Raw genomic sequence first — 57671 nt, forward strand, 5'->3', positions numbered from 1 at the left:
CCCCCTGCCCCCTTCCTACCCAGGAAGGGGGTGAAATTAGATCTGGGGGACACCCCCAGATCCCCGCCAGTCCTTCCGAGGAAGGACTGGCGTATCCTTGTTCAATAGGTTACTTGGAGTGCAGGGGCGAAGCTCTTGCCGGAGTGTTGGGTGTTCCCGCTCCACAAATTATAGTGGGGGTTGAGGGGACTCCCCTGCCCTTCGGACGAAGGGGTTCATCCTCCTGAATCACTTGCCCTCAGTTCATCGGACTAAGCATCAGTATACTCGCTTCCCCTCTTCGTGGAGCGTAGCCGCCAGGTATTCCAGCGCGGCGGTGTAGCCGCGCCAGCCCAGGCCGCTGACCTGCGCCCGCGCGATGGACGCGATGACGGACTTCGTGCGCCATTCCTCCCGCCCGTGGATGTTGGACAGGTGTACCTCCACGATGGGCAGGCGCGTGTCCAGAAGGGCGTCGCGGAGGGAGAGGCCGTAGTGGGTCAGCGCGCCCGGGTTGATGATGATGCCCTGGCTTTCCTGCGCGTGCGCCTGGAGGAAGTCAACGAGAGCGCCCTCGCTGTTGGACTGGTAGGTCAGGACCTCCGCGCCCAGCTCCGTGGCGCGCTGGCGGACCGCCGCCTCGATCTGCGAGAGCGTCTGCGTGCCGTAGTGGGCGGGGTCGCGCCCCCTGCCGAGCATGTTCAGGTTGGGGCCGTTCAGCAGCAGGAACTTCATGTCATTGTCCTTTCGCCCTGGGGTGCGCCTTGAGGTATTTCTTGCGCTGCTCCTCCTGGGAGACGTGCGTGTAAATCTGCGTGGTGCTGGGGCTGGCGTGTCCCAGAAGCTCCTGCACCACGCGCAGGTCCGCGCCGCCGTCCAGCAGGTGCGTCGCAAAGCTGTGGCGCAGGGTGTGCGTGTGCACCCGCGGGTCCAGGCCCGCCAGCGCGGCGTAGTGCTTGACCACGGCCTGCACCCACCGCCGCGTGAGGCGGCCTCCATTCTTGTTCAGGAAGAAGGCGTCCGGCGGCTTGCCTTTCCCCGCCGCGACGGCCACCAGCGTGGGGCGGCCCTGCCGCAGGTACAGCGCCAGAGCCTCCCGCGCCTGTACGCCGAAGACGGCGATGCGCTCCTTGGACCCCTTGCCCAGGACGCGCGCCTCACGCGTGGACAGGTTGATGCTGGACGTGTTCAGCCCCTCCAGTTCGCTGACGCGCAGCCCCGCGCCGTACAGCAGCTCCAGCAGCGCCCGGTCGCGCAGGGCGAAGGCGCGCTGGCGGTCGTCGTCGCCTGTCCGCGCGGAGGTCGGGGCCTCGACGAGCCGCGCCGCGTCGTCGCGGGACACGGCGAAGGGCAGCGAGCGCGGAAGCTTGGGCATGAGCGACCGCGCGGAGCCTGAGCGCCGCGTCCAGAGGGGGTTCGGCGGCGCGGCGCCCTCGCGGACCAGGTAGCGAAAGAAGGCCCGCACTGCGCTCCACTTCCGCGCGATACTGCCGCGGGCGTAGCCCCCTCCGGCACGCTTGGCCTCCGCGGACTGTGGCGCCATGTTCACTAGCCAGGCGATATAGCCGCGCACCGCGTTCCGGTCCACGCCCGCGAGGTCGGCCTCGGTGGGCTGGCGGATGCCCTTGCGCTCGTCCAGGTAGCGGAAGAAGGAGCGCACGTCGTCCCGATAGTTGCGGACGGTGTACGGCGAGGCGTTCTTCTCCGCCGCCATGTACACAAGGAAGCGGCGCATCAGACCTTCCCCAGGACCAGTCACGCCTTCAGCACCTCTCGGGCTACGCGGGCCGCCGTACGACGGATGCACGGCCATCCCCCATAGCCACGCTCCGTTGTTATTGTAGCAGGCCTTCCCATTTGCGACAATCGTGCTATACTATCCGCAAAACGGCATAATCGCACGCGACGCTGCGGAAAGGGGCGTCCCGCTACTTGGGAAGCCTCCGGCGAGCGCATCGCCGCTAATCACCCGACCAAGCCCGGGGGCAGGCATGCGTCCAAACCGACCGCGCGGGATGCTCGTATCCCTCAATCGGTTCTATTACTCAGTTGCGAAAAGGCGCGCCATGAAAAGCCGCTCATGGTGAGCCCGTCGAACCATGAGCGGCTCGCGGTGAGCCTGTCGAAGGGTGAGCGGAATGGGCAGGGCAATCGCGCCTTAATGCGGGCGATCATTCCCGTCCGGCCCGAGTGATTGTGAAGAAATGTTGGAAGAAGCCTGCTGGTTCACCACCGTCATTCCGGCGGAGAGCTTGCTCCGTACCTGATACGGGGCCGGAATCCAGCGTTCCCCGGCGCTTCTCTGGATACCGGCTTCCGCCGGTATGACATGGAATAGGGAGCGCGTTTCCGAAGCAGGACGCGAGTGTCGCCGGTTGCAGGCGAGCTTGCGTCCCTGGGCTCCGGCCCACGGCCTTCGCCGGGGCAGGCTTTTCGCCGGAGCGACGAAGGGACGCTCCCCTTTGTGGTTTGCCGTGTCCCTAAGTGGGAAGGAATTAGACGCGATTGCCCTGGCGGAATGGGGAATCGGTTTACGGATTAGCGCGCGGTTGTGTAGTGTAATCGGCTCCGTTGCGAGCCTCTCATGGGAACGCGTCGTCCGGAGTCTCTGACACCGCAGGTAAGCAGGCTGGGACATGGAAGCGATGGGACCCTCGATTATCCTGAAGAGATGGGCGCGGGCCGTCCGGGCGAGGCCGCGTCTCGTCCTGGCCTTGCAACTGATCTCCATTCTCATCCCGGGCGCGGCGACCGTAGCGGTCCTGGCCGCCCACAGCCTCGGCGCGCGTGCCTTCGCCAGCGAGAACTGGCGTCTGGTGGCCCTATTCCTTGCCATACCCCCCATCGGCCTGAGCGCGCTGTACTTCGGCTGGAAGATGGCGGCCGTCCCCGCCTGGGTGATCGCGAGCCTGTACCTGGCCGACTGGAACCTCCACAAGGATGGCTCATCTTATTTGCTCTACGCCGGCGGCGTGCTGGTTGTGGGGTTTGTCATGAGTTGGGCCATCGCCCGGCAGCGCACGCAGCATCTCAGGGCGCGGCAGGCGCTCCAGGATGCGACGCGGCTTAACAGCCAGTTGCAGGCCCAGCAGCAATCGCTTGACGAACGGGCGCGGCGGCTGGATGCGCTCTATACCATCTCTCACGCCGTCAATACCAGCCCCGATCTGGATGCCGCCATGCGCGCCGGTCTGGAGGCGACCGCGCGTGCTCTGGACATGGACACGGGAGTTATCTACCGGTACGCGCCGGCGACGAAGCGTTTGCTGCTCGTCTATTTCCACAATTTGACGCCCGAGCGCGTAAAGGACATCCGCGAGCTTGACCTGGGGCAGGGCGTCGTAGGGTATGCGGCGATGACGCGGGAGCCAATCGCCATTGAGGACCCGGATACGTACACCGGGCCAGCGAAGCCGCTCGCGCCCACATATCTAAGCACGGGGAAGCCTGGCAAAGCCCGAGTCGCCATTCCGCTCGTCGTGGCCGACGAGATCGTCGGTGTGCTGGGCCTGGGCCACAGCAGCGCCCGGTGTTTCAGCCCGGAAGACATGGCGTTTCTGAAGGCCGTCGGAGACGACGTCTCGACGGCGATTGACCGGGCGGGGCTTATCGAGACCGCCATCCGCGAGACGACGCAGTCGGAGGCGCTGGCCCGGCAGAGCCGTGAAATGAGGGAGCGGGTGCGGACGGCTCTCCGCGACTGCGGCCTGCGTCACGGCGAACTGCTGGAGTCCCGCTTCCCGTACCTTGCGGGCAGCGCTCAGCGCATTCATGGTCTGGCCGACAGGATTGCCCGGCGCATGGGTCTGCCCGACCAGGACCGGGCCGCTCTAGCCCTTGCCGCCGTCAGTAAAGACGTCGGTCTTCTGGCCGTGCCGGACGGCATCCTGATGAAGCCGGGAACCCTGAACGCAGGGGAATGGGCGCACGTGTGGCTCCACGCGCCGGTGAGCGCGCAGTGTTTCCAATGCGTATCCACACTGGGCGAGCACGGTCCCTCGGCGGCGCTTCCCATTGTTCGGCACCACCACGAGCGGTGGGACGGGACCGGGTATCCTGACGGCCTCCGTGACAACGCCATTCCCCTGGGCGCCCGCGTTCTGGCCGTGGCCGATGCCTACGACTCCCTGACCCATGACCGTCCTCACCGGCGGCGCTACTCGCAGCAGGAGGCGCAGGCCATTTTGCACGAAGGCGCGGGAAGCCAGTGGGACCCCACCATCGTCGCCACGCTCGGCGAGATTCTGGCTGATGCCGAGCATGGCGGGGCGGAAGCAGACACGCTACAATAGCGCGCATGGGGCTTGACCTCTCCCGGACCGCGCGCCACATTGATAGCATGGCGGGCCGTCTCCACGACGGGGCCGCCGACCAGGCCGGACGCCTGACGCGCGCCCGCGCTGTTCTGCATGCCCAGGATGCCCTGCTGGACGGGCTGCGGGAAAAGCTCAAGCGCGGCGGGGACAAGGTCAAGTTCCGGGTGGCGGGCCTTTCCGACGGTCTCGCCGCCCGCCACGCCGCGCCGAGCGCCCCGTCCGACTACGTGGCCCTGGGCGCCGACGGCTCGCAAATCGAGGCCGACAGGCATACGCCCGCCGCATGCTTCCTGCTCAACATCGGCACGGTGTCCCTTCGCTATGGCGCGGCCCCCGGCGCCAGCCTGGACAGCGTCCCCCTGCTGCTCGCGGACGCCGCGGACCTGGAGGTGCGCGACCCCTCCAGCAGCCGGAGCGAGCGACTGGAGGGGCCGCTTCTGGGCGTGCGCCGGGCCATCGAGGAGCACAAGGCCCTGCTGGAGCTGGCGCGCCGCGCGCCCCCGGAGCTTCCGGTCGTGGCGCTGCTGGACGGTTCGCTGGTGCTGTGGACGCTGGCGGAACAGGCCTACCCCGAGTTCGTGCGCGAGACGCTGCTGGACAAGGCGCTGCTGCCCGTCCTGGACGAGTTCGCCGCGCTGGCCCGGTCGCGGCCTCTGGCCCTTGCGAGCTACATCAGCTATCCTAGGAGCACGGACGTCGTCAACGCCCTGCGCGTCGCCGAGTGCCCGTACGCGCCGCCCGACTGCGACCGCCACTGCTCCGGGATGGGCGCGTTCCAGCGCAAGTGCGACAAGGTGGGCGGCGTCCTTGACCGTGACCTGTTTAGCGGGCTGCTGGCCCCAGGCGAGCGCTCCGCCCTGTTCGATATCACGTCCAAGATCGTGCAGCGGTACGGGCGGCACGCGGTGCGGTTCTTCTACCTGAACGTGGGGAACGAGATCGCGCGGGTGGAGATGCCCCAGTGGGTGGCGGACTCGCCGCGCCTGCTGGACCTGGCCCACGGCCTGGCGCTCGACCAGTGCCGGCGCGGGCGCGGCTACCCGGTGTCCCTGTCGGAGGCGCACGAGCAGGCCGTGGTCCATGAGCCGGACCGCCAGCAGTTCTGGCATCTGGTGGAAAACGCCCTGGCCCGGCGCGGCATGCGCTCGGACACGTCCGCGAAGAACGTGAGCAAGAGGACGCGATGGCTATGACCAGCGGCGACAGCCCTTCCGCCGCAGCGCGCGCGCACGGCGCGGAAGGGCGGCGCATCGGCGAGGTGGTCCTGGCCGAAAGCGCGCGGTTCACCGTTCACTGCTACGATTTGCACGGAGCGCCGCCTCTGGGCGCGTTCCTGCGCGCCAGCAACGGCCATACGCCGGTGTACGCCGTCGTGGCGGGCGCCTCCACGGTGAGCATTGACGCGGGACGGCGGCCCGTGGCCCTGGGCGCGGAGATGGAGAGCGAGGAGGAGGTGTACCGGAGCCAACCACAACTGGCGCAGCTCTTCCGGACGGAAGCGCAGGCCCTGGCCGTGGGCTTCCACGATCCTTCCACGGAAGGACCGCGGCACTACCTCCCGCCGCGTCCGCCGCGCATTCACGCTTTCGTGTACCTCTGTCCGCCGGAGGAGGTGCGGGCGTTCACCCAGTCGCTGGACTTCCTGGCGCTGCTGGCGAACGCGCCCATTCCCTCAGCGGACGACGTGCTGGCCGCGTGCGTCCGGGAGGCCGCCGCCGCCCACGACGACCGGCAGGCGTTCCTGCTGCGGGCGGGCCGGGAGACGGCGCGGCTGCTGGGCGCGGACGCGCAGCGGCTCATGGCTGTCCTGAAGCGCATACGGCCGTAGGAGCTATTCCAAAAATCGGCTTCATGGTTCGACCCTTCGGCTCTGCTCAGGGCAGGCAGGCTCACCATGAACGGGAAAACCACCGCTCACCCTGAGCTTGTCGAAGGGCGAACAGGCATTTTGAAATGACTTCTAGTGTGGTGTCTCCGAAATTCATTGCCAACGTCATTGCGAGCCCCGATGAAATCGGGGCGTGGCAATCTGGTTGCGGGGTACACCCCTCCTCCAGATTGCTTCGTCCTCCTTCCGCGGAAGGACTCCTCGCAATGACAATTCCTAAGCGTATTTCAAGGACAGGACGCCAGGTTCTGTTGACAATCTGCATTTCCCCGCTCATGGTGAGCTTGTCGAATCCATGAGCGGGATAACAATATCCCCCGCTCGCCCTGAGCTTGTCGAAGGGCGAGCGAACAAGGTCAACAGAACCTAGCGCGGGAAGGAAAACGAGAGATGAACATCGGCGTGATAGGAACGGGCAGAATCGGCTCGCGCATGGCGGCGAACCTGCTGAAGGCCGGCCACAAGGTGTTTGTGCACGACGTCAGGAGAGAGGCGACGGACGCGCTCGTCAAGGCGGGCGCCGCGTGGGCGGACACGCCCGCCCGCGTCGCCGCGGCCAGCGACATGACCATTGCGTCGCTGCCCGGCCCTGCTGAAGTCGAGCAGGTCGCGCTGGGACAGGACGGCGTACTCGCCGGAGCGCGGAAGGGCCATATCTACATTGATACGACAAGCAGCTATCCCAGCCTGATACAGCGCATAGCGGCGGAGGCGGATAAGAAGGGCGTGCAGGTGATTGATGCGCCTCTGACGGGCGGCACATCGGGCGCCGAAGCGGGGACGCTCATCTTCATCGCGGGCGGGTCGAAGGAGGCGCTGGAGAGGGCGCAGCCGATTCTGAGTGTGCTCGGCAGGAAGGTCTTTCACATGGGGCCGAGCGGCTCCGGCAACGCCGCGAAGCTGGTCAACAACATGCTCGGCCAGATAGAGGTCTATGCCTTCGCGGAGGCCCTGGCCTTGTCGGCGAAGTTTGGCCTGGACCTCAAGCAGGTTGTGGAACTGCTCAGCAGCGGGCAGACCGGCAGCGGCATCCTCACCCAGTTCTACATGAGCAAGGGGCTGAAGGGAGACTTCGAGCCGGGCTTTACCGTGGACCTGGCGTTCAAGGACCAGACACTCATTGCACAACTTGGCAGGGAGCTTGGCGTGCCGCTCTATTTCAACGCGCTTGTCCTTCAGAGGATTGCCGATACGCGCGCCCGGGGCTTGGGGTCGAAAGACCACACGGCGGCTATCATTCCGCTGGAGGAACTGCTCAAGGTCAAGATCAGGGTCGAGTAGACGCGAGGCCCACGCGCCGTCGGACGGTCCGACGGACATCGCTCGCCACGAAAGTTGCTCTGTATGCTACAATCCGAATCGTTCTGCCTATGAATAAGTATGAATAAGCAAGACGTGAACAAGGACGGCGCGCAGGCCCAGCGGCTCGGCGCGGTCGTCGGCGGATCGCTCGGCGAGGGGCTGGACGTCCACCTGGACGCCGACGTCTCAGTGGAGGACGTCAAGGTTGGCCGCTTCGTTACCATCCAGGGCCAGAAGCAGCGCTTCTTCGGCGTGGTGACGGACGTGGCCCTGGCCTCCGCCGACCAGCGGCTGTCCGCCATCCCGCCGGACGCCAGCGACCCCTTCATCGCGCAGGTGCTGGCGGGCACGGGCGCGTACGGCCTTATCACTGTCACGCCCATGCTCACCCTCGGCGGCGGCATCGCGGGCATCGAGGGGCCGCAGCCGGTCAAGACGGTGCCGTCGCACTTCTCGGAGGCGCGCACCGCCACGGACGCGGACGTGGAGCTGGTCTTCGGGCGCGAGGACGAGCACCATTTCGTGGTGGGCACGCCGCTGGACATGGAGACCAGGGTCTGCCTGGACCTGCACGAGTTTGTGAAGCGGAGCAACGGGGTCTTCGGCAAGAGCGGCACGGGCAAGAGCTTCCTCACGCGGTTGCTGCTGATTGGCATCATTCAGAAGCAGGCGGCGGTCAACCTCGTCTTCGACATGCACAACGACTATGGGTGGGAGGCGCCCCGCGAGGGCGGCCCGCCCGTCAAGGGCCTGAAGCAGTTCGCCCCGGGCAGGGTGGCCGTGCTGACCCTCGACCCCGAGAACGCGCGCCGACGCCGCGTGTCCACGGACGGCGATGTCCAGATTGGCTTTGAGGATGTGCAGCCGGAAGACATCGCCATGCTGCGCGAGACGCTCAACCTCACGCCGCTGGCGGCCCAGTCCGTGTACCGGCTGGTGAAGCGCTTCGGCTCGAAGAAGTGGTTGGGGGAGTTTCTAGCGCTGGACGCGGAGGGCGTGAACGCGCTGGCCGCCGAACTCGGCGAGCACGAAGGGACGCTCCACAACCTGAGGCGGGGCCTCGACCGGCTAGGCCGCATGGGCTTCCTGGCGCCGCGCGCTCCGGTGGACTCGGTGCAGACCATCCTGTCCAACCTCCAGCAGGGGAAACACGTCGTGCTGGAGTTCGGGCGGTACGGCGAAGACCTTGCCGCCTACGTCCTCGTCGCCAACATGCTGACCCGGCGCATCCGCGAGCGCTACGTGCATCTGATGGAGCAGGCCCAGGGCGATAGGGGCCAGATGCCCCGGCCCGTCGTCATCACCATTGAGGAAGCGCACAAGTTCCTGAGTCCCGAGGTGGCTGGCATGACCGCCTTCGGGACCATTGCACGGGAAATGCGCAAGTACAACGTCACCCTGCTGGTGGTGGACCAGCGTCCCAGCGGCATTGACGAGGAGGTCATGTCGCAGATCGGCACCAAGATCACCTGTCTGCTGGACAACGAGCGGGACATTGACGCGGTGCTGACGGGCGTCTCCGGCAGCCGGGAGCTGCGCGGCGTCCTGGCCAAGCTGGAAACGAAGCAGCAGGCGCTCATCTTCGGGCACGCGGTGCCCATGCCCGTGGTCATCAAGACACGGGAGTACGGCACCGCCAAGTCCTACGCGGAGCTGAAGTTCGCGGACGCCTCTCAGTTGAAGCGCGCCGCCGAGGATGACATAGACCTGTTTCCCAAGCAGTAGCAAGCGGTGCGCTGGCAAGAGGGATTCGCGGCGCGCCGCCAAGCAAGAATACTGACGACGCATAAGGAGGCATGTATGCAAGCTCTGGTCATCGGCGGGAGCGGCCCGACGGGCCCGTTCATCATCAACGGGCTGCTGGCCCGGGGCTATCAGGTCACGGTGCTGCACCGCGGCTTTCACGAAGTGGAGTACGACAAGCCGGTAGAGCACATTCACACGGACCCCTACTTCCCGGAGCCGGTGAAGCAGGCGCTGGGCGACCGTCGCTTTGACGTCGCCATCGTCACCTACGGGCGGACCCGCCACATCGCGGACATCCTCGCGGGCAGGGTCAAGCACCTGCTGACGGCCAGCGGCTCGCCCGCCTACCTGGGGTGGCTGGACCAGAGCCAGGCGCCCAACGGGCGGCTGGTCGGCCCTCTGCGCGAGGACGATCCCGTTGTCCGCGACCCCAGCGTCAACAAGTTGTGCTCGCTGGTCGTCGCGACGGAAGACAGCATCCTTGAGCATGGCAAGAAGGGCGACTTCCAGACGACCATCTTCCGCTATCCGAACATCTACGGGCCGCGCATGCTCAACCCCCGCGAGTGGTGCGTCGTCCGCCGCGTCCGCGACGGGCGCAAGTTCATGATCCTGCCCTTCGGCGGCATGACCTTCCACGAGCGGACCTACGCGGAGAACGCCGCCTACGCCTTCATGCTGGCCGTGGAAAAGCCCTTGGCCGCGAACGGGCAGATTTACAACCTGGCCGAGGAGCGCAAGTACAGCCTGCGCCAGGTGGTGGAGGTCGTGCTGGAGGTCATGGGGGCCAAGATGGAGTTCCTGGACCTGCCCTGGGACTGGGCGGAGGCGGGAAAGCCGTTCATCCGGCACTGGCACCACAAATTGCTGGACAGCACCAAGCTCCGTCAGCAGCTTGGCTACACGGAGTTCGTTCCCACCGCGGAGGCGATGCGCAGGACGGTGGAGTGGTACGTGAAGAACCCGTTGAAGCCGGGCTGCGAGGAGGAGAAGACCCTGCAGGACGCCTTCGACTACGCGGCGGAGGACAGGGTGTATGCGATTTGCAAAGAGACGTCCGCCAGACTGGCGGAAGCGTACCAGTCCAAGTTCGCCTGGCGCCACACGTACGAGCACCCGAAGGAGGTGGGCGAGAAGCGCTACGAGCAGGGATCGGCTCCAGGCAAGGGAAAGCAGCCGTCGTAACATCCCCGCGGTGCAAGAGGCGTCCACGCTGAATCTCAACCTGTGAGGTCCGTCATGGCGACCCGCGCCCGCGTCCTGGACGTCCAGGACGACCTTGAGGTCATCAACGAGTACGCCTATGAGCAGGGCTGGACGGACGGCCTGCCGATTGTTCCGCCCACCCCTGCGCGCGTGAACGCGATGATGCGCGCCGTGGACCGCCGTCCGGATGACGTGGTGGCCCACCTGCCGCCGCTACGGGCCGCCGCGACGGTGGAGAAGATAGCCATCAGCGCCGTCATGGCGTGGTGCAAGCCGGAGTACTTCCCCGTCGTGCTCGCCGCGGTGGAGGCCGCCGCGGACCCGCGTCTGTGCATTATGGCCATGAACACGACAACGAACCCCACCGTGCCGTTCGTGCTCGTGAACGGGCCTGTGCGCAACGACATAGACCTGAACTGCTCGTGGAGCGTGCTGGGGCCGCGCAAGCGCGCCAACGCGACGATTGGCCGCGCTCTCAGCCTCATCATGATCAATTTGGCGGGTCGTTTGCCGGAGCAGACGTGCAAGGCGACGTGGAAGATGCCGGGCGCGTTCACCATGTGCGCGGGTGAATACGAGGAGGAAAGCCCCTGGGAGCCTTTCCATACAGACCGGGGCTTCAAGAAGGACGAGAGCACGGTCACGCTCATGTCGCCCGTCTCCGCCGTGAACATCGTGGACAATGAGAGCCAGACGCCGGACGAGCTGCTCGCCAACATCAACGCGGGCATGTTGGGCGCGGGCAGCAACAACGTCTTTCCTTTCTACGGCATCGGGAACATGGGGCTGATGCTCTGCCCCAACCATGCACAGCTTCTGGCCCGGCAGTACACTCGGCGACAGCTCCAGGAGCACTTCCTGACTCACCTCAGGCTGCCTGCGTCGTACCTCAGCCCCCGGCGCGTGGCGATGATGAAGTCGGCGGACCTGGGGCAGATTGAGGACGGCTATGTGCGGTACGCCGCCCGCGCCGACCAGTTCCTGATCTTCGTGGCGGGCGGACTCGGCGGGCTGCATTCCGGATTCTTCCCCACGCTGGGCGACTCCAAGGCGGTGACGTACCCCATCCGCCTGCCCGACAGATAGACCGAATCGCGGGACGAGGTTGCGCATGGACCTTCAGTCACAGCGCGTGGAGACGGCGGGCGCCGACGATGCGATAGAGCTGTTCTTCGATAAGGGGTGGACGGACGGCCTGCCGGTCGTGCCGCCCACGGCGGAGCGGGTGGAGCGCATGATCGCCGCCGGTGGCCGTGGGGCGGATGAGCTTGTCGGCCTCATTCCGCCCAAGGGAAGCGCCGGTACGGTCGAAAAGCTGGCCGTGAACGCCGTGATGGCGGGCTGCAAGCCGGAGTACTTCCCCGTCGTCCTTGCCGCAGTGGATGCGATGCTCGCCCCCGAGTTCAACTGGAACGGCGTCGCCACCACGGCGCACATCGCGTCGCCGCTCGTCATCGTGCACGGCCCTGTGCGCAAGCGCATTGGCGTGAACTGTGGCTGGGGGGTCTTCGGCAACGGGTGGCGCGCGAACGGGACCATAGGGCGCGCGGTCGCCCTCATCATGTGGAACCTGGGGGGCGCCATCCCCGGCGAGACCTGTCGCAAGACCATGGGTCACCCGGGCAAGTGGAGCTACTGCATCGGCGAGAACGAGGAGGTCAGCCCGTGGCCGCCGTTCCACGCGGAGCGGGGATTCAAGCCGGAGCAGAGCGCGGTGACGGTCTTCGGGTGCGAGGCGCCGCACGGCGTGCGCTCGGTGGGCGACGCGAAGGCCGTGATGTACAGCATTGCCAGCGCGTACTCGACCATTGCGAACAACAACATAGCGTACATGGGCCAGGCGCTGGTGGTCGTCGGCTCCCTCTGTGCCGAGGTGTTCAGGAACGAGAATTGGTCCAGGCAAGCGGTGCAGGAGTTCATCTGGCAGCACGCGCGCCTGCCCGTGGGCGTGGTGGACGGAAGCGGCACGTACTCCGAGGGGCTGGAGCACCACTTCTGGCCGCAGTGGGTGGACAGGAAGAATCCCCGCGATCTCGCGCCCATCACGAAAAGGCCGGAGGACATCCACGTGCTGGTGGCCGGCGGCTATGGCCGCTCGTGCGCCATCTGCCCTGGCTGGGGTGAATTCGGCGGTTTCGCGGTCACGCGGGAGGTCCGGCTGGCTTCCCGCTAAACCGGCCAGCCGCCAACCGCGCAGCGCCGAGAAACGAAGGAGCGCCCCTCCGAGGGGCGCTCCTTCGTTCTGCCGGGACCTGGCGTTAGCGGCTTATCCAGACCTTGTCCATCTTCAGATTGTCGTAGAGACCGTTGCCCGGCTCGTAGTCCCGCACTTCCTTCCACCAGGCGCGGTAGTACAGGTCCCAGTAGGACACAATGTAACCGCCGAGTTCAATGATGCGCAACTGCATGTTGCGGACGATCTCCTTGCGCTTCGCTATGTCCAGCGTCCGTGTCTGCTGATCGTACATCGCGTCAATCTGCTTGTCGCTGAACGAGCCGAAGTTCCGAGAGCCGTCCGTCACGTAGAGCGCCGCGAAGGTCGGGTCGGGGTCGTCCATCGGCTCCGCGAGACCCCACCAGGCTGAATCGAAGGTCTTGTTGTTCAGACGATCGAAGGCCGGCCCTTGCTCCTGCAGGTCTAGCTGTACGTCAATGCCGACCTCCGCAAGCTGCTGCTTGATAACGGGCCCCAGGCGGCCTGAGCCGCCGATGCGGTTGAGCATCACCGTCTTGGCGCCTTTGCCGTAGCCCGCGTCCGCGAGCAGTTTCTTGGCGGCCGCAATGTCCTGGGTCTTGTCCGGCCGATAGCCGGGCAATTTGATCAGGTCATCTGGCGTAAGTCCCCAGACACCCTGAGGGTTTAGCGCCGCTCCTATCACGCCACCACCGCCGCCGGCCTTGAGCATGTTCTGGCGGTCCAGCGCCAGTTGAACGGCCTGTCGGACGCGCACGTCCTTCCAGGGGTCGCGGGTCATGTTCATGAAGAAGACCGTGCGGGCGAGCGCCGGGTGTTCGGCGAGAGTGACGGTGCTGGCCATCTCCGTCCGGACGGTGTCCGCCTGGGTGGGCGACAGCGCGCGTGATGCGATGGTTGTTATGCGCACGCGGCCCGCGCGGAACGCCGCGAAGCGTGTGTTGTCGTCGCGGATGATGAAGAAGGTCAGGCCATCCATGTAAGGCAGGCCCTTGTCCCAGTAATTCGGGTTCTTCTTCATCTGAATGCTGACGTCACGGTCGTGCCTGGCCCACGTGAAGGGCCCCGTGCCGTTCACCACGCGCTTCATGTCACCGTTGTTTGCCAGAAGGGTGTGCTTGGGCATCATGAGGATGTTGTCCGTGGCCATGCCGCGCAGGAACGAGGCGCTGGAGAACTTGAGGGTCACGCGGACCGTGGAGGCATCTACCGCCTCGGCCTTGCTCATCGCGGCAAGGAGCGCCTCTCCCCGCGGGCTGATGGTCTTGAACTCCTGAGGGCGCGCCATGCGGGACAGGCTATAGACGACGTCTTCCGAGGTGAACGGCTTGCCATCGTGCCAGGTCACGCCCTTGCGCAGGCGGAAGGTATAGACCGTGCCGTCCCCGTTGACCTCCCAGCTCTCAGCAAGCTCCGGCACCACCTCACCGTGGTTCTTGTAGTGGTACTTGACCAGGCCGTCGTACACGTTGCGGAGCGGGGCGAGCGAGCTGACCGATGTCTGCTCAGCTATGTCGTAGTTGGGCGGGTCCTCAAAGTGAGCTACGTTGAGGATGCCGCCGCTGGTGGGCTGCGCGCCGCCCGCGGCAGGCACGGGCGCGGGCGCGGAGGTCGGTGGGCGGGGCGTCGGCGAAGCGGCGGTCGCCGGCGCGGACGGTGCGGTGGGCACAGCGGTGGGCCGCGGTGCGGCAGTCGCCGCGGGCGCAGCGGGCGTGGGCGCGGACGGCGCGGGCGCAGCGGCTGGCGCGCACGCTCCGGCGAGGAACGCCAGGGCCAGGACGGCTCCTGATAGACGGTGCAAACTAGATAGTCTCACAAACCCTCCTCTTGATACGGCCCTGTTCAGGGCCGTCCCCCCAAAAACACTTGGGGTAGGATAATATGCCGCAGATTCAAAGTCAAGCCCTGGCCGCCTTGCGCACGGAGGAGAGCGGAGCGGACTTCGTGCATCAGGCAGGCGGCAAGTCGACACAGGCTATCCAGAGGCCTTGACAGTCCATGTGTCCGCGCATACGATACGCTTTGGCCTCGCAGGATTGGGTTGCGCGCCGCGGCCTGCTCCTTCGCCTCGCCACGACGCAGCGCCGCCACTGTTATCGGGTGCGGACTTGCGGAGCGGTGTACGCATGCGATAAAGGCAACTCCAGGAGGACTGGACTCGCGGATTGGACAAAGCTCTGGACGGTGTCAGGGCGCCTGGGTGGCGCCCGGTGGTGGCAGGCCCCCTTTTCCCCTCGGTCGGACCGAGTGACAAGGAGCACATATGGCGAAGATACGATTGCTCCAGCCGGTGGCGCCCGAGCCGCAGGCTGCCTCGAAAGTCAGCCCGCGCCTGACCGATGGCGTGCGCGGCAAGCGGCTGGGCTTCCGCGTTTACTGGCCTCGCTTTGCTCTGTTTATGGAGAAGGCCGAGCAGGTGTTGCGCGAGCGCTATGGCATCGGCTCGGTGAACCGGATCGAGGGGCTGGTGACGCAGAACATCACCGTCTATGGAAAACAGAAAGAGGAGTGGGCGGCCTGGCAGCAGAGCAGCGACGCCGCCATTCTGGGCCTGGCTGCCTGAGGGTCGTGCACATCCTGGCTTGTCCAGGACGTGATTGACACCGAAAAGAAGGGTATTCCCACCGTCATGGTGGTGACCGAGGAGTTCGTGGAGCTGGCGAAGGCGGCGGCGCGCGCCCGCGGCTATCCCGACCTCCCCATGGTGGTGCTGCCACACCCGTTCGAGACGAAGTCCGCCGAAGAGGTCGAGAGGATAGCGGTGGAGAAGGCGGACGAGCTGGTGCGGAAGCTGACGGCCCCGCTGTCGCCCGTGCGGGCCTAGGCGCGACGCCGCTCTTTTTCCGCTGGGAGTTGATGACGGAGCAGCAGGACTGACACATGTCTTCACTACAATTGCGCTCGCCGATCGTGGAGGCCGAGGACGACCTGGATGGCGTCTTCGCCGAGTATTATCGAAAAGGCTGGACGGACGGCCTGCCCATCGTCCCGCCCACGGAGGCGCGCGTGCGCCGGATGATAGAGGCGTCTGGACGCTCGCCGGACGAGGTGGTCGGGGTGTTCCCGCCGCGCCAGGCGCAGGGAACGGTGGAGCAGATAGCGGTCAACGCCGTCATGGCCGGGTGCCTGCCGGAGTACCTCCCCGTGGTGCTCGCCATCGCCGACGCGATGACCGACCCGGGCTTTGATCTCTTTTCGCTCAACACGACCACCAATGCGGTCGCCATCCTGACCGTGGTCAACGGCCCCGTCCGCCAGCAGCTTGACATCAACTGCAGCTACGGCCTCCTTGGGCCGGGCTGGCGCGCCAACGCGACCATCGGGCGGGCGGTGCGGCTGGTGCAGACGAACATCGCGGGTGCGCTGCCGGGGCCGGTCAGCAAGTCCACGCATGGACAGCCCGGACGCTACGCCATGTGCTTCGGCGAGTTCGAGGAGAAGAACCCCTGGGAGCCGCTGCACGTGGAGCAGGGGTTCAAGCGCGAGGAGAGCGCCGTCTCCCTGTTCACCGCGCAGGGCACGGTCCCCATCACCGAGTCGCGCACCCGGACGGCGAAGGCGCTCATCCACTTCATCGCGCACTGCATGGACATCGTGGGCACGAACAACATGCTGTCGGGGCATCCCGGCGATTCGCTGCTCATCCTGTGCCCCGACCATGCGGCGATCATCGCGCGGGACGGCTACTCGAAGAAGGCGCTCCAGGAGGCGCTCTTCGCGAAGACCAACCGGATATCGCTGAGCCGCTGGCCGGAGGACAAACACGAGGAACTTCTGAAGAACCGGAAAGCCACAGGGCGGTTCGTGTCCCTGCACGACGGCCCCGCCAACTTCCGCATCGTTGTCGCCGGGGGGCTTGGCGGCATCCATTCGACCTGGGTCCCCACCTACGGCCATTCGGTCGCCATCACCAGGCGAATCAAGGCTGGAAGCTAGTGTAGTGTCCCTGAAATACGTTCCCTATTTCACGTCATACCGGCGAAAGCCGGTATCCAGAGAAGCGCAGGGGAATGCTGGATTCCGGATCAAGTCCGGAATGACGGACACTGTAAAGCTGTTGCTGAGACACTACACTAGCAGCGGAGCACAGCGCGGAGATATTGCGCGAGATGGGCTACTCGCAGGCGGACATTCAGAAGTTGAGCGACGAAGGGGCCGTGGGGCTGTCCGACAGCTCTCCGTGCCTTCCTCGGTAGCAGATTGAAAGGAGACACGAATGGCTTACCAGTACATCCTCTACGGGGTCGAGAACCGGATAGCGACCATCACGTTGAACCGTCCGGAGAAGATGAACGCGGTGCATGACGCCATGCGCGCGGAGATCAGCGCCGCATACGCGGACGCGGCCAAGGACGATGCAGTCAAGGTGGTCATCCTGAAAGGCGCCGGGACGTGCTTTTCGGCGGGCCACGACCTGCAGGCGGTGGGCCGGCCCTACGGGTTCAACGACGGGCGCACGGAGGAGGAGCGCAGCCGGCGCCCCAGCCAGCGCGTCCGCCTGCGCCGCGACCGCTGGATAGCGGAAATCTGGCGGGACATCCTCGTCCACCCCAAGATCACCATTGCGCAGATACACGGCCACTGCCTGGGCGGCTCAAGCCTTATGCAGCTCTGCTGCGACGTCGCGGTCGCCGCTGAGGACGCTACCCTGGGCCACCCGGAGTACCGGCTGGTCGGCCCCAAGGTAAGCCTGCTCCAGATGCTCATCATGGGAATGCGCCGCGCCAATTTTGTGTGCTACACGGGCCGCAAGTTCACGGGCAGGGAGGCGGAGCGCCTCGGCCTCGTCAGCCTGGCAGTCCCCGCCGACAAGCTGGAGGAGGAAGTGCGGACCATGGCCCAGTCCTTCGCCCAGTTCCCCGCGGACGGCATTGCCATCGGCAAGGCCATCACGCACCAGGCGCTGGAGGCGCTGGGGGTCACCAAGGCGTTCAGCCAGTGGTACATGGGCCACACGCTGGGGACCAACATCCAGTTTGAGCAGGAAGACCACAACTTCTTCCGCGAGCGCCGGGAGAAGGGCACCAAGACCGCCTTCCACGAGCGCGACGCGCGGTTTGACAAGCTTGGCAAGGCGAAACGCTAGCTAACTTTGCGCTCCCACAGGTACGAGCGGCGTTCAGAGGAGGGTGTCCCCGAGCAGCGGACACCCTCCCGGCTTTCTGGCACGGGCGCGGCGGCCTCGCCAAACTGGCGCGGCGGCAGGTGACGTGCTACGATTACCGTGTCGCCGCCACGGATATTCCGCACGTGGCAATCGGCGGATACGCCCTTCGGGAGCGAGGTAACCATTCGTGTTTATCTTCGACACCATGCTGGGGCGCGACTACGAGCAACTGGTCGTGTGCACTGACAAGGCCTCGGGCCTACGCGCCTTCATTTGCATTCACGACACCACCCTTGGGCCGGCGTTGGGCGGAGTCCGCATCTGGCCCCACAAGACGGAGGAGGACGCGCTGACCGATGTGCTGCGGCTTGCGCGCGCCATGACGTACAAGGCGGCGGCGGCGGGACTCTCGCTGGGCGGCGGCAAGGCGCTCATCATGGCCGACCCGCGCCGCGACAAGAGCGAGGCGCTGCTGCGGGCGTACGGCCGGTTCGTCGAAGCGGTGGGCGGCCGCTACATCACCACCGAGGACATGGGTAGCACCACGGACGACATGGAGATTATCGCCACGCAGACGCGCCACGTGATCGGCCTGCCCGTGGCGCAGGGCGGCAGCGGCGACCCGTCGTCCATGACAGCCTACGGCGTTTTTCGCGCCATGCAGGCGTGCGCGAAGGACGTCTGGGGCAATCCCTCCCTCCAGGGACGCACGGTGGCCGTGCAGGGCTTCGGCAAGGTAGCCTCCAATCTGGCGGCGCATCTGAAAAGGGACGGAGCGCGGCTTATCGTGACCGACATCAACGAGCAGGCGGCGGACAGGGCGCGCCGCGAGTTCGACGCGCGGCTGGTCGCGCCTGACGACGTCTTCGATGCCGCGTGCGACATCTTCGCCCCTTGCGCTCTGGGCGGCGCTTTGAACGACACCACCATCCCGCGCCTGCGCTGCAAGGTGGTCTGCGGCGGCGCCAACAACCAGTTGGCGGAGGACCGACACGGTGAGGGGCTGATGAAGCGGGGCATCCTGTACGCGCCTGACTTCATCGTCAACGCGGGCGGCGTCATCAACCTCAGCGTGGAGCTGATGCCGCTGGGCTACAACGAGGAGATGGCGCGGGAGCGCACGTCGCGCATCTATGGGACGCTGGAGAAAGTCATCGCCGTCAGCAAGGCGGAGGGCATCCCCACCAGCCGCGCCGCCGAACGCCTGGCGGAAGAGCGCGTCGGCGGGGCGCGTGCGGTCAAGCGCATCTGGCTGCCTCACTAACCCGCTGTCTGTCATGACACAGCCCCCCCGACAGTCCACGACGCGTTCCGAAGCCCTGTTCGCCGAGGCGCAGCGCTACCTGGTCGGCGGGGTCAACAGCCCGGTGCGGGCATTCCGCGCCGTGGGCGGCTCGCCCCGGTTCATCGCCCGCGGGCAGGGGCCGTACGTGTGGGATGTGGACGGCAACCGGTACGTTGACTACGTCTGCTCGTGGGGGCCGCTCATCCTGGGCCACGCGCACCCGCGGGTCATTAAGGCGGTGACGGCGGCCGCCGCGCGCGGCACGAGCTATGGCGCGCCCACCGAGGCGGAGGTGGAGTTGGCCCGTCTGGTCTGCCAGGCGATGCCCTCCATCCAGATGGTGCGCTTCACCAGCTCCGGCACCGAGGCCTGCATGAGCGCCCTGCGCCTCGCCCGCGCCTACACGGGCCGGAGCAAGGTCGTCAAGTTCGAGGGGTGCTACCACGGCCACGCCGACGGCCTGCTGGTCAAGGCGGGCTCCGGCGCGGCGACCTTCGGCGTGCCGGACAGCGCGGGGGTGCCCGCGTCCTACGCCCAGGAGACGTTGGTCTGCCCCTACAACGACCTGTCGGCCCTGGACGAGCTGTTCGACAACCATGAAGGGGAGATCGCCGCGGTCATCGTGGAGCCCGTGGCGGCGAACATGGGCGTGGCGCCGCCGCTGCCCAGCTTCCTGGAGGGCCTGCGGCAGGTCACGCGCAAGTGTGGGGCGCTGCTCATCTTCGATGAGGTGATTACGGGCTTCCGCGTCGCCTGGGGTGGGGCGCAGGCCCTTCCGATGTGCGGAAGGGTGACACCGGACCTGACCTGTCTGGGGAAGGTCATCGGCGGGGGGCTGCCCGTGGCCGCCTATGGAGGGCGGCGGGACATCATGGAAATGGTGTCGCCGCTGGGGCCCGTGTACCAGGCGGGCACTCTGTCCGGCAATCCGCTGGCCATGGCGGCGGGCCTGGCGACGCTGAAGGCGCTTGGCGCGCCTGGCGTGTACGAGCGGCTGGAGGCGCTGGGCGAGTCCCTGGAGCGCGGCCTGCGGGACGCGGTCGCGCTCAACGGCGTGGAGGCGTGCGTGCAGCGAGTCGGCTCCGTGCTGACGCTCTTCTTCCGCCAGGGCCCCGTCACCGACTGGGCCACGGCGAAGCGGGCCGACACGCGGCGCTACGCCGCGTTCTTCCATGCCATGCTCCGACAGGGCGTGTACCTGCCGCCCTCGCAGTTCGAGGCGTGGTTCGTGTCACTGGCGCATACGGAGGAGGACATCACGGCCACGGTGCGCGCGGCGGGCGAGGCTCTGGCGGGAGTACGTTCCGCGGCTTCTTGAGATTGCGTTATCCGTGGGGTATACTAGCGCCACTCGATTCTCGATATATTTCTTTTTTGCCTGAGGAGGCTGTCCGATGCGTGTCTCTTGTCTTCAAGAAAACCTGGCGAAGGGCCTCTCGATTGTGGGACGTGCGGTCGCGGTCCGCTCCACGCTGCCCGTGACGCAAAATGTTCTGATCGCGACGGACAACTCCCGGCTGAAGCTGGCGGCGACGAATCTGGAGATCGCGGTCTGCTGCTGGATAGGGGCGAAGGTGGAGGAGGAGGGAGCTCTCACGGTGCCGTCCCGCATCCTCACCGAGTTCGTCAGCGCGTTGCCCAACGACAAGATTGCCTTGACGGTACCCGCCAAGGGTAAGGTGCTGCACATGGCCTGCGGGCGCTACGAGGCGCGTATGAGCGGCATTGACGCCGACGACTTCCCGCCCATTCCGGAGGTGGGCGGCGACCTGACGGCGACGATTGAGCCGGATGTCCTCCGCACGACCATCGGCCAGGTGGCCCTCGCGGCGGCGCAGGAAGACTCGCGGCCCGTGCTCACCGGCGTGAACATGTCCTTCAGCGAGGATATGATGACTCTGGCCGCGGCTGACGGGTTTCGGCTGGCGGTGCGCAAGACCAAGCTGTCGGCCCATGTGACTGAGGCGAGCGTCATCGTGCCCGCGCGGGCGCTGATGGAGCTGGCCCGGCTGCTGGCCGACCAGGCGGACCCGGTTGAGGTGACCGTCAACACGGCTCGCAGCCAGGTACTCTTCCGTCTGAAGAACGTGGAGCTGGTCTCGCAGCTTCTGCAAGGCACCTTTCCGAACTATACGCAACTCATTCCCCAGGGTCACGCCTCTCGCGCGGTGGTGGACGCCGGAGAGTTCCAGCGCGCCACCAAGACGGCCGCTATTTTCGCTCGGGACGCCAGCGGCATCGTCCGGATCCAGGTCACGCCCGGCGCCGACGGCGCGCGGGGCAAACTGACTGTCATGGCCCGCGCCGAGGAGGTGGGCGACAACCAGTCCGAGATTGACGCGGTGGTCGAGGGCGAGGCGGCGAAGATCGCGTTCAACAGCAAGTACCTGCTGGACGTGCTGTCGGTGCTGGACAAGGGGCAGGTGGCGCTGGAGACGACCAGCCCGTCGAGTCCGGGCGTCATCCGGCCCGTCGGCGACGACAGCTACGTGCACGTGGTCATGCCGATGTTCGTTCAGTGGTAGAGGTGACGGTCTGTTCAGGCGCTGGTCGGCAGGCCAATCAGCTTTGAGTTTGCCCTGACTGCGGCTGTCGGCGAAACTAGGCCCTGGGCAGGAGTTCGCGGGTCATAACGCGCAGTATGCGCAGCCCCGTGGGGATGGGTGGAAGCTTGCTCCGCCCGCCGATGCGGTCACCTTCTCGGGTAGGGATCTCCGCCACCTTGCACTTCAGCTTCAGCGCGCGGATCGTCATCTGGGACTCGATCTCGAACTGTTGCGCGTCGAGGTTCATCTCCTCGAATCGCGCCCGCCGCACGCCGCGGAAACCGTTCTGCGTATCGGTGATGTGGCCGCCCCACAGTAGCCGGAAGGCCAGGGTGAAGCCAAGATTGGCCCACTTGCGGGTTGCGATGATCTTGCCATCCTCCTCATTGCGCGCCCCTTTCATGAACCGTGAGGCGATCGCCAGGTCGGTTCCCTGCTTGACCAGGTCTACGAGGCGTACGATGTCCGCGGGGTCTTCGTTGCCGTCCGGACTGAAGAAGATGAGGTAATCCCCTTTGGTTTCCGCAGCGCCGATCTGAAAGGCAAGCCCTCGGCCGGGAACGCTCTGCCGCACCACGCGCAGACCGCGCTGCTCCAGGAACTCCACCGTGCCGTCAGTCGACCCACCGTCGACTGCGATGCATTCGTCCACGGCGTGAAAGGGGATGCGATCAAAAAGCGCGCGTACTCCGTGGATCTCATTGCGTGTAAGCAAAATGAGCGACGTCGTGCCGGTCTGCTGTCCTGTTACTGCCATCCCTCCTCCTGATAACGCGATGGGAAAATGTGGCGAAGCACTGTTTCCCTCACGGGAGCAAGGTCACCATTGCAGACTATATCACAAATAGGATGAGTCATGGCAGTGGGGCATGATGCCGCTTGTTGGGGTATAGCACTCGCAGGATGAAGATATTACTTCTCCCGGCGCTCCAGCACTTTGACGGCTCCCGCTGACAGCGTCTCAACATAGGTGTCTTTCAGGTACCGCACGATCTCTGGCTCCATCACGTCGATCGGGACGCCCCAAAGGGATGCGCCGTCGTATATGACGAACCGGGTCTTGTCGCGTTCAAGGTCCGCGATGACGCGCCGCCTGTCCTCCCGCGTGTTAGGCATGAGAAAGAAGTCGAATCGTGTGCTGCTCGTGCGGTCGGTCAGGAAATAGTAAACCGGTGAGTACGAAAAAACGAAGATGTGCTCGGACGGCGCCGTGCGCTCTCGAATAAAACGCACGACGCTTTCAATCTCGCCTCGCGTCTTTTGCGTGACCCACATGCCCTCGGCGCGGGGAATGGTGAGCTGTACCGCCTCCTCGCCGTACCATGCCTGGTACGGCACGGGTGCGCCAAGAGCGGCGCGGAGTTTGAGGATGGTTTGCTGGGCGAATGGCCCGGACGCTGTGCTGTACGCCCCGTACAGCACAAGCCCTCCCGCAAGGGCCGCGACGGCGAGGCCGCGGGCTGCCATCACCCCGGGCGCGCCTCGCCTTGGCCAAAGGTCATCCATATATATCCAGGCCAGGATGGTGACCGGAGGAAGCGTGCCGACGATGGACCATGCGGCGCTGAGGGAGAGGGTGTAGGGGAAAAGGGCGACACCGAGGACGACGAGGCCGAGCTTGAGCGCATCCCTGGTATCGAACCGTCGTTTGACCAGACGAACCGCGAGACTCGCGCACACGGTCATGTACAGGGCCACTGGCAGATAGTCGGCGAGGGCCAGGGCGAGGCGGCCCACGCCGTGGGGTGGGAAGACGCCGCTGGACACGCTACGGGACAAAAGGTCCGCCGCTTCAAGCAGGCCCGCCCGGAGGTCGGGGTAAGGGATGCCAGGGTAGCTGGACACGCGATAGCCGGCGAAGGAGACGACGTTGTGGACATAAGCGGCAAGGGCGCCGTTGAGCGCAAGAAAGGCCAGGACAGGTATGGCGACCACTGCCACGCCGAGGGCGGCCCATGCCGCGGAAGTCAGCGATGCGCGCGGGTCTCGCCTCTCCCAGGCGTTTGCGACCAGCATCACCGCGATTGCCGCGAGCGCGGCCACGCCCGTCTCCTGGCTGTAGAACAGCGCGAAGCCCGCAAGCAGGCCGGAAGCTGTCATCAGCAGGCGCGCGCGCCTCTCGCGCGCCAACCAGCAGAGAAAGACGGCCACAACGGCGGGTGTCGTCCTGAACACGGCGCTTTGCATGCCAGGAAACAGGGGAAAGTGAATGACGATTGCCAGGACCGCTCCGGTGTAAGCCAGGAGACGCCAGCGCAGGACGCGGCGTAGCATCAGCGCAATGGATACGAGCGCGATCAGGTTGAGAATGAAGTTGAAGACGCGCAGGGTCAACACGGATGCGCCGACGAGCGACATGGCCGCGGCCAGCGGATACTCCATAAGCGGACCGTACAACAGGTGTGTGTCTCGGTAGAGCACGCCGCCATGCAGGACGGTATTGGCCCAACTCAAGTGCATCCCCTGGTCCTGCAGGAAGACCCAGTCCGCGCCGGTCCCCCAGAAGATGACGGGGCTGTAGGCAAGCAGAAGGACACCGGCAGCGGCCAGAGCTGCTTCCAGGAGGGTGAGTGGAGGAGAGGACACCGACGGAGGAGCGGGCTCCAAGGCGCGATATGGGGCGACGTTGATGTTATCCGCGCGGCGGGATGCCAGGAGCGCCCATGCGAGCCAGAAGATGAGGGCGACGCCGACCGTCAAAAACATCCAGAGAAGATAGTGGATGTTTTCCTTGTACTTGACGTACCCGCTCAGCGTGCCGGGGCTGATGATACCCTGCGCCCTGGCGCTTTCCAGGGACTCCACACCGACGGGCCAGACGCTCGTTGCGACATAGGCGGCCAGCAGCCCGAGAGCAAGCCCCGCGGCGAGAGCGATGTTGCCTGTGGAAGCATTTTCCGGACGGGAGGCAAACTGTGTCGCCTTGAGGAAGGCTGCCTTCATACAATGCCCTGGGAGACGGGGTTATCAGGCATGGGCTCCTGCCTATCAGATGCACCGACGCGCAGACTGGTTGAAATGGACTATTACTATACATGGCCCGATGGTCGCACGCAAAGAGGGGGACTTACACAGTCTCTCCGCGCGGTCGCCTTTTATACAGGGGTATTGTTCCTGGGTCTCCTATCAAGCGAGGCCCTAGAAGATGTCAGTCACGAGGTAACCGACAGAGACGTGCGCGCCAGGACTGGATTTGACAAGCTGCGCGCGCTTGAGCGCAAGCTCATCGTGATCAGCGGGCGCCTTTCGCCTTGGGCTTCTTTGGCGGAAGTGACGCGGCGTAAGCAAAGGTCTTCTCAAGCCAGACCAGGATATCGCCTTCCGCGTTCAGCAAGGCCTGGGGAACAAGCACATAGTCCCCCATAGTGCGGCCCGGCATGGGATCGAACGGCTTTGAATCTGGGAGCCTGAGGAAGGCGGCGCAATCAGAGGGCGACAGCCGGAGCACGAACGAGTCCTGGTGCAGCCCCGCGAACATGTGCCCGTTGGCGAACGCGGCGGGATAGCCGAACATCTTGCGCTTCGCCGCCTCGGGTAGGGACTGCATGGTGACCTCGAAGAGGCGGACCATCTTGCTTGGCGCAGGCTGCCATTTCATGACGCGACTCCCCGCTGCTGCCCGGATTAAGCGAAGGACATGTGTTGAGAACAGTGTGTTTGGCTAATGCTGGCGGGCGCTGCCAATCGCTACATCAGCCCCTTCACCGCCCGCTGGACAACCCGGTTCGCGATGTCCACTTTTGCCTTGGTCTCCCTTTTCAGGTCGTCCACATGGAGAGGCTGGTTCTCGGCCAGTGCCTCTTGGGCTCTCCTATCGATTAAATCCAGCATGTCTTTCTTCAGATTGTCAAACTCCTCGCCCGCCTGCTTCACTGCTCGGGACGCCAGCGGCGTGGTGCTGAAGCCCAGGACAGACAGGAAGCCCGTCCATGAAGCGCCCACGAAAATGGCCTGGAACTGCTTCGGCAAGGTGACGTCAAAGCCCTCGACTTTCACCTTGTCGGACAGAAGCGCGGCGATTGCGCCGCCAAGGACCGCGTACAGGACGAAGCCGAGAAGGCGGGTGGTCACCTGCCCCTGCTTGATCTCGCGCTCCAGCTTCTCCAGGCGTTGGCGGTCGTCTTCCAGCTCGCGCTGGGCCGTGTCAAGGGCCTTGCCGAGCTGGTCCAATTGCGCCTGGGGAAGCGTGCTCTTCTGGAGCGTGTCCTGTATCTTGTCGATCTCCTCGCGGGTCTTCTTGTTGTGCTCCCGCAGGTCTTTCGCCTCCTGGTCCGTGTCAATAGTGTCAAAGAAGGGGCGAAACTCAGGGATGACCTCCTGCTGGGCGATGTAGATGGTGATGAGTGCACCGAGCACGCCCAGGGCGAACAGAATCAAGAAGTCCATGGCAGTTCCTCCTTTGCGGCGCTAGCTTACGTCCCCCAACCGAAACACCTTGCTCTCGCGGATTGTGGAAACACCCGTGTGCCGTGCTTCCCGTTCGGGAAGGTGATCCGCTTTGTGTTTTCCGTTCGCGTCACCTCTATTTCGGGCGCGAACTCGGCTTTATTCTACACCCGCTGTCCATCCCTGCCGGAGGGCGGGAAGCGCGGCATGAGCACAAACTCCGTGACCGTGTAGTCGCCTGTGCAACAGCCCGGGTTTCTAGGACATGTGCCGGCCACCGCCCGCCCTTGGGCGCTTCCTCGCTTCGGAATGAGGAGATTCGCGGCGCTGCCAGCGTGAGGGTGCTGGAAGCTATTCCGCACCTAAGTATGTCGGCTTCCTTGGACCCAACCGGCATGCTATAATACAGATACTTACCCACCAGTCTGTTCCTGGCGCTATCTTCTCATTGAGGCTCTCGCGGAACGGCAAGCAGACAGGAGGGTCTTATCCCTTTACACACAGATAGGCAATCTCGTATAATGAAACTGTAACTTATGACATCTACATCGTCGGACAGCCCTTCCGAGACGCCAAACGGAATGCAGAAACTCCTGGAGCAAGAAAAAGGACAGGGGTATAAGAGTCTGCGCCGTGGGGACGTGACTGAAGGGATTGTCATGCGAATGGACAAGGACGGCATCCTTGTCAGCCTGGGCCTGAAGTCCGAGGGACTGGTGCCCGCGCAAGAGATGCGGACGCTGAGTCCGCAGGCCCTGGGCAGAATGCACGTGGGAGACCGCGTTCTCGCCACCGTCATACGTGGAGAGAACGAGTTTGGGGAAGTCCTCCTGTCGGTGGACCAGGCCCGGAGCGAGGTGGGTTGGCGGCTCCTGGAAAAGGGCCTGGAGAGCGCCGAGGCGATTGAGGTGGAGGTGACGGGCAACAACAAGGGGGGCTTGCTGGTTGACGTGGAAGGCGTTCAGGGCTTTATTCCACTCTCTCAGATGGGGTTGATGATACGTGCGGATGACCCCCAGGCGCAGGAGAAGCTGGACAGCCTGACAGGCCAGTCCATGCGGTGTAAGGTCATCGAGTTGAACCGCCGCCGCAACCGGGTCATCCTGTCGGAGCGAGCGGCGCTCCAGGAGAAAAGGGCGCAGCAGAAGGAGCTCCTTCTGGCTGGGCTCAAGGAAGGGGATGTGCGCCACGGACGGGTGACCGGAGTGACCACCTTCGGGGCGTTCGTGGACATCGGCGGGGCCGAGGGACTGGTGCACATCTCCGAGATGTCGTGGGAGCAGGTCGCCACGGCTGACCAGGTGGTCAAAGTGGGCGACGACGTGGAAGTCTACGTCCTCAAAGTGGACGCGGAGACCAAGAAGATAGCATTGAGCCTCCGGCGGCTGAAGCCGGAGCCGTGGCAGACGGTCACCGATCGGTATCAGGTGGGGCAGATTGTGAGCGGGATCATCACAAAGTTAACGACCTTTGGGGCCTTCGCGCGGATTGAGGGGTCCGTGGAAGGTCTTGTCCACATATCGGAGCTGAGCGACCGTCCCATTCGACACCCCAAGGAGGTGGTGAAGGAGGGCGACACGGTACCTTTGAAGGTCCTGCGGATTGAGCCCGAGCGGCACCGCCTGGGCCTCAGCCTGCGTCAGGCGCTGGAGGCGGGCGCGGAGCCAGGGCTCTCAGTCAGCGCCGGTGCGCCGCAGAGCGCCGGGGGGGAAGCTGCTACGACGGGAGAGGAACATGGCTAACAGATTTGAAAAGTTCTCCGAGCGTGCCCGTCGTGTTCTCCAACTCGCTCAGGAAGAGGCTCAGCACTTCAATCACAACTACATTGGGACTGAGCATATCCTGCTGGGCCTGGTGCGGGAACAAGAGGGCGTAGCGGCCCGCGTTCTGGCTAATCTTGGGATCGATTTGGCGAAGGTGCGCCAGGCCGTCGAGTTCATCATTGGCCGCGGTGAGCGCGCCGTCGCGGGCGAAATCGGACTGACTCCGCGCGCGAAGAAGGTTATTGAGCTTGGCGTGGACGAGGCGCGCCGGATGAACCATCACTACATCGGCACCGAGCACCTGCTCATCGGCCTCCTTCGGGAGGGCGAGGGAGTGGCCGCCGGAGTGCTGGAGAGCCTGGGCGTGAATCTGGACAAGGTGCGCACGGAGACGAACCGCATCCTGAGCCAGAGTCTGTCTCACCCCCACGCGCCCCAGCGGCAGGCCACGCGTACGCCCACCCTGGACCAGCTCGGTATTGACCTGACCGCCATGGCCCGGGCCAACAAGCTGGACCCGGTCATCGGCAGACAGAAGGAGATCGAGCGGGTCATCCAGATACTCAGTCGGCGGGTCAAGAACAACCCTGTGCTCATCGGCGAGCCGGGCGTGGGCAAGACCGCCATTGTGGAAGGGCTGTCCCAGCGCATCATCGCCGGGGACGTGCCGGAGACCTTGCAGGGCAAGCGCTTGGTCACCCTGGACATGGGCGCGCTTGTGGCGGGCACCAAGTACCGCGGCGAGTTCGAGGAGCGCCTGAAGAAGGTCATCGAGGAGATCAAGGCGGCGGCCAACTGCGTCCTGTTCATTGACGAGATGCACACCATGGTCGGCGCGGGCGCCGCCGAGGGCGCGGTGGATGCGGCCAACATCCTCAAGCCGTCCCTGGCGCGGGGCGAGCTTCAGTGCATCGGCGCCACCACGCTCGACGAGTACCGCAAGTACGTGGAGCGGGACGCCGCCCTGGAGCGGCGCTTCCAGCCCGTGCAGGTGGACGAGCCGTCCGTGGAAGACACCATCGCCATCCTGCGGGGCGTCAAGCACCGCTATGAGGAGCACCACCGGTTGCACATCAGCGACGAGGCGCTCAAGGCGGCGGCTGTCCTGGCGGCGCGCTACATCGCCGACCGCTTCCTGCCGGACAAGGCCATTGATCTGATTGACGAGGCGTCGTCCCGCGTGCGCATTCGCCACGCTTCCACGCCGCTCTCGGTCAAGGAGGCCATGAAGGTCCTGGACAACGTCCGCAAAGAGAAGGACGACGCCATCACCAGCCAGCAGTACGAATACGCCGCCGAGCTCCGCGAGCGCGAGATGCGCCTGACGGAGAAGCTGGGGCAGATGGAGCAGGACCGGCAGAAAGAGAAAGACCAGGACGCGGACAAGCCCACGGTCACGGAAGAGGATGTTTCAGAGGTCCTGAGCATGTGGACGGGCATCCCCGTGACGCGTCTGGCCACCGAGGAGACAACCCGGCTGCTCCAGATGGAGGAGCATCTCCACAAGCGCATCATCGGCCAGGACGAGGCCATTGAGGCCATGGCGAAGGCCGTCCGGCGCGCGCGCGCCGGGCTTAAGGACCCGCGCAGGCCCATCGGTAGCTTCATCTTCCTGGGCCCCACGGGCGTAGGCAAGACGGAGTTGGCGCGGGCGCTGGCGGAGTTCATGTTCGGCAGCGACGAGGCCCTCATCCGGCTGGACATGTCGGAGTTCATGGAGCGCCACGCGGTGGCCCGCCTGGTGGGCGCGCCGCCCGGCTACGTGGGCTACGAGGAGGGCGGCCAGCTTACCGAGAGCGTGCGGCGCAAGTCCTACTGCGTCATCCTGTTTGACGAGATCGAGAAGGCGCATCCGGATGTCTTCAACATCCTGCTGCAAATCCTGGACGACGGGCACCTGGCGGACGCCAAGGGCCGCAAGGTGGACTTTCGCAACACCATCGTGATTATGACCAGCAACCTGGGCGCGGAGCTTATCCGGCGCCAGGGGTTGGTGGGCTTCACCGTCAAGTCGGATGAGGCCAAGACCGCCAAGCAGAGCTACGAGGACATGCGCGAGAAGATCATGACGGAGGTCAAGCGGACGTTCCGGCCCGAGTTCCTGAACCGCATTGACGGCATTGTCGTCTTCCACGCGTTGAACAAGGAGCACATCCGCCAGATTGTGGACCTGATGCTGGCCCTGGTGAGCACACACCTGGTCGAGAAGGGCCTCACGATGGAGGTCACGGACCGCGCCAAGGACTTCCTGGGACTGAAGGGCTTTGACCCGGTGTACGGCGCGCGGCCGCTGCGCCGCACCATCCAGAGCATGGTGGAGGACAAGCTCTCCGACACCATCCTCCAGGGCAAGTTCAAGCCCGGCGAGACGGTGGTGCTGGACGTGCAGGACGACGAGATCGTCGTCAAGTCGGGGACGGTGGCCCTGGCCAACACCTAGGTCTGTTGCAAACCCTCACCCCCTGCCCCCGCTCCCTTTACGAAAGGGAGCGGGGGTATTGAATCTGGGGGTATCCCCCAGGCCCCCGCCAGAGGGACTGCGGCCCCTCTGGACACCCCAAAATGGGCCTTCGCGAGCGCCCCATGTGTTCTGTAGGCTCTGCTTCTATTGAGATGCAGGTCAAAGCTCTGCCGGGGTCTGGGGTGTCCCCAGAAGTCTTATCTCCCCCTTTCCCGCAGGAGAGGGGGAGAGGTGAGTATCTGAAGAAACAAGGCTTGTGCCGCAGGGTAGGCGCCCGGCCTTTTGGACGGTCTAGGCTGCCAGCAGACGGAAGACGGACGTTCCAGCGGATGGGGAAGCGCAACGCTTCCCCATCTGTGTTTCCGGCGGGTGGCCCGCTATAGCTCTGCTATAATGTGGCCGGAGATAAGACTGATGCCGCGCCAGCGTTCACGGATGTCCTTTTTCTGCAAGGAGTGCGGAGCGGAAAGCCCCAAGTGGGCGGGTTCCTGTCCCGCGTGCGGCCACTGGAACACAATGGTGGAAGCGCCCGCCGCCGGGCCCGCGACCTCTGGCGCCCGCTCCTGGCTCTCGTCCGCGGAGGCGGCGCCGCAGGAGCTGGCTACGCTGGCCCCCGCGGCCCGCGCGCGCCTGCCCGTGCATATCGGCGAGGTGGACCGCGTCCTGGGCGGTGGCATCGTGCCCGGCTCGCTGGTCCTGGTAGGCGGCGACCCCGGCATCGGCAAGTCCACCCTGCTGCTGCAGGTGGCGGCGTCCGCGGTGGAGGCCCTGGGACCGGTGCTCTACGTCTCCGGCGAGGAGTCGGCCCAGCAGATACGCCTGCGCGCCGAGCGTCTGGGCATCTCCGGCAAGGGCCTGTTCCTGTGCGCCGAGACGTCGCTGGAGGCTGTCCTGCGCCACATGGACGCCATGAAGCCCGCTCTGGGCATTGTGGACTCCATTCAGACGGTGTGGGCGGAGGACGTGGCGGGCGCGGCGGGAAGCGTGGCGCAGGTGCGGGAGTGCGCCCTGCGGCTCATGCAGTGGGCCAAGGCGCGCGGCACGCCCGTCTTCATCACCGGCCACGTGACCAAGGAGGGGGCCATCGCCGGGCCGCGCGTGCTGGAGCACATGGTGGACGCGGTGCTGTACCTGGAGGGGGAGTCCTTCGGCGCCTACCGCATTCTGCGCGGGGTCAAGAACCGCTTCGGCTCCACGAACGAGGTGGGCGTCTTCGAGATGACGGACAGGGGCATGCGCGAGGTGGCGAACCCGTCGCTGGCGTTCCTTTCGCCGCACGCTGCGCCCGCTCCGGGCGTGGCCATCGTGCCGACGCTGGAGGGCACGCGGCCCCTGCTGGCGGAGGTGCAGGCGCTGACATCGCCGTCGCAGTTCGGCACGCCGCGGCGCACGGCCAACGGCGTGGACCTGAACCGGCTGCACCTTATGACGGCGGTGCTGGGCCGGCGGCTGCGCGTCCCGCTGGGGAACCAGGATGTCATCGTTAACGTGGTGGGCGGCCTGCGCATTGACGAGCCCGCCGCCGACCTGGGCATTGCGCTGGCCATCGTGTCCAGCTTCCGCAACGTGCCCGTGCGCGACAAGATGGTGGTCGTGGGCGAGGTCGGGCTGAGCGGCGAGCTGCGCCCCGTGAGCCAGACGGACCGGCGTCTGGCGGAGGCGGCCAGCCTGGGGTTCCGCGCGTGCCTGCTGCCGAGCGCCGCCATGCCCGCGGCGCCGCCGGAGGGGCTGGAGTTGTTGCCCGCCGCTACGCTGCGGGAGGCGGTGCGATTGGCTATGCCGCTCGCGGCGAAGCCGGACGAACGGGATGCGGAAGATGACCTGGTGTTTGAGGACAAGTCATGACCGCTACGTCTCCGCATACTGCGTCTTCTTTCCCCTTCGACGGGCCCGTCCTTCGACAAGCTCAGGACGAGCGGAAGATTGCCCCGCTCATGGTGAGCCTGTCGAACCATGAGCTTGCGCCTGCACCGTTGGGCCAGAATCCCTCACCCCCTGTGTCCCCCTCTCCCCAGGAGAGGGGGAGAGAAATGAATCTGGGGGTGTCCCCCAGACCCCCGCCAGAGGGGGACAACCCCTCTGGACTCCCCGCACATGGGCTGTCGGAGAGGGCTCTCGACCAGAAGCTGGAGGCCCTGCACGCCCTGCTCCGCGAGATGGGTTCGGTCGTCGTCGCGTATTCGGGCGGCGTGGACAGCACCTTTGTCGCCGCTGTTGCCTGCGACGCGCTCGGCGACCGGGCGCTCGCCGTGACCGCCGTGTCGCCGCAGATTACGGACGTGGAGCTGGCGGAGGCGAAGGAGCTTGCCGTGCGCATCGGCGTCCGGCACATCGCCCTCGATACGCTGCAGATGGAGGACGCGAACTTCGTCCGGAACGACGCGCGCCGCTGCTACTTCTGCAAGACGGAGCTGTACACGAAGCTGTCGCCCATCGCCCGCGCGCGGGGCTTCGCGTGGGTCGTGAACGGCACGAATACCGACGACCTGGGCGACTACCGCCCCGGCCTGGATGCGGCGGCGGAGCACCGCGTGCGCAGCCCGCTGGTGGAGGCGGGCGTCTCCAAGGCGGAGGTGCGGGAGCTGTCGCGGCGTCGCGGCCTACCTACGTGGGACAAGCCCGCCTCGCCGTGCCTGGCATCGCGGCTGCCGTACTGGACGCGCGTCACCGTCGAGGCGCTGACGATGGTGGGCCGCGCCGAGGCCTATCTGCATAGCCTGGGTATCCGCGAGGCGCGCGTGCGCCACCACGGCGACCTCGCCCGCATTGAGGCGGACGCGGCGGGCATGGCGCTGCTGGCGCGGGAGGACGTGCGCGCGCAGGTGAAGGAGCGGCTGCGGTCGTTCGGCTACGCGCGCGTGGAAGTGGACCCGAGAGGGTTTCGCAGTGGCAGCCTGAACGAGGCGTTGGGACGGAGGAGCGGCCCGTGAGGCGACATCATAAGCTAGCCATCGTCCTTGTCGTGACCGCCGTGACTCTGGCGGTGCTGGTCGCGCGGCTGAGCGTGTCGTCAATCGTCCACGCGCCGACGAAGCCGCCCGAATACACGGCGTCGGACAGCCGCATCGAGGCGCGCGTAGGCGAGACGTTCGTGATTGTGCTTGAGTCCAATCGCACGACGGGCTATGGCTGGGCGCTGGCGGAGCAGCCGAACGCGGCGGTGGTGACGCTGGTCGGCTCGGAGTATGTTGCGCGGGGCGTCGGCATTCCCGGCCAGGGCGGCGAGGAGCGCTGGACGTTCCGCGCGGCGGGCGCGGGCGCGGCGGCGTTGCGGCTGGCGTACATGCGGCCGTGGGAGAAGGATATGCCGCCCGCGAAGACGCAGACGTATGCGGTGAGCGTGAGGTAAGGGGAGGCGCTGCGCTCGTTCGGCTACACTTGCGTCGAGGTTTGACTCACGGGGGTACAGGGGCGGGAGTTGAATGAGGGAGTGAGATTACAGAGCAATGAAGTATCGAAACGAGCTTGAAGAACACCGTGCACTCGAATATCAACGCTGGAACAAGAAGCGGAAATTTAGGCAGACTGTTACTGTAATGTTGATCCTTGGGGCAGTAGCAGCCGTTATCGGCACTGTTGCTCTACTGGTACCCACTATCAAGCCTGACCAACAACTAACACGAGTCACTCAGTTCCTGCAAAGTCTTTCCCCGTCCACTGATATTTCATCCGCATCAAAGGCGCTTGCTTTCCCAACTTCAGATAGCTATGCGGCGCAACCACCTGTTGCTTTAGCTACCGTTACACCGGATGCGATCAAATTGAGGTCCGAACTTCCACGGGACGTTTATGAGCAGTTTTATAACGACTTCTACGCGGGATGTGTAGATCCTCCGCGAGACAAGCTTGGAGTCGCGAAAACCTGGTCAGGCACTGGGAATTCTACGGTCATCATTCCACCACAGTTCGGCACTTATTTTCTTGTGCTCATTGCCAATCCATCCTCCTCGGGCTGGCGTTTTGATAGCGTCCTTGACACAGGCTCCAGTGGCAAGAAACAGTCCCTAAGAGTCAGCAGCACAGCACCTACGGTGCTGACCGATTCGCAGGAATGGTGTACGATGGGCGCCGGTGTCCCACGTCCATACGCACTTGAAATCCAGTCCCAAAACTTAGCTTGGACAGTTCATTTAGTGACCTCTGGCGGCCAGAGCGTGCTCTCCAAGGCTGTCAACGATTCGTTATCTGGCTATTATGGTGTATGTCCAGCGGTACCTCCTGTGGGTAGTTTAGGTGTCCTGAGAACATGGAGTAGTACTCAAGGCAATATGCAGCAATCTATAGAGTTTGCAGGTGGGCCTCCCTTTTACTTCTTAGGGGTAAGATTCGAGCCGTTGCAAAAGGAATGGAGCTTTGAAAGTACCGAGATCAATGGCAACCGCCGGGTGGCTGGTCCGAAAGTCTCCTATCAAACCGGTGAGAGGGTTAACTTTACAGCCACATGTCCGGATGGCCCTGGGTTAGGGCATCTGGACATCCAGTCGCAAGGAGGAGATTGGACTATTTACCTGATAGGTGTCCGTAGGTAAAAAGACAGCTTAGAGTCAACCACATTGAGGGCGACAGCTCGATTGCTTTAGAAGTTGGCAGCAGTTGTAAAGGAGGATAGCAGTCATGCCGAAAGGAAAGTCCAAACGCGGCAATGCGCACACGTCCGAAAACCTTGTCCTTCACTTTATGGCAATTCCGACCATTGTCCTAATTAGTATCTATGTCGCCGGCACTCTCGTCGAAAGCCTTTTCGGTCTGCCTGGAGCAATCAAGTATATCTTTTTGGGTATTGGCGGCACAGGCTTTGTAGTAGTTTATTTCAATCGAGAAATCAAGGCCCATTTTCAAATAGACATGGCCAGCGGAGCCAACAAACTTTACCAGACACTCAAAAATAGCAAGAAAAGCTAAGCCATTTTGCGACAACGGATTAGAGCAATACAACAATTACTTGGCACACAACTGACACGATCGTCACCGTCTAGGTGAAGAAGCCGCTGGACAAGGTGATTCCCGTGCGCCTGTCCGCGGACGTGTGGGAGGCCCTGCGCAAGGAGGCGCGTGAGCTTGGCGTCGGGCCGACGACGGCTGTGCTCGGAATGACAGGAAACGTCGGTCCGCTCATGGATTCGACAGGCTCACCACGAGCGGGCTATTATTTGGCCTGACGCTTAATTGAGAGGCCGTCCCATGACCATTGCGTACTTTGACCTGATAGGCGGCGCGAGCGGCGATATGACGCTCGGCGCGCTGGCGGACGCCGGGCTGGACATGGCGGCGCTGGAGTCGGCGCTTCGCACTCTGCCCGTGCGCGGCTACCGCCTGGAGGCGGAGCGCGTGCGGCGCGGCGCTCTCTCCGCCACGCGCGTCCGCGTCCGCATCACACGCCGCTCCAAGCAGCCGCGCACCCTCGCCGACCTGCTCGCCATCGTCCGCGCGGGCAAGCTGCCGACGCGCGTCCGCGAGCAGGCGGCGGCCATCTTCCGTCGCCTGGCGGAGGTCGAGGCCAAAGTCCACGACGTGCCCGTCGAGCAGGTCCACTTCCACGAGCTGGGCGCGGTGGACACCGTCGTGGACGTGGTCGGCGCGTGCCTGGGCCTGCACCTGCTGGGCGTGGACCAGGTGTACGCCTCGCCGCTGCCGCTCGGCCACGGCCTCATCCGCTCTGACGACGGCCCGCTGCCTCTGCCCGCGCCTGCCACGCTGGAGCTGGCCGCGCGCGCGAAGGCCCCCCTTCGGCCCGACGACGGCACGATGGGCGAGACGGTCACGCCCACGGGCGCGGCCATCCTGACCACCCTCGCTGAGTTCCGGCGGCCCGCCATGCGGCTGGAGCGCGTCGGCTACGGCGCGGGCGGGCGCGACACGCCTGAGCGTCCCAACGTGCTCGCCGTGTGGCTCGGCCAGCCTGTCGAGAGCGCAGGGGAGACGCCGCTGGCGCTGCTGGAGACGAACATTGACGACATGGACCCGCGCATCTACGGCCACCTGATGGAGCGGCTGCTGGAGGCGGGCGCGCGCGACGCGTGGTACACGCCCATCCAGATGAAGAAGGGGCGGCCCGCGACGATGGTGAGCGTGCTCGCGACGCCCGACCTCGAAGGCGCGCTCGTCGGTCTGCTGCTGCGCGAGACGACGACGCTGGGCGTGCGCGTGCGCGACGTGCGCCGCCACGAGGCGCAGCGCGAGAGCGTCACGCTCAAGACGAGCCTCGGCGAGGTGCCGGTCAAGGTGAAGCGCATCGAGGGCAAGGCGGTGGGCGCGACGCCGGAGTATGATGTGTGCCGGCGCATCGCGCGGGAGAAGGGGATGCCGCTCGTGGATGTGCTGCGGCGCGTGCAGCGGGAGGCGGAGGCGAAGCTGCTCAAGGGCGGCGACAAAAGGGCATAGGTGTGTCCTGTCTCTGAAGTACGCATACTAATTCATGCATGAGAAGTTGTTCGAGGAAACGCCCTTGGGCACTTGCCGTCTTTCCGGCGAAAGCCGGAATCCAGCGTTCCCTTGTGCTTCTCTGGATACCGGCTTCCGCCGGTATGACATGGAATAGGGAACGTATTTCGGGGACAGGACAGTAGATTCATTTCCCTATCTCCCTCTCCCTGTCAGGGAGAGGGAGACGCAGAGGGTGAGGGTGGTATCCTGAACACGCTGCCCGGCGCAACGGGCTGAACGGAGAAAGAGATGTCGAAGACGGCGCTGGTCATCGGCGGCACCGGCCCCACGGGGCCGTTCGTTGTGAACGGACTGATGGACCGCGGCTACACGGTCACGATCTTCCACGGCGGCTTCCACGAGGTCGAGTTCAAGAGGCCGGTCGAGCACATCCACAACGACCCGCACTTCAAGGAGACGTTCGAGGCGGCGCTCGGCACGCGCACGTGGGACATCGTCATCTTCGCCTACGGGCGGCTGCGGCTGGCCGTTGACGTGCTCAAGGGGCATACGGGCCGGCTCATCGCGCTGGGCGGCGCGACCGGCACCGCGGCGCAGCCGGACGACCCGCGCTGGGGGCCGTTCGGCATGCCCGCCTACGTGTCGGAGGACAACACCATCATCGAGGACAATCCGAACCGCAACAAGTTCGGCTATCAGATGGCGGAGGCGCAGGCGGCGCTGCTCCAGGCGCACAAGGAGGGCCACTACAACGCGACGTACATGGGCTTCCCCATCGTCTACGGCCCGCGGCAGCCCGGCCCGCACGAGTGGTCCATCATCCGCCGCGTGCTCGACAAGCGCCCGCACTTCATCATCGCGGACGGCGGCATCAAGCTGGAGAGCCGCGCCTACGTGGAGAACGCGGCGCACGCGCTGTTGCTGGCCGTGGACAAGCCGGACATCTCGGCGGGCAAGAAGTACGGGATGGCGGACGACAATATCTTCACCATGCGCCAGCGCATCGAGGCCATCGCGAACTACATGGGCCACAAGTTCGAGTTCGTGGACATGCCCTTCGACCTGGCGGTCCCGTGTCACGTGCTCTGGCGCAACGCGCGCGGGCACCGCATCCGCAACCTGCAGAAGATACGGGCTGACCTGGGGTACAGGGACGTCGTCGCCGCCGACGAGGCGATGCGCCGCACCGTGGACTGGCTGGTGAAGAACCGTCCGGAGCCGGGCGGCGAGGCGGAAATACAGCTCGGCGACCCCTTCGACTACGCGAAGGAGGACCAGCTCATTCGGGCGTGGAAGGACTGGCGGAACATGTTCCCGCGGGTGGACTACCCGGTGCTGCCGCCGGCGCACATGTACCGCCACCCGAAGAAGCCGAACGAGCCGTGGACGCGGCCCGACCACTGGGCCACCGGCAGAGGCGAGAAGCCGAAGTAGAAGCAGAAAAGCCTATGACCTAGATACTCTGAATGGAGCGGACCCTCGAACAGCAGGTTTCGCTCCATTCTTTTGCTCAAACACACTCAACCAGCGGATTCTATACTTAGGGGCATCAGATGGCTCGGGTCCGTATCAAACCTAATCCTCACACGCGTCGCTCTGAATTCAGCAGTGAATGAGCCAACCTCAATTACCGCTTCAAAAGTGCCGACTCGAACCCTTGGATAAGCTAGGCCAGTTTCAGTTGGCGTAAGCCAGTTAGTAGGATGTGGAACGTCTGCAGCTACATACAGATACTCACACCCGTTATTCCCTGAAATAGTTGTATCTATGGGGCTACGATCGGTCCATGACCACGGGTATCGATGACCCTCCGGTGGAAAGGCGCCAGTTGGCAACTCCGGGTCTTGTGGCCCCACCGGTAGTAACCCTTGTGGAGTGTCTATCAACATTGTGATGCTGATCAGTGTTCCATAACAATCGGCGATAGGTAGAGCGCTTGGGTTTTCGACCTTCAAGCGCAGAAAGTGAACCCTATTTGGGTCTACGTAAGGTTCTGCCCAAGAGATTGTCAAGCGTTTTTGTGTTAGTAGCGTTACGCGAGAATGCTCATTTTGCCATCGTATTGCGGGCGCGATTACAAACGCAATGATTGCCACAGGCAATACCAAGCCAAATAACATGGTGTTGCCTTCAAGTATCCCCTTCACACCATAAGCACCGACCAATCCTAGCGCCCACGCCAAAACGGTCAGCCAGTTGCTCAGAAGTGACTCGCTCTTTTCCCACCGCCAAAAAGACCACTTGAGGCAGTCCGCCCAGAAGACAAGGATTTGTTTTGCAAAAAGCAATATCCGCACGCCGCCATACTAACACATTTGTGTTCCAGGTATGGTACATAACGCGTGTCGTTCGCCCTTCTTACCCCGACCCTTCCCGAGCTGGCCGCGCGCCCGCGCCATCGGAATGAGCGATAGTCTCACGACAGCCCGTCCATCGCCTCATTGCGCTTCGGATAGCCAGCCGCTACCATAGAGCGGTTGGCTATTTTGTTTGACGACCGAGGCGCACGGGACATGGACGACCTGACACACGTCATCATCTACACGGACGGCGCCTGCCTGGGCAACCCGGGCCCGGGCGGCTACGGCGCGCTGCTCATCAACGGGGACAGGCGGCAGCACATATCGGGTGGGTACCGCCTCACCACGAACAATCGCATGGAGATCATGGCCGCCATCGTCGCGCTGGACGCGCTGCGCTCCCGCTGCCGCGTGACGCTCTACAGCGACTCGCAGTACGTCGTCAACGCCATGTCCAAAGGCTGGGCGCGGAAGTGGCGCTTAAACGGCTGGATGCGGAACAAGGACGAAAGGGCCATCAATCCTGACCTGTGGGAGCGCCTGCTCCAGCAGTGCGAGCGGCATGACGTCGAGTTCAAGTGGGTCAGGGGCCACGCGGGCATTGACGGCAACGAGCGCGCCGACCGGCTTTCCATGCAAGGGGCGCAAAAGCCCGGCCTGCCGCCGGACATCGAGTACGAAAAGACCGCCGGAGGCCCTGCGCGCAGATAGCCCCTTTGAAAAAGCGGCGTCATTGCGAGTCCCGATGCAATCGGGACGTGGCAATCTGGAAGTGGGGGTGCGTCCCGTCCCCGCCGCATTGCCGTGAGAATGGCCTCTTCGTCATTCCCGCGTTCGCGGGAATCAAGGAAAGCCACGGGCATGGATTCCGGATCAAGTCCGGAATGACGGGTTGGTGGCCATGTTTTCATCTCCCGTGGCACCCCAATAGGGCATGGCTGATTGCCGCGCTGCGCTCGCAATCAGCGAACCGGGGGCGCCGCGTCTCCGCCAGATTGCTTCGCTCCGCTCGCAATGACGGACGGGGGGCGCTGCGTCCGCGGATGAGTGCACGGCTGTGTAGTACAATACGTTCATGCCTTCATCATCTCTCCCTTCTACATTCTTTGACCTAACGCTGGACGAGCTGACCGAGCGGCTGCGCGGCATGGGCGAAAAGACCTTCCGCGCAAAGCAGCTCTACCACTGGGTCTATCGTCGCTTCGCCGCGTCCTACGACGAGATGACCGATCTGCCCGCGCCGCTGCGCCAGCGCTTCGTGGAGGAACTGCCGCTGCGCAGCCTCAAGCGCGTCGTGGTGCAGGAGTCGAAGGACGGCACGACGCGCAAGGCGCTCTTCCGCCTCCGCGACGGCCACACCATCGAGACGGTGCTGATGCTCTACCTGCCCAAGAAGGGCGGCGCGTGGCGGCGCACGGTCTGCGTCTCCACGCAGGTGGGCTGCGCGCTTGCGTGCTCCTTCTGCGCCACCGGCCAGATGGGCCTTGCGCGCGACCTCTCCGCCGGCGAAATCGTGGAGCAGGTCATCGCGTTCGCGCGGGAGCTGCGCCAGGAGGGTCTGGCGAAGGAGGAGCAGCCCGTCACGAATGTCGTCTTCATGGGCATGGGCGAGCCGTTCGCCAACCTGGACGGGACGTGGAAGTCCGTCCACATCCTCAACGACAAGGACGGCTACGCCCTGGGCGCGCGGCACATCACCATCTCGACGGTCGGCATCGTGCCCGGCATCCAGCGTCTCATCAAGGAGAAGGTGCAGGTCAACCTCGCCGTCTCCCTGCACGCGCCGAACGACGAGATCCGCTCGCGCATCATGCCCATCAACAAGCGCTACCCCGTTGACGAACTGCTGAAAGCCTGCCGCGAGTACGTGGACGCCACCCACCGTCGCGTCTTCTTCGAGTACCTCATGATCCGCGACCTGAACGACGGCATAGAGCACGCCCATGAGCTGGGGCGCAAGCTGTACGGCATGACCTGCCACGTGAACATGCTGCCCATGAACCCCGTCCCCGGCTCTGACATGCGCGGCTCGCCTCCGGCTCGCGTCAATGCCTTCGGGGAAGAGCTCCGCAAGTGGGGCATCCGCTCAACCGTCCGCTTTGAGAAGGGCGTGGACATCCAGGCGGGCTGCGGCCAGCTCAAGACCGCGGTGGAGAGAGGCCGCGAGAAGGCGGGCGCGCGCTAGTGTAGTGCTTTCGCAATCTCGTTACCTGCGAGACTCTGCAACGTTGATCGCCTTTGCATGGTTCCTGGTCTTTGACCCAGGGAACCATCCCCTTCAGTTCCCCTTTCCTTCTCCGAGGAAGGGGAATGAGGGATACTGGGGGTGACCCCCAGTGCCCCCGTCAAAGGGGGCTCTGCCCCCTCTGGCTCCCTCGTGCCGGAGATTCCAGACGCACCCCTTCCGTAACGAAGCGTTGGAAGCACTACACTAGTGTCCTGTCCCTGAAATACGCGTACGAAATTGTCATTGCGAGGAGTCCTTCCGCGGAAGGACAACGAAGCTATCGGGAAGAGGGATGGACCCGGCCGCCAGATTGCCACGGCCCTCCTTCGTCTGGCCTCGCAATGACATTGTGACAAACTTCGGGGACACCACACTAGGAAGAAACCTCACCAGCGGGGCCGACCGGGATTCTCGTCGTTTCGCTTGACATCGTCTTGGCTTGCTCCTATACTTGTTATTTGTGTAAATCGCCGCACATGAAAGCGCGTCCTTGCCCGAGTGGCGCAATGGCAGCGCAGCCGATTTGTAATCGGCAGGTTAGCGGGTTCGAATCCCCTCTCGGGCTTTTCTCACTATCGGGAGGGGGTCTGAGCAAAGCTGTGCGCCCGCTGGCAGAGACGCAAATCGTGTGGTAAACTAGACCCTCATACGGAGGGGTGGGTGAGTGGTTAATACCAGCAGGCTGTAAACCTGCCGCCCTGACGGGCTGCGTAGGTTCGAATCCTACCCCCTCCACCATAGAAGAAGCGGAAGAGGTAATCCCAGGCACAGAGTCGGGCCCTCATAGCTCAGCCGGTAGAGCACGGTCTTGGTAAGACCGGGGTCACCAGTTCGAATCTGGTTGAGGGCTCCATTTAGGCAGGAGGAAGTTGTAGCATGGCAAAGCAGAAGTTCGAAAGGACCAAACCGCACGTCAACATCGGCACCATCGGTCACATTGACCATGGCAAGACAACGCTGACGGCGGCCATCACCAAGGTCCTGTCGACCAAGGGCCTGGCGAAGGAGCGCGCCTACGCGGACATTGCCAAGGGCGGTGTCGTCCGGGCCGCGGGCAAGATCCTGACGGTCGCCATCTCGCACACGGAGTACGAGACGGAAAAGCGTCACTACGCGCACGTGGACTGCCCCGGCCATGCTGACTACATTAAGAATATGCTCACCGGCGCCGCGCAGATGGACGGCGGCATCCTCGTCGTGAGCGCGCCCGACGGCCCCATGCCGCAGACGCGCGAGCACGTGCTTCTCGCTCGTCAGGTGCAGGTGCCGTACATTGTCGTGGCCCTGAACAAGATGGACCTGGCCGAGGACCAGGAGCTTGTGGACCTGGTGGAACTTGAGGTCCGCGACCTACTGAAGAAGTACAACTTCCCGGGTGACGATCTCCCCGTCGTCCGCGTGAGCGCGCTGAAGGTACTGGAGTGCGGCTGCGGCAAGCGCGAGTGCCAGTGGTGCGGCGCCATCTGGAAGCTCATGGACGCCGTGGACGCGAATATCCCGGTCCCGATGCGCCCCACGGACAAGCCCTTCCTGATGCCCGTTGAGGACGTCTTCGGCATCAAGGGACGCGGCACCGTGGTCACCGGTCGCGTGGAACGCGGCACCGTGAAGGTGGGCGACGAAATCGAGATTGTCGGCTTCGAGGACGCCGGGGGCGCCGCCAAGAACCGCAAGGTGATCGTGACGGGTGTGGAGATGTTCCACAAGACGCTGGACAGCGCCGAGCCCGGCGACGCCGTGGGCCTGCTCCTGCGCGGCATTGAGCGCGAGGAGATATGGCGCGGCATGGTGTTGGCCAAGCCCGGCTCCATCAAGCCGCACACCAAGGCGGAGAGTGAGGTTTACGTGCTGACCAAGGAGGAGGGAGGCCGTCATACTCCCTTCTTCACCGGCTACAAGCCGCAGCTCTACATCCGGACCACCGACGTGACCGGGGACATCGCCCTGCCCGAGGGAGTGGAGATGTGCATGCCCGGTGACAACATCCGCATGACCATCAGGCTCATCTCGCCCGTGGCCATGGAGGCCGGACTGCGCTTCGCCATCCGCGAGGGCGGCCGGACGGTGGGCTCGGGCGTAGTCACCAAGATCACGGAATAGGAGACGGCGCGAAGCCGCAATAGCGTATGGCCAAAAAAGGCGACCGCATCACCATAGACATGGCGTGCAACGACTGTAAGGAGCGCAATTACAGCACGTCCAAGAACAAGCGCAACGATACCGGCCGCCTGGAGCGGAACAAGTTCTGCTCCAGGTGTGGTGGGTATCGTCCTCACAAGGAGGTCCGCTAACCTGGAAGCCGCGGCAAGGGACAAAGAGGCGAAGCTGGCCAAGAAGCCGGCGGTGGGTGGAGAGCGCCCCAAGCTCAACCTGCCCGGCGTGCGCTTCTTCCAGGATATCATCGCCGAGCTGAAGCGAGTGGTCTGGCCCACCCGGCAGGATGCGATGCGCATGAGCATGATGGTCATCATCGTCTCCGTGGCGGTGGGCCTGGCCCTGGGCGTCGTTGACTACATCTTCACAGTTGTGGTAGACCGGATACTGATTGGCGGCGCGTAGGCGGGGCCGGCGGAAACAGCCTCGGCCACGCAGCGGGTTAAGGCATCCATGACCATGACGGAAACCCAGCAAAAGGCGCAACAGACGACTACGGCCCAGGCCGCGGACACCGAGGCCAAGTGGTTTGTTGTCCATACGTACTCCGGCTACGAGGAGCGCGTCCGGCGCAACCTCACGCAGCGCATTGAGACCATGGACGTCAAGGACAGGATATTTGAGGTCGTGGTCCCGGAGGAGTCCATCGTCGAGCTGCGGGATGGCCAGCGGCGCGAGCGCAAGGTGCGCGTTTATCCCGGCTACATTCTCGTCAAGATGGTCATGGACGAGAAGAGTTGGTTTGTGGTGCGCAACACCCCCGGCGTGACCGGCTTCGTCAGCGCCAAGGACGAGAAGGACCGGGACGTGCCCATCCCGCTCAGCGACGATGAGGCCCAGGGCATCCTGAAGCGGATTCAGGAGAAGATACCCAAAATCAAGGTGGGGATCTCCAAGGGCCAGACGGTGCGCATCAAGGAAGGGCCGTTCGTGGACTTCATCGGCACCGTGGACCAGGTCTTCCCGGACAAGGGCAAGGTACGGGTGCTGGTCTCCTTCTTCGGTCGGGAGACCCCGGTGGAAATGGACTACTTCCAGGTGGAGAAGCAGTAAGCGGAAGGCTTCTGGTATGGACCCGGAGCACCGGCCGGGGGTCGCGCCCCTGGCCTTATTTTGTGAGTGAAGCATTATGGCTAAAAAAGTCAAGACAATCGTCAAGCTCCAGATTACGGCGGGCAAGGCCACGCCGGCGCCGCCTGTCGGCCCTGCCCTGGGCCAGCACGGCGTCAACATCATGGCCTTCTGCAAGGACTATAACGAGCGGACGGCCCAGTACGCCGGCTCGATTGTGCCTGTCGAGATCACCGTCTTCGAAGACCGGTCGTTCACGTTCGTCACGAAGACGCCGCCCGCCAGCGACCTGCTGAAGAAGGCGCTGGGCGTGGAAAAGGGCTCGGGCACGCCCAACAGGTTAAAGGTGGGCAAGCTGCCGCGCTCCAAGATCCGCGAGATCGCCCAGGCCAAGATGAAGGACCTGAACGCTTCGGACGTGGACGCCGCCATGCGGATTGTCGAGGGCACGGCCCGCAGCATGGGCATAGACATCGTCTAGTCAGGACACACACCTCGCCGCCGGCGAAGCCGGGACGGGCCGAGGGAGACGGACAGCCGTCGCTGAGGAGAACACCAATGGCAATACACGGCAAAAAGTTTCAAGAAGCGGCCAAGCAGGTGGACAGGGCCAAGGCCTATGCGCCGCAAGAGGCTATTGACGTCGCCAAAAAGGCGGCCTTCGCAAAGTTCGACGAAACGGTAGAGGTGCACATGCGCATGGGCGTGGACTCGCGCCAGGCGGACCAGCAGGTCCGGGGCGTGGCCACGCTGCCTCACGGGCTGGGCAAGACGGTGCGGGTGCTCGTCTTCGCGGTGGGCGACACCGCCAAGGCTGCCCAGGATGCGGGCGCCGACTTTGTGGGCGGGGATGAGCTGATTGCGAAGGTGGACGGCGGCTGGGTGGAGTTCGACGTGGCGATGGCGACTCCCGACATCATGGGCAAGGTGGGCAAGCTGGGCAAGGTGCTGGGCCGCAAGGGCCTGATGCCCAACCCGAAGTCCGGCACGGTAGTCCAGGCAAAGGACGTCGCCAAGGCCATCGTCGAGGCCCGTAAAGGCCGTGTGGAGTTCCGCCTGGACAAGACGGGCATCATCCATGTGCCCGTGGGCAAGGCGAGCTTCGATTCTCAAAAGCTGGCGGACAACGTCGCTGCGCTGGTGGACGCGGTCAACAAGGCGCGGCCCGCCGGCGCCAAGGGCCAGTACATTCGCACGGTGTTTCTTAAGACCACCATGGGGCCGAGCGTCAAGCTGGACGTGGCAGGCATGCTGACGAAGAAGGTGGAGTAGGAGGCGCGGCGGCCCACCACAGGGCCGCGTACCTGGCGCGCACAAGAACATACAGCGAGCCGTAGACCGCGAGTGGCCGTAAGGGCCTGAAGGGCGCCAGCCCGCTCGCCGAGGCGCATGAGAGCAGCCCCCCTGCAAGGGGTGTGTTGCACGTCCCTGCGCTCCCGTCTGCGGCCGCGGGGATTTTTGTTGGAACGGAGGTGTTATGCCGGCAAAAAAGATCCCGGAAAAGAAGGTCAAGGCAGTCGAGCAGCTCCAGGACAGGATAGGGCGCTGCACGATCGCCGTCGGCGTGGACTTCAAAGGCGTTAAGGGTGGCGCCATGACGGCCATGCGGCGCAAGATGCGGGGGCAGAAGATTGAGGTGCGGGTGGTCAAGAACACCCTCACCCGCATCGCCGCGGAGAAGGCGGGCCGTCCCGACCTGATGAAGGTGGTACAGAACACGACGGCCATCGTGTTCGGCTACGGGGACCCGGCGGAGATAGCCAAGGCGGTGTGCGAGTACGGGCAGGCGGAGAAGACGCCCCTGTCGCTTCGGGGGGCGCTTCTTGACAGGCGCGTGCTCAGCCTTGACGATCTGAAGGTACTGGCCGCCCTGCCGCCCCGGGCCCAGCTTGTGGCCATACTCCTGGGTCAGATCCAGGCGCCGCTGGTCCGTCTGGTGTCCGTGCTGAACGGCCCGTCCCGTGGCTTGGTGACGGTCCTGCATCGCCACGCCGAGCAGTTGCAGAAGCAGGTGGCGGCTTCGGCTGCTCCTGCCGCCCCTGCTGGTCAAATTAGCTAGAGCGCGCATAAGCGCGTACTAAAGGAGGAATTGTCATGGCCCTGAGCAGAGAAGAACTGGTGCAAGCCATTAAGGAGCTTCCCGCTATGGATCTGGCGGAGCTGGTCAAGGACCTGGAGAAGGCATTCGGCGTCAGCGCCGCCGCGCCCGTCGCCGCGGCCGCCGCACCCGCGGCAGCAGGCGCCCCCGCAGCCGCCAAGGCGGAGGAGAAGACCGAGTTCACAGTCATCCTCAAGGAGATCGGCGCAAATAAGATCAACGTCATCAAGGCCGTCCGCGAGGTGACCACACTGGGCCTCAAGGAAGCCAAGGACCTGGTGGAGGCCGCGCCCAAGCCCGTTAAAGAGGGCATCACCAAGGACGAGGCGGCCCAGGTCAAGTCCAAGTTGGAAGCTGCCGGCGCCGTCGTCGAAGTCAAGTAAGCACATCTGGCCCCTGCATACAGAAGGAGGAGACCCCGGCGGAAGGGCCTCCTCCTTCTGTTGCCGTTCATCCCCTGTACCCCGCCTTGCGGGGCGCGCCAGCGCACCCGTCGGTGGCCCTACTCCCACAACACGTCGCATTGCTTTTGTTGGCCCCTGAGACGCGGCGAATGACGCCTAAAAGGTCATCTTTCTCCGGCGGCGTTTCCTCCCCTATGACGCTTGCCTTTCGCCGTACCCTCCGCTAAGCTTTTGCTGACGGACCGATGACTCCCGGCAGGAGGCGCCCGTGGACACACATGCCCTCGACTACACCCTCCGTATCCGAGACCTGCCTGCCTCCGAGCGGCCCCGCGAGCGTCTGCGGGACGCCGGCCCCAACGCCCTCTCCGCCGCGGAGCTTCTGGCGATCCTGCTCCGCACGGGCACTCCCTCCGAGAGCGCGCTGGCCCTCGGCTCGCGCCTGCTGTCGCAGTTCGGCGGGCTGGCGGGACTCGCCCGCGCCTCGCTCCGCGAGATGTGCGCGACGCACGGTGTGGGCGAGGCGAAAGCCGCGCAGCTCATGGCAGGCTTCGAGTTGGGGAAACGACTGCTGGCGCTGCATCCGGAGGAGCGCGCCGTGGTGCGCAGCCCGGCGGACGCCGCCAACCTTCTTCAGGCGGAGATGGGGCTTCTGGCCCAGGAGCACCTGCGCGTCCTCCTGCTGAACACCAAGAACCGGGTGATCGGCGTCTCGGAGGTGTACAAAGGCAACGTCAACTCGTCAATGGTGCGTCCCGGCGAGGTCTTCCGCGACGCCATCCGCGAGAATTGTCCCGCCATCATCGTGGCGCACAACCACCCGTCGGGCGACCCCACGCCCTCGCAGGAGGACGTGCAAATGACTCGAAGACTGGTGGACGCGGGAAAACTGCTGGACATTGAGGTGCTGGACCACCTGATCATCGCGGGCAACAGCTTTGTCAGCCTCCGCGAGAAGAAGCTGGGGTTTGAGTAGGCAGTGATGCATCCGGCCACGTCCTCGCGCCTGACCATTGTAGCCATCGGCGTTGCGCTGGCCCTCCTCTTCGCGGTGGAGGAGCTGGTCCGCACCATGTCGCCTGCCATCTTTGCCGTTCCTCCGTACATCGTCGGGGTTGCCCTGCTGGTGTGGGCCACCCGAGGCGTGACCCGCCGTCGTCCGGAGGCTTCCCCCGCGGTCGCGGCGCGAGCGGGGCGGCCGGGAGCAGCGGCTATGGCGCTGCTGAGCTTCAGCGCTCTCGTGCTGGTTGTCTCGTCCATCCTTGTGATCGTGGACGCGCGCCGCGCTCCGAGCATGTACTTCGACCGGGCCATGGTGCTGATGGCCGCGGGCATGGCGGCGGGCGTTGTGGGGTTCGCTCTGTGGCTGGGATTCTCGTGGGCCGGCGCGGGCCGCTGGCTGCGCGCGAACTGGCGGGAAGTCGCGGTGATCGCCGCCATCGTCGTCTTCGGCGCTTTTCTGCGCTTGTACCGCATCGGCGAGTACCCGCCGCCGGGCGGGCTGGCCCAGGACGAAGGGCTGACAGGTGCGTCCGCGTCGCTCATCGCATTGGATCCCGGCTTCAGGCCGCAGCCCATCCATCCGATCTCGTACTACTACATCGCGGGCTACGCCGCCCGCGTTTTCGGGGACGACGTGCTCACCCTGCGTCTGGTGCACGTGGTGGTGGGCGTGGCCCTGCTGCCCGCGTTCTACCTGCTGGCGCGCGTCTTGCTAGGCGTCTGGCCCGCGCTGGCGGTGACCTTCCTTCTGGCCGTCGAACGGTGGTATGTCAACAACAGCCGACTGTTGTACAACTGGATGCACGTGTCGCTGTTTGAAGTCCTGGCCGTCCTCGGCCTCATCCTGGGATTGCGGACACGGCAGCCGGCGTACTTCGCCCTCGCCGGATGGGCGCTGTCCGAGGGCGTCAAGGGGTACGTCACGTTCCGCGTCGTCATCATCGCCGTTGTGCTGTACCTGGTGTGGCTGGCCATCGCTGACAGGCGGGCGCTGAAGGGGAACCTGGTGAATCTGGGCGTCTTCGCCCTCACCTTCGGCGTCTTCGCCGCGCCGTACATCTCCAACGTCATCCGCGAGCCGTACTGGTTCTTCGAGCGGCACGTGGTCATCCAGAACATCGCCGCCGACGCGGCGCGTCAGAACCTTACGGTCCCGGACCTTCTGTGGCGGAACGCCCAGGGGATCCTGTCGCTGCTCATGCAGCGGGGCGAGCGCTGGGCCGTGGAGAACCTGCAGAACGCGCCGTTGCTGGACCCCGTTACAGCGGCGCTGGCCCTGGCGGGCGTGGGCTATGCGCTCGTCCGGTGGCGTCGCGAGGGCAACGTCCTGCTGCTTCTGCTCATCGCGGGTACGCTCGCGGGAGGAGGCCTCCTGTCGCAGGACCCCATAGGCCGTCGCATCTTCGGTGTCTTTCCCATCCTGCTGCTGGTCGGCGGGCAGGCGCTCCTGGACGCGGGCCGCGCACTGGCGGGGGTCGCGTGGCGGCCCCGGCTTGTCCATGCGGCAAGCGCCACGGTCCTGGGCGTCCTGCTGGTTGGCGCCGCCGTGTCCGGCATCTACACATTCTTCTGGGGCCAGGCCCGGAACCCGGTAACGCTCATGGAGTTCATGGGGCCGCGCGTGGCGACTGCGAACGGCGTGCGGGCGCTCCCCGGCAGGCCCTATGTGTACCTGATGTCCGACCTGGAGTGGTTCCATCCCATTCAGGACTACACCTGGCTGGCGGGCCGTCCGGAGGGCCGCAGGGTGCAGGACCTGCGCGACGTGGCGCCCGGCAAGGATGCCCCGGGGCGCGACGTGGCCTTTGTCATCGCCACGCCCTACAGCACACGCGCGCTGGCCGTCGAGCTGCAGCGGCTGTACGCGGGCGGCACGGCCACCTGGTACGATTCGCCGTTTCCCTCCGTGCGGCCATACTCGGTCGTCACCTACTACGTGACGTCGCAGGTCATGGTCAGCTCGCAGGGGCTGCTGTCCATATACCAGGAAGGTCTGTCGCCTCCCCAGCCGTCCGCGCGGCCTGACGCGACTCTGGCGCTGGGCTGGGGCGACGGCGGCCCGCCGTCCACAGTGCGCTTCGCACGGTGGGCGGGGGCGCTCTACGCGCCCATCTCCGGAGTCTACACCTTCTCACAGCCACCGGGCCACATCCTCGTCCTTGCCGTTGACGGTGTGGAGACGCTGGCGGCGCTGAAGACCCGAACGGCCATCCCCATGGCGCGCGGATGGCACCGCCTGGAGGCTGTCGCCACCCTTGACCCCGCGCGGCCTCCGCCCATCCTCTCGTGGCTGCGGCCGGACAACGTGGAGGAGCCTGTGCCCGCCGCGTTTCTGCGTCCTGTTGAAAGGCCGGGTGGACTCCTGGGCACCTACGAGTCGGACTCGCAGTCCTTCCAAGCCATAGACCCCGTGGTCTCCGCGTTCTGGGCGCCGCACCCGCTGCCGACGCCCTACCGCGTCCGCTGGCAGGGCGCTCTCCTGACGCCGCAGGCGGGAGCTTATCGTCTTGAGATGACGCTGCTGGGCGGGACGGCAAGGCTGTGCGTTGACGGCAACGAGGTCATCCAGGCGCAAGCCTCCCGCGACCTGCCGGGGATGACCTTCGCCGCGCCGTCGCTGAGCCTTGATGCGGGCCGGCATGCTGTGGAGATCGCGTTTGTATGGCGCGACAGCGAGGTGTCCGGAGTGGAGCTTCGGTGGGCGCCGCCAGGCGGCCAGATGCAGGTTATCCCCTCCACCGCGCTGCAGCCGGCCGCGTCGGGCGGTCCGGTGTCGGGCTCAGCCTGCCCGCCGCCTGGCTAGAGGATAGGCCGGCCCTCCGTCGGTCTTTAGGTCGAACTCCAGGGGATGGCGCCGATGGGCCCCACGCTCCAGTCGGGTTCGTATTGACTGTGGCCGAGGGAGAAGAGCGCGACGAGCAGAAGGATGGCGAAAGCCCACCAGTAGCGGCGGAGCGCGCGGTTGGCCAGCCCCTCGTGGTGCCTGGCAACGCGCCTGGCCCGCTCAATCTGACGATGCACCGCGTCGTGGGAGACGGCTTCACGTCGCGCCCAGCGGCTCAGAAGCTCGGCGCACTCCGCTTGGGCGAACGCGATCTCCTGGCGCGCGGACGGGCTCGTGGAGCCGACGGCGAGGGACGAAAGGTAGCTGTGCACCGACCGCAGTTGCTGCCATTCCGTCAGGCCGGGGGACTCGAAGTCCAGGGGGTTGTTGATGGTCAACTGCTGTTTGAAGAGCTGCATCTTGTTGCCCCCCTCGTTAAACGACAAGGTTAGCATGGCTGACCTTTCCACCGAAAGGCCAGCCATGCTGCACAGGCGTCAACTCGTACTAGCTACGCGCCGATCCAATGCCTCTTTCGCGGGTCGCCGCCCTGGCGTGCGGCTTACGGCACCACCTCTATCGCCAGCCGGAAGATGGGCAGTTGATATCCATACTCCAGGCTGGGATGGTCCTGAAGCGCGGTCAGTTGCGGCGTCTGGTACATGAAGGGGGGCTTCCCGTGCCCCTGATAGACGGTGGGGTACAGGTCAATCAAGTGCGTCCCCGGCTGGCCAGTCGCCCGCATGTTAATGACCACATCGCCTTTGCTGTTGAAGCCGCAGGCGTAGCCAATGTAGCTGTTGTCGTACGTGAGCGTGAAGGTGTTGTCAAGCTCCGTCCATCCGATGCCCTTCACGTGGACCTGGAACATCTCTCCCACCTTCACGCGGGAGGGAGTGACCTCCACAAGACTCTGCTGGACGTAGAAGAAGGGCTCCGCGACCACCTTGTCGCCCTGCACGACCTTGAGCGTGTGCCACCCGCCGAGGTCGTCGGGGACCTGGAAGTCCAAAGTCAGCGCACCCTGATTGTCCGATTTCGCTGTCCCCAGCGAGAGTTCCGCCAGCGCCCAGCCTCTGCCGCTCACGCGACTGCCTCTGGCCGTCATGAAGAAGACTTCGGTGGGGGTGTTGGCCGTCAGGCCCGTGACTCGCAGGGTCGCGTTGGAAAGAACGGGCCCTGTCGAGGGCGTGATGGTTGCCCGCGCTCCGGAGTTTATGGGCGTTTCACTCGCGGTGGTACGTATCGCGCTGAAGTTCAGCTTAACCACGCCCGGCTCCGGCCCGTCCAGGCTGGTGGCCGGCACGCCTGGGTCTTCCGTGACGGTGAACGTGAACTGGAAGGTGGGGGTATGACCCACTGGCGCCTGCTCCCAGTTCAGGTAGGGCACGCTCTTGTGGCCGTGCCAGAGTTCAATGACGTGTTTTCCCGGCGGCCCGCTGGCGCGAATAGCCGCCGTGGCCTGTCCACCCGTGGTGACGGTTGAAATGAACCCGGTGAACTGGTTATCGTAGGTGAGGACCCAGGTGTTCTCGTACGGCCTCCAGCCGATCCCTTTGCCTTTGATGGTGATAGGCGTTCCTATGGGCCCTTGCGTGGGGGTGACGGTGAACTCCGGCAGGACGCGGAAGCCTCCCCGCGTCACATCCTGTCCGTCAACCACGCCGTACACGTCATGCACGCCGCCGTAGCCGTCCGGGGCGACAAGGTTCGCGCTCAGCTTGCCTTGTCCGTCGGTGACGGCGCGGCCGACAGGAACGCGCTTCTCGGTCCACTTGGCTTCGTAAAACTCTATGGTCTCCTGGCTGGGCTCCATGTCATAGCGTGCGCTCGCCGTCGCCCAGAAGAACTGCACCTCTTTGCTGGCGGGCAGGCCCTCGGCGCTGATGCTGAAGGGCTGGCCCACGCTGCCCTTGACGGGATTCACGTTGAGCGGCTTTGGGAGAGCGGCGGCGGCTGGCGCCGCCGCGGGCGCTGGCTGTCGAGGCGCGACCGCCGCCACCGCTTCCGGCGCGCGCGGCTGCTCCATCTGCTTGGCCGCGGCCGGTGCGGCGACCGGCGCGGAACGCGGGGGTGCGGGAGAGGCCGATGAAACTCCCGGCGTACAGGCCGCCGCCAGCACAATCAGTCCAGAGAGGGCCAGATTGAATCCGGCCATCGGCAGATGTCGCTTTGGGAACGTTGCAAGGTTTTTCATCGTCCTCCCCCCTTTCATTCGATGTACAGGCCGTTGCTATTCAATGATCTGGAGTCGCGTGTCCTCAGGGGGACTGCCTTGAGGAAAGATCAGGTACGGGGGCTTCCATGTGTACTTGCGCCCGTCCTTGGTGGCTATGTCAAACTCGTAGGTCAGGGCGCCCAGCGGATAGTTGAGGGGGACATCCCATTGGGTCACCCACATGAAAGGGGCGTCAGGCTGGCGCCCGCCGGCGCGCTGGCCGAACCGCACGGTCTTTTCGTCGCCGTTCTGCATGCGCAGCTTGACGGTCGATCCATCCTGAGGTGTAAGGCGCTTCCCCGTGGATGTGTCGAACACTTCGAAGCGCCAGACTATGTTCATCCCGCGCTTGAACACGGTGGCGCCGACACAGGCGATGCTGCCCTGGATGACGTCTTCGGCATTGATCTTCAGATTGCCATGGGAGGAGGTCAGCACTTCCACGTAGACAACGAACGGGACGGGCTCGTAGAGAGAGGGTGGTGGCGGGGGTGGTGGTCGTGGCGTCGGGGCGCCGGGCACGGGCGTTGGCGCCGGTGTCCGCGGCTTGGCCAACGCCGCCGACACGAGCGCCATGCTGCCGGCTTGCTTGGCCGCGGCGGCTGCCTTCTGCTGCGCCGCCTGAATCTCCTGGTCCTTGGCGGCGAGTTGCTTCTGCAGGTCCGCTGCCTTCTTTTCCTGGGCCGTCGCCTGCGCCTTCGCGGCGTCCAGGTCTGCCTGGGAGATGCCGCTGCAAGCCGAGGCCAGCATGAGGATCGTGCCCAGCAGTCCGAACACTGCCGACTTCTTGAACCGTATGCCGAATTTCATGCGTTCTCCTTTGTCAGTGGGGTGGTCTCGTCCATATGATGGTCGGTGCTTCAACCCAGACAAGCTGTATATTTCGGGTCTCACCTCCGTTGGCTACCGCCTGGCCAGCTACGGCACCACCTCTATGGCCAGCCGGACGGCGGGCAGCTTGTATCCCAGCGACAGGGCAGGGAAGTCGTCTTTGTAGCTCAGGATGGGTACCTGGTATCCCCACGGCGGCTTCCCGTGCCCCTGATAGATCATCGGGTACAGGTCCACCAGGTGAATGCCAGGCGCGCCTGTGGCCACGAGGTTTACCGTGACGTCGCCCATGCTGTTGAAGCCGCACGCGAAGCCGATGTAGGCATTGTCATAGGTCATCGCCACGCCGTTCGTCAGCTCGGTCCAGCCCACTCCCTTGATGCGGATTGTAAAGGTCTCGCCAGCCTTCACGCGCGTTGGCGTCACGTCCACGAGGCTGATCTCGACGTAGTAGGGGACATCCGCGACAACCTTGCCCCCTTGCACCAGCTTCACCACGTGCCAGCCGCCCAGGTCGTCCGGGACCTGGATCGTCCCCGCCAGCACCCCATTCGCGTCGGTTCTGGCCTTGAGAAGGGATGTCTCGTTCAAGCTCCACCCGCTCGGGCTGACGCGATTGCCGCGAACGGTCACCCAGAAGGCTTCCACATCGCTGTTGGGCGTGAGACCGCTCGCATTTAGCGCAGCTTTGGAGAGGATGGGGCCGGAGGCGGGTTTCAGCGTGGCGGTGGGGCCCGGCGACCGCAGGACGCCGCCCGCGCTACCTTGCGTGGTCTTGACAGCCTCGCTCACCGAGGCGACGCGGCTCGCGTCCGGCCAGTCGAGCGAGAAGGCCGGAAGGCCCTTGCTCTCGGTCACGGTGAACCAGGCGCGGAGGTCTGGTATGTGGGCGGTGCCGGACTGCTGGTTATTGAGGTACGGGACGGACTTGGCGCCATGGTTGAAGTCCAGGACGTGCTTGCCCACCGGGCCCGCGGCGCGGATGTGGGCTGTCGCCGTGCCGCGCGTGGTCACCGCCGTGATAATCCCCGTGGGCTGGTTGTTGTAGCGGAGCGCGATGGTGCTCTCGTAGACCTTCCAGCCGAGTCCGGTCATTTTGATGGTGATGGGGGTGCCGATGGGTCCTTCCTGCGGCGTGATGGTGACGTTCCGCATGATGCGGTAGCCGCCGCGCGCAACGTCGCCATTGTCCACGACGGCGAAGATGTCATGGACCTCCCCGAAGTCCTCCGGCGCCTTGAGCGACGCCGAGAACCTGCCTTGAGCGTCCGTGGTTGCCTGCCCCAGAGGCATCCGCTTCTCGACGAAATTCCTCTCGTAGAACTCGACGTTCTCCGCGGTGGCCTTCATGACATAGCTGCCGTCCACCGTGACCCATAGCAACGTCACCGGCTTTCCGGGCGCAAGGCCGTCGCCGCTGATGGTGAAGGCGTCACCCACATAGCCCTTGCTGGGCTCGACCTTGAGCAGCTTCAGCGGTACGGGAGTGGGCGTGGGCGCCGTGGCGGGGCCGGCGCCGATCACCGGAACGTCCTGCATGTTTGGCGCAGTCGTTGTGGAAGAACTGGGGGAGGGCGGTCGCTCAGCGGGCTGCGCTTGCGGGGCAGAGACACAGGCCGCAAGCAACAGACCCGTGAGCGCAAGCATCAGGAACAGTCGTGCCCTCAAAGACCAATGCCTTGCTGATTCGTATGCGTTTGTCATGACCGCCCTCCGATCCCAGTTTAATGACTGCTATTCGACGATTTGAAGCCGACTGTCTGCCGTCGCGCTCACCAGCGCTGGCTGCTTCCATGTGCCAGTCGTCTTGCCATCCTTGGATGTCACAGTGATGCTGTAGTCGAGGCCGCCCAGCGGGTAGTTGAGCGGGATATCCCAAAACGCGTTCCACATCCAGGGTGCATCAGGGACGCGCCCGCCGGCTCGCTGGGACCACCGGGCGGTTATCTCCTCGCCGTGCGGGAGCCGCATCTTGACCGTCGCTCCGTCCAGGTCCGTCACCCGCTTGTCCGTGGCGAGGTCAATCGCCTCGAAGCGCCAGACGATGCGCTGCCCGCGCTTGAACACGCTGGTGGGCAGGCAGTTGACGGTGGAGGCTATGTCAAACTGGCTGGGCCTTTGTGTAGCCAGCGCCTCGACATGGAAGTAATAGGGGCCCACGGGCTGGGAGTAAGAAGCGGGAGTCACGGGCCGTGGTGGCGCCGCGACGCCGGGTGGGAGCGGCGTGGGAGTGGGAGGAGGCGGCGGCTGGGGCACTTTCTTCGCACCGATGAGCACCGTCACGCCCGCCGGGCCCGCGCTCTTCAGCGCGTCCTCTGCCTTCTTCTGCTCGGCCGTCAGCTTCTGTTGAATGGTTGTGATCTCCTGCTGCCTGGCGGCCAGGTCCTTCTGGACAGCCGCCGTCTTCTGCTCGGCGGCGGTCGCCTGCGCCTTGGCGGCGTCCAGGTCCGCCTGGGAGATGCCGCTGCAGGCCGAGGCCAGCACCAGCGTTGCGCTCAGCGCCGAGAAAACCCCTAGCCTTTTGATACCTTTGCTAAACCCCATGATGACCTCCTTTATCTCCTTTTTGGTGCGAGCCCAAAATACCGGCGCCGAAATGGCTTAGTCTATGGTCCCTTGTAGTCCAGGTTGGGGTACAAGGGGGCCGTAGGGCGGGTTACCTTGATGGCCTTGATCTCAAAACCGCCGCCTTTTGAAGATGCATGGCACGCGTTGCAGCCGTCAATGGCGTTGTCGTAAGCCTTTTCAAAGGCGGCTTTGTCTTTGGCCTTGGCCGCTGCTTCCAGGGCTTTCAGCGCTGGCGCCCAGTCACTCATGGCCTGCGCTCTTCCCGGGCGTGTCACCGCAATGGTGTTAAGCTCTTCGCCAGCGCGATAGATCTCGAAGCCGGCGAATTCCCAGTTTCCTGCCTGAGCAGCAAACCACATCAGGTTGAAGCTCTCGGTGAACTCGCGCATCCTGCCGGCTGTGCCAGGCTGGATAGCCCAGAGGGGCAGCTTTGTGTCAACCTTGGTGAACTTCTCGTCTATGATCTTGGTTACAGCTTCCGCGGAAGGGCCAGACGCACCTGCCGGGCCGGCCAGGCCTTGCGGTCCGGCAGGGCCGGGTGAGCCGGTAGGGCCAGCCGGGCCCTGGGGGCCAGCACACGCGGCCAGGACCAGAGTCATCAGGAGTCCTAGGATCAGAACAGGCCCGAGTTTTCTGAGCACGGAAACCTCCTTTGTTTGCTTACTTTGTGCAGGTCGCCGGGTAGCTCCTTTTCTCACCTCCTGCCGTGGACTCGGGAGATGCTGAAGGCCTGGTACAGGATGAACCCGAAGATTCCCCAGACCGCCAGTACAACAAGGGCCAGGCCAGAAGTGGCCCAGTGGTCGAGGAGTTGGTGGATGAGAGGCCGGTCCGCCACGCCGACTGTAAGAGACGCCGCCCACGGAGGTATGATGCCCAGCCCCGTCGACTCCATGACGTAGGCCGACGGCGGCGCGCCCGTGGACTGGATCGCTATGGCCTGCTCGCTCTCAGCGTACACGCCCATGCCCTCGAAGCGTGCCGTGATGGCGTACTGGTTCGTGGCAAGAGTGGGCTTGAAGTCCAGGAAGGCGACTCCTTTGGCATCGGTCTTCGCGGAGCCGATGTCCATCTTGCCCTTCCTGCCCGCGAACTCGGCGTCCAAGAGGAAGCGGACCTCCGCTTTGGGAACGGGGTTGCCGGAGCCGTCGTTCAGCGAGGCCATCAGGGCGACGGTCTCGCCTCCCGTGACCCAGGAAGAGGGAGAAACGTTCAGCTTTGTCGGGGTCAGCGCCGCGGCCCCACCGCCGCCACCGCCGCGCCGGACATTCAAGGCGCCGCGTTGCATGAAGTCGTGGATCTCGCAGTCCAGGTCGCACTTGAAGCGGAACGTGCCCGGTTTGTCCGCGAGGAACTTGAAGGTGAACTCTTTGTGTTCGGACGTGAGCTTGTCCGACTCCAGCTTGTATCC

Annotated in this window: 51 protein-coding genes, 3 tRNA genes and 1 pseudogene (1 of these 55 running past the window's edge); 41 read left to right on the forward strand and 14 right to left on the reverse strand. The window is 64.8% G+C overall.

Annotated elements, in window-relative coordinates:
* Positions 1 to 258: 258 nt before the first annotated feature.
* Together aroQ and Q7T26_04035 are read right to left on the reverse strand one after the other, a co-directional pair.
* Positions 259 to 714, reverse strand: coding sequence for a type II 3-dehydroquinate dehydratase (gene aroQ / locus Q7T26_04030; protein MDO8531327.1), 456 nt, complete (start codon positions 712 to 714; stop codon positions 259 to 261).
* A gap of 1 nt (position 715) precedes the next feature.
* Positions 716 to 1714, reverse strand: a complete 999-nt coding sequence (locus Q7T26_04035) for a tyrosine recombinase XerC (GenBank protein MDO8531328.1) — start codon at positions 1712 to 1714, stop codon at positions 716 to 718.
* 901 nt (positions 1715 to 2615) lie between these two features.
* Here Q7T26_04035 and Q7T26_04040 point away from each other — a divergent pair.
* The 9 genes and pseudogenes from Q7T26_04040 to Q7T26_04080 all read left to right on the forward strand — a co-directional run bounded on the left by Q7T26_04040 (position 2616) and on the right by Q7T26_04080 (position 12610).
* Entirely contained in the window at positions 2616 to 4271 is a 1656-nt protein-coding gene (locus tag Q7T26_04040) for a GAF domain-containing protein (GenBank protein ID MDO8531329.1), read from the forward strand.
* A 5-nt stretch (positions 4272 to 4276) separates the two neighbouring features.
* Positions 4277 to 5488, forward strand: a complete 1212-nt coding sequence (locus Q7T26_04045; protein ID MDO8531330.1) for a DNA double-strand break repair nuclease NurA — start codon at positions 4277 to 4279, stop codon at positions 5486 to 5488.
* Positions 5479 to 6123, forward strand: coding sequence for a hypothetical protein (locus tag Q7T26_04050; GenBank protein ID MDO8531331.1), 645 nt, complete (start codon positions 5479 to 5481; stop codon positions 6121 to 6123). The genes Q7T26_04045 and Q7T26_04050 overlap by 10 nt, the downstream gene beginning before the upstream one ends.
* 432 nt (positions 6124 to 6555) lie before the next feature.
* Positions 6556 to 7044: pseudogene (locus Q7T26_04055) on the forward strand (NAD(P)-binding domain-containing protein).
* A 6-nt stretch (positions 7045 to 7050) separates the two neighbouring features.
* Positions 7051 to 7464: an NAD-binding protein gene (locus tag Q7T26_04060; GenBank protein ID MDO8531332.1), complete on the forward strand. Its 414-nt coding sequence runs from the start codon at positions 7051 to 7053 to the stop codon at positions 7462 to 7464.
* Positions 7465 to 7563: 99 nt separating this feature from the next.
* Positions 7564 to 9210 carry an ATP-binding protein gene (locus Q7T26_04065; protein ID MDO8531333.1) on the forward strand — a complete coding sequence of 549 codons (1647 nt, stop codon included), beginning with the start codon at positions 7564 to 7566 and terminating at the stop codon, positions 9208 to 9210.
* Between the two features lie 75 nt (positions 9211 to 9285).
* Positions 9286 to 10416, forward strand: coding sequence for an epimerase (locus Q7T26_04070; protein MDO8531334.1), 1131 nt, complete (start codon positions 9286 to 9288; stop codon positions 10414 to 10416).
* Between the two features lie 54 nt (positions 10417 to 10470).
* Positions 10471 to 11523: a hypothetical protein gene (locus Q7T26_04075; protein ID MDO8531335.1), complete on the forward strand. Its 1053-nt coding sequence runs from the start codon at positions 10471 to 10473 to the stop codon at positions 11521 to 11523.
* Between the two features lie 25 nt (positions 11524 to 11548).
* On the forward strand, positions 11549 to 12610 hold the full coding sequence (locus tag Q7T26_04080; GenBank protein MDO8531336.1) for a hypothetical protein: 1062 nt from the start codon (positions 11549 to 11551) through the stop codon (positions 12608 to 12610).
* An 85-nt stretch (positions 12611 to 12695) separates the two neighbouring features.
* On the opposite strand, the gene Q7T26_04085 is transcribed toward Q7T26_04080, so the two are convergent.
* Complete coding sequence (locus tag Q7T26_04085) at positions 12696 to 14432, reverse strand: ABC transporter substrate-binding protein (protein MDO8531337.1); 1737 nt, start codon at positions 14430 to 14432, stop codon at positions 12696 to 12698.
* A gap of 462 nt (positions 14433 to 14894) precedes the next feature.
* Between Q7T26_04085 and Q7T26_04090 the strand changes: the two genes are divergently transcribed.
* From Q7T26_04090 to dnaN, 7 genes are all read left to right on the forward strand, one after another.
* A complete protein-coding gene (locus tag Q7T26_04090; protein MDO8531338.1) occupies positions 14895 to 15194 on the forward strand; it encodes a hypothetical protein in 300 nt (99 codons plus the stop codon).
* Positions 15195 to 15224: 30 nt separating this feature from the next.
* Positions 15225 to 15455 (forward strand): hypothetical protein, encoded by a 231-nt coding sequence (locus Q7T26_04095; GenBank protein ID MDO8531339.1) that lies wholly within the window; start codon positions 15225 to 15227, stop codon positions 15453 to 15455.
* 56 nt (positions 15456 to 15511) lie between these two features.
* Complete coding sequence (locus Q7T26_04100) at positions 15512 to 16567, forward strand: hypothetical protein (GenBank protein MDO8531340.1); 1056 nt, start codon at positions 15512 to 15514, stop codon at positions 16565 to 16567.
* A gap of 280 nt (positions 16568 to 16847) precedes the next feature.
* Positions 16848 to 17717, forward strand: a complete 870-nt coding sequence (locus tag Q7T26_04105; GenBank protein MDO8531341.1) for an enoyl-CoA hydratase/isomerase family protein — start codon at positions 16848 to 16850, stop codon at positions 17715 to 17717.
* 208 nt (positions 17718 to 17925) lie between these two features.
* Complete coding sequence (locus Q7T26_04110; protein ID MDO8531342.1) at positions 17926 to 19002, forward strand: Glu/Leu/Phe/Val dehydrogenase; 1077 nt, start codon at positions 17926 to 17928, stop codon at positions 19000 to 19002.
* A 13-nt stretch (positions 19003 to 19015) separates the two neighbouring features.
* Positions 19016 to 20341, forward strand: a complete 1326-nt coding sequence (gene hemL, locus Q7T26_04115) for a glutamate-1-semialdehyde 2,1-aminomutase (protein MDO8531343.1) — start codon at positions 19016 to 19018, stop codon at positions 20339 to 20341.
* 76 nt (positions 20342 to 20417) lie between these two features.
* Positions 20418 to 21548 carry a DNA polymerase III subunit beta gene (dnaN, locus tag Q7T26_04120; protein MDO8531344.1) on the forward strand — a complete coding sequence of 377 codons (1131 nt, stop codon included), beginning with the start codon at positions 20418 to 20420 and terminating at the stop codon, positions 21546 to 21548.
* Positions 21549 to 21624: 76 nt separating this feature from the next.
* Here the strand turns inward: dnaN and Q7T26_04125 are convergent, their stop codons facing one another.
* The 4 genes from Q7T26_04125 to Q7T26_04140 form a co-directional block, all read right to left on the reverse strand.
* Positions 21625 to 22326: a glycosyltransferase family 2 protein gene (locus tag Q7T26_04125; protein MDO8531345.1), complete on the reverse strand. Its 702-nt coding sequence runs from the start codon at positions 22324 to 22326 to the stop codon at positions 21625 to 21627.
* A 155-nt stretch (positions 22327 to 22481) separates the two neighbouring features.
* The gene (locus tag Q7T26_04130; GenBank protein MDO8531346.1) at positions 22482 to 24512 is read right to left on the reverse strand and encodes a hypothetical protein; all 2031 of its coding nucleotides are present in this window, start codon (positions 24510 to 24512) and stop codon (positions 22482 to 22484) included.
* A gap of 289 nt (positions 24513 to 24801) precedes the next feature.
* Positions 24802 to 25167 carry a TfoX/Sxy family protein gene (locus Q7T26_04135; protein ID MDO8531347.1) on the reverse strand — a complete coding sequence of 122 codons (366 nt, stop codon included), beginning with the start codon at positions 25165 to 25167 and terminating at the stop codon, positions 24802 to 24804.
* 89 nt (positions 25168 to 25256) lie between these two features.
* Complete coding sequence (locus Q7T26_04140) at positions 25257 to 25955, reverse strand: hypothetical protein (protein MDO8531348.1); 699 nt, start codon at positions 25953 to 25955, stop codon at positions 25257 to 25259.
* Between the two features lie 581 nt (positions 25956 to 26536).
* On the opposite strand from Q7T26_04140, the gene Q7T26_04145 reads away from it, so the two are divergent.
* The 25 genes from Q7T26_04145 to Q7T26_04265 all read left to right on the forward strand — a co-directional run bounded on the left by Q7T26_04145 (position 26537) and on the right by Q7T26_04265 (position 50622).
* A complete protein-coding gene (locus tag Q7T26_04145; GenBank protein ID MDO8531349.1) occupies positions 26537 to 27697 on the forward strand; it encodes a S1 RNA-binding domain-containing protein in 1161 nt (386 codons plus the stop codon).
* Complete coding sequence (locus tag Q7T26_04150) at positions 27690 to 30158, forward strand: ATP-dependent Clp protease ATP-binding subunit (protein ID MDO8531350.1); 2469 nt, start codon at positions 27690 to 27692, stop codon at positions 30156 to 30158. The genes Q7T26_04145 and Q7T26_04150 overlap by 8 nt, the downstream gene beginning before the upstream one ends.
* Positions 30159 to 30593: 435 nt before the next feature.
* Positions 30594 to 32024, forward strand: coding sequence for a DNA repair protein RadA (gene radA, locus Q7T26_04155; GenBank protein ID MDO8531351.1), 1431 nt, complete (start codon positions 30594 to 30596; stop codon positions 32022 to 32024).
* 185 nt (positions 32025 to 32209) lie between these two features.
* Positions 32210 to 33109, forward strand: coding sequence for an ATP-dependent sacrificial sulfur transferase LarE (larE, locus tag Q7T26_04160; protein ID MDO8531352.1), 900 nt, complete (start codon positions 32210 to 32212; stop codon positions 33107 to 33109).
* Positions 33106 to 33528, forward strand: a complete 423-nt coding sequence (locus Q7T26_04165) for a protease inhibitor I42 family protein (GenBank protein MDO8531353.1) — start codon at positions 33106 to 33108, stop codon at positions 33526 to 33528. Before larE ends, Q7T26_04165 begins: the two co-directional genes overlap by 4 nt.
* Before the next feature lie 97 nt (positions 33529 to 33625).
* Positions 33626 to 34708: a hypothetical protein gene (locus Q7T26_04170; protein MDO8531354.1), complete on the forward strand. Its 1083-nt coding sequence runs from the start codon at positions 33626 to 33628 to the stop codon at positions 34706 to 34708.
* Between the two features lie 85 nt (positions 34709 to 34793).
* The gene (locus tag Q7T26_04175) at positions 34794 to 35081 is read left to right on the forward strand and encodes a hypothetical protein (GenBank protein ID MDO8531355.1); all 288 of its coding nucleotides are present in this window, start codon (positions 34794 to 34796) and stop codon (positions 35079 to 35081) included.
* A 74-nt stretch (positions 35082 to 35155) separates the two neighbouring features.
* Positions 35156 to 35338 (forward strand): hypothetical protein, encoded by a 183-nt coding sequence (locus Q7T26_04180; protein MDO8531356.1) that lies wholly within the window; start codon positions 35156 to 35158, stop codon positions 35336 to 35338.
* A gap of 22 nt (positions 35339 to 35360) precedes the next feature.
* Entirely contained in the window at positions 35361 to 36560 is a 1200-nt protein-coding gene (larC, locus tag Q7T26_04185) for a nickel pincer cofactor biosynthesis protein LarC (protein MDO8531357.1), read from the forward strand.
* A 291-nt stretch (positions 36561 to 36851) separates the two neighbouring features.
* Complete coding sequence (locus Q7T26_04190; GenBank protein MDO8531358.1) at positions 36852 to 37997, forward strand: NAD-dependent dehydratase; 1146 nt, start codon at positions 36852 to 36854, stop codon at positions 37995 to 37997.
* A gap of 1079 nt (positions 37998 to 39076) precedes the next feature.
* Complete coding sequence (gene rnhA, locus Q7T26_04195) at positions 39077 to 39574, forward strand: ribonuclease HI (GenBank protein ID MDO8531359.1); 498 nt, start codon at positions 39077 to 39079, stop codon at positions 39572 to 39574.
* Between the two features lie 364 nt (positions 39575 to 39938).
* Positions 39939 to 41048 (forward strand): 23S rRNA (adenine(2503)-C(2))-methyltransferase RlmN, encoded by a 1110-nt coding sequence (rlmN, locus tag Q7T26_04200; GenBank protein MDO8531360.1) that lies wholly within the window; start codon positions 39939 to 39941, stop codon positions 41046 to 41048.
* 534 nt (positions 41049 to 41582) lie between these two features.
* Positions 41583 to 41655 (forward strand) — tRNA-Thr (locus Q7T26_04205).
* An 85-nt stretch (positions 41656 to 41740) separates the two neighbouring features.
* Positions 41741 to 41828: transfer RNA gene (locus tag Q7T26_04210), tRNA-Tyr, on the forward strand.
* A gap of 39 nt (positions 41829 to 41867) precedes the next feature.
* Positions 41868 to 41943: transfer RNA gene (locus Q7T26_04215), tRNA-Thr, on the forward strand.
* 23 nt (positions 41944 to 41966) lie between these two features.
* The gene (gene tuf / locus Q7T26_04220) at positions 41967 to 43190 is read left to right on the forward strand and encodes an elongation factor Tu (GenBank protein ID MDO8531361.1); all 1224 of its coding nucleotides are present in this window, start codon (positions 41967 to 41969) and stop codon (positions 43188 to 43190) included.
* Positions 43191 to 43216: 26 nt separating this feature from the next.
* Positions 43217 to 43381 (forward strand): 50S ribosomal protein L33, encoded by a 165-nt coding sequence (rpmG, locus tag Q7T26_04225; GenBank protein MDO8531362.1) that lies wholly within the window; start codon positions 43217 to 43219, stop codon positions 43379 to 43381.
* Positions 43382 to 43433: 52 nt separating this feature from the next.
* Positions 43434 to 43649 (forward strand): preprotein translocase subunit SecE, encoded by a 216-nt coding sequence (gene secE, locus Q7T26_04230; GenBank protein ID MDO8531363.1) that lies wholly within the window; start codon positions 43434 to 43436, stop codon positions 43647 to 43649.
* A 48-nt stretch (positions 43650 to 43697) separates the two neighbouring features.
* Positions 43698 to 44297 (forward strand): transcription termination/antitermination protein NusG, encoded by a 600-nt coding sequence (gene nusG, locus Q7T26_04235; GenBank protein ID MDO8531364.1) that lies wholly within the window; start codon positions 43698 to 43700, stop codon positions 44295 to 44297.
* A 76-nt stretch (positions 44298 to 44373) separates the two neighbouring features.
* Positions 44374 to 44796 (forward strand): 50S ribosomal protein L11, encoded by a 423-nt coding sequence (gene rplK, locus Q7T26_04240; protein MDO8531365.1) that lies wholly within the window; start codon positions 44374 to 44376, stop codon positions 44794 to 44796.
* A 77-nt stretch (positions 44797 to 44873) separates the two neighbouring features.
* Complete coding sequence (gene rplA / locus Q7T26_04245) at positions 44874 to 45587, forward strand: 50S ribosomal protein L1 (GenBank protein ID MDO8531366.1); 714 nt, start codon at positions 44874 to 44876, stop codon at positions 45585 to 45587.
* Positions 45588 to 45792: 205 nt separating this feature from the next.
* A complete protein-coding gene (gene rplJ, locus Q7T26_04250) occupies positions 45793 to 46374 on the forward strand; it encodes a 50S ribosomal protein L10 (protein ID MDO8531367.1) in 582 nt (193 codons plus the stop codon).
* A 41-nt stretch (positions 46375 to 46415) separates the two neighbouring features.
* The gene (rplL, locus tag Q7T26_04255) at positions 46416 to 46796 is read left to right on the forward strand and encodes a 50S ribosomal protein L7/L12 (GenBank protein ID MDO8531368.1); all 381 of its coding nucleotides are present in this window, start codon (positions 46416 to 46418) and stop codon (positions 46794 to 46796) included.
* A 289-nt stretch (positions 46797 to 47085) separates the two neighbouring features.
* A complete protein-coding gene (gene radC / locus Q7T26_04260; GenBank protein ID MDO8531369.1) occupies positions 47086 to 47793 on the forward strand; it encodes a DNA repair protein RadC in 708 nt (235 codons plus the stop codon).
* Between the two features lie 6 nt (positions 47794 to 47799).
* Positions 47800 to 50622, forward strand: a complete 2823-nt coding sequence (locus Q7T26_04265; protein ID MDO8531370.1) for a glycosyltransferase family 39 protein — start codon at positions 47800 to 47802, stop codon at positions 50620 to 50622.
* Between the two features lie 26 nt (positions 50623 to 50648).
* On the opposite strand, the gene Q7T26_04270 is transcribed toward Q7T26_04265, so the two are convergent.
* The 7 genes from Q7T26_04270 to Q7T26_04300 all read right to left on the reverse strand — a co-directional run.
* Complete coding sequence (locus tag Q7T26_04270) at positions 50649 to 51062, reverse strand: hypothetical protein (protein MDO8531371.1); 414 nt, start codon at positions 51060 to 51062, stop codon at positions 50649 to 50651.
* Positions 51063 to 51205: 143 nt separating this feature from the next.
* Positions 51206 to 52840 carry a hypothetical protein gene (locus Q7T26_04275; GenBank protein ID MDO8531372.1) on the reverse strand — a complete coding sequence of 545 codons (1635 nt, stop codon included), beginning with the start codon at positions 52838 to 52840 and terminating at the stop codon, positions 51206 to 51208.
* Between the two features lie 36 nt (positions 52841 to 52876).
* Positions 52877 to 53671, reverse strand: coding sequence for a hypothetical protein (locus tag Q7T26_04280; GenBank protein ID MDO8531373.1), 795 nt, complete (start codon positions 53669 to 53671; stop codon positions 52877 to 52879).
* A gap of 108 nt (positions 53672 to 53779) precedes the next feature.
* Positions 53780 to 55231, reverse strand: coding sequence for a hypothetical protein (locus tag Q7T26_04285; protein ID MDO8531374.1), 1452 nt, complete (start codon positions 55229 to 55231; stop codon positions 53780 to 53782).
* A 195-nt stretch (positions 55232 to 55426) separates the two neighbouring features.
* The gene (locus Q7T26_04290; protein ID MDO8531375.1) at positions 55427 to 56236 is read right to left on the reverse strand and encodes a hypothetical protein; all 810 of its coding nucleotides are present in this window, start codon (positions 56234 to 56236) and stop codon (positions 55427 to 55429) included.
* A gap of 62 nt (positions 56237 to 56298) precedes the next feature.
* On the reverse strand, positions 56299 to 56649 hold the full coding sequence (locus tag Q7T26_04295; protein MDO8531376.1) for a hypothetical protein: 351 nt from the start codon (positions 56647 to 56649) through the stop codon (positions 56299 to 56301).
* Positions 56650 to 56954: 305 nt separating this feature from the next.
* Positions 56955 to 57671: the 3' portion of a hypothetical protein gene (locus Q7T26_04300; protein ID MDO8531377.1), read on the reverse strand. 252 nt of this gene lie beyond the right edge of the window; only the last 717 of its 969 coding nucleotides appear in the window; its start codon lies off the right edge, out of view — the gene reads right to left on this strand; it ends in the stop codon at positions 56955 to 56957.

This window comes from Dehalococcoidia bacterium, assembly GCA_030648205.1.
Classification (GTDB): Bacteria; Chloroflexota; Dehalococcoidia; order JAUSIH01; family JAUSIH01; genus JAUSIH01.

Excerpts from the sequence above, each read along its gene's own strand:
- aroQ (MDO8531327.1), bottom strand. The coding sequence starts at position 714 with ATGAAGTTCCTGCTGCTGAACGGCCCCAACCTGAACATGCTCGGCAGG.
- Q7T26_04035 (MDO8531328.1), bottom strand. The coding sequence starts at position 1,714 with ATGCGCCGCTTCCTTGTGTACATGGCGGCGGAGAAGAACGCCTCGCCG.
- Q7T26_04040 (MDO8531329.1), top strand. The coding sequence starts at position 2,616 with ATGGAAGCGATGGGACCCTCGATTATCCTGAAGAGATGGGCGCGGGCC.
- Q7T26_04045 (MDO8531330.1), top strand. The coding sequence starts at position 4,277 with ATGGGGCTTGACCTCTCCCGGACCGCGCGCCACATTGATAGCATGGCG.
- Q7T26_04050 (MDO8531331.1), top strand. The coding sequence starts at position 5,479 with ATGGCTATGACCAGCGGCGACAGCCCTTCCGCCGCAGCGCGCGCGCAC.
- Q7T26_04060 (MDO8531332.1), top strand. The coding sequence starts at position 7,051 with ATGGGGCCGAGCGGCTCCGGCAACGCCGCGAAGCTGGTCAACAACATG.
- Q7T26_04065 (MDO8531333.1), top strand. The coding sequence starts at position 7,564 with ATGAATAAGCAAGACGTGAACAAGGACGGCGCGCAGGCCCAGCGGCTC.
- Q7T26_04070 (MDO8531334.1), top strand. The coding sequence starts at position 9,286 with ATGCAAGCTCTGGTCATCGGCGGGAGCGGCCCGACGGGCCCGTTCATC.
- Q7T26_04075 (MDO8531335.1), top strand. The coding sequence starts at position 10,471 with ATGGCGACCCGCGCCCGCGTCCTGGACGTCCAGGACGACCTTGAGGTC.
- Q7T26_04080 (MDO8531336.1), top strand. The coding sequence starts at position 11,549 with ATGGACCTTCAGTCACAGCGCGTGGAGACGGCGGGCGCCGACGATGCG.
- Q7T26_04090 (MDO8531338.1), top strand. The coding sequence starts at position 14,895 with ATGGCGAAGATACGATTGCTCCAGCCGGTGGCGCCCGAGCCGCAGGCT.
- Q7T26_04100 (MDO8531340.1), top strand. The coding sequence starts at position 15,512 with ATGTCTTCACTACAATTGCGCTCGCCGATCGTGGAGGCCGAGGACGAC.
- Q7T26_04105 (MDO8531341.1), top strand. The coding sequence starts at position 16,848 with ATGGCTTACCAGTACATCCTCTACGGGGTCGAGAACCGGATAGCGACC.
- hemL (MDO8531343.1), top strand. The coding sequence starts at position 19,016 with ATGACACAGCCCCCCCGACAGTCCACGACGCGTTCCGAAGCCCTGTTC.
- dnaN (MDO8531344.1), top strand. The coding sequence starts at position 20,418 with ATGCGTGTCTCTTGTCTTCAAGAAAACCTGGCGAAGGGCCTCTCGATT.
- Q7T26_04125 (MDO8531345.1), bottom strand. The coding sequence starts at position 22,326 with ATGGCAGTAACAGGACAGCAGACCGGCACGACGTCGCTCATTTTGCTT.
- Q7T26_04130 (MDO8531346.1), bottom strand. The coding sequence starts at position 24,512 with ATGAAGGCAGCCTTCCTCAAGGCGACACAGTTTGCCTCCCGTCCGGAA.
- Q7T26_04135 (MDO8531347.1), bottom strand. The coding sequence starts at position 25,167 with ATGAAATGGCAGCCTGCGCCAAGCAAGATGGTCCGCCTCTTCGAGGTC.
- Q7T26_04140 (MDO8531348.1), bottom strand. The coding sequence starts at position 25,955 with ATGGACTTCTTGATTCTGTTCGCCCTGGGCGTGCTCGGTGCACTCATC.
- Q7T26_04145 (MDO8531349.1), top strand. The coding sequence starts at position 26,537 with ATGCAGAAACTCCTGGAGCAAGAAAAAGGACAGGGGTATAAGAGTCTG.
- Q7T26_04150 (MDO8531350.1), top strand. The coding sequence starts at position 27,690 with ATGGCTAACAGATTTGAAAAGTTCTCCGAGCGTGCCCGTCGTGTTCTC.
- radA (MDO8531351.1), top strand. The coding sequence starts at position 30,594 with ATGCCGCGCCAGCGTTCACGGATGTCCTTTTTCTGCAAGGAGTGCGGA.
- larE (MDO8531352.1), top strand. The coding sequence starts at position 32,210 with ATGAATCTGGGGGTGTCCCCCAGACCCCCGCCAGAGGGGGACAACCCC.
- Q7T26_04170 (MDO8531354.1), top strand. The coding sequence starts at position 33,626 with ATGAAGTATCGAAACGAGCTTGAAGAACACCGTGCACTCGAATATCAA.
- Q7T26_04175 (MDO8531355.1), top strand. The coding sequence starts at position 34,794 with ATGCCGAAAGGAAAGTCCAAACGCGGCAATGCGCACACGTCCGAAAAC.
- larC (MDO8531357.1), top strand. The coding sequence starts at position 35,361 with ATGACCATTGCGTACTTTGACCTGATAGGCGGCGCGAGCGGCGATATG.
- Q7T26_04190 (MDO8531358.1), top strand. The coding sequence starts at position 36,852 with ATGTCGAAGACGGCGCTGGTCATCGGCGGCACCGGCCCCACGGGGCCG.
- rnhA (MDO8531359.1), top strand. The coding sequence starts at position 39,077 with ATGGACGACCTGACACACGTCATCATCTACACGGACGGCGCCTGCCTG.
- rlmN (MDO8531360.1), top strand. The coding sequence starts at position 39,939 with ATGCCTTCATCATCTCTCCCTTCTACATTCTTTGACCTAACGCTGGAC.
- tuf (MDO8531361.1), top strand. The coding sequence starts at position 41,967 with ATGGCAAAGCAGAAGTTCGAAAGGACCAAACCGCACGTCAACATCGGC.
- rpmG (MDO8531362.1), top strand. The coding sequence starts at position 43,217 with ATGGCCAAAAAAGGCGACCGCATCACCATAGACATGGCGTGCAACGAC.
- nusG (MDO8531364.1), top strand. The coding sequence starts at position 43,698 with ATGACCATGACGGAAACCCAGCAAAAGGCGCAACAGACGACTACGGCC.
- rplK (MDO8531365.1), top strand. The coding sequence starts at position 44,374 with ATGGCTAAAAAAGTCAAGACAATCGTCAAGCTCCAGATTACGGCGGGC.
- rplA (MDO8531366.1), top strand. The coding sequence starts at position 44,874 with ATGGCAATACACGGCAAAAAGTTTCAAGAAGCGGCCAAGCAGGTGGAC.
- rplJ (MDO8531367.1), top strand. The coding sequence starts at position 45,793 with ATGCCGGCAAAAAAGATCCCGGAAAAGAAGGTCAAGGCAGTCGAGCAG.
- Q7T26_04265 (MDO8531370.1), top strand. The coding sequence starts at position 47,800 with ATGCATCCGGCCACGTCCTCGCGCCTGACCATTGTAGCCATCGGCGTT.
- Q7T26_04270 (MDO8531371.1), bottom strand. The coding sequence starts at position 51,062 with ATGCAGCTCTTCAAACAGCAGTTGACCATCAACAACCCCCTGGACTTC.
- Q7T26_04275 (MDO8531372.1), bottom strand. The coding sequence starts at position 52,840 with ATGAAAAACCTTGCAACGTTCCCAAAGCGACATCTGCCGATGGCCGGA.
- Q7T26_04280 (MDO8531373.1), bottom strand. The coding sequence starts at position 53,671 with ATGAAATTCGGCATACGGTTCAAGAAGTCGGCAGTGTTCGGACTGCTG.
- Q7T26_04285 (MDO8531374.1), bottom strand. The coding sequence starts at position 55,231 with ATGCAGGACGTTCCGGTGATCGGCGCCGGCCCCGCCACGGCGCCCACG.
- Q7T26_04290 (MDO8531375.1), bottom strand. The coding sequence starts at position 56,236 with ATGGGGTTTAGCAAAGGTATCAAAAGGCTAGGGGTTTTCTCGGCGCTG.
- Q7T26_04295 (MDO8531376.1), bottom strand. The coding sequence starts at position 56,649 with ATGCGCGAGTTCACCGAGAGCTTCAACCTGATGTGGTTTGCTGCTCAG.